This window comes from Enhydrobacter sp. (genome assembly GCA_025808875.1).
Taxonomy (GTDB): Bacteria; Pseudomonadota; Alphaproteobacteria; order Reyranellales; family Reyranellaceae; genus Reyranella.
In genome coordinates this window covers 2594913-2652462 of sequence record CP075528.1, presented here as the reverse complement: position 1 = coordinate 2652462, position 57550 = coordinate 2594913, and the positions used below count along the sequence as shown (strand labels likewise).

The 57550-nt window shown below is 66.7% G+C and carries 52 protein-coding genes (2 of these 52 only partly in view); 33 read left to right on the top strand and 19 right to left on the bottom strand.

What is annotated here, in order from left to right; translation table 11 throughout:
* Window positions 1-840 carry the 5' portion of an NCS2 family permease gene (locus tag KIT25_13175; protein UYN93028.1) on the bottom strand. 453 nt of this gene lie to the left of the window's left edge, so 840 of the gene's 1293 nt are visible here — the first part of the coding sequence; the start codon lies at window positions 838-840; the stop codon falls past the left edge of the window.
* 146 nt (window positions 841-986) lie between these two features.
* Between KIT25_13175 and KIT25_13170 the strand changes: the two genes are divergently transcribed.
* From KIT25_13170 to gloA, 17 genes are all read left to right on the top strand, one after another.
* A complete protein-coding gene (locus KIT25_13170; protein UYN93027.1) occupies window positions 987-2300 on the top strand; it encodes a proline--tRNA ligase in 1314 nt (437 codons plus the stop codon).
* A 3-nt stretch (window positions 2301-2303) separates the two neighbouring features.
* Window positions 2304-3617: an FtsX-like permease family protein gene (locus KIT25_13165; GenBank protein UYN93026.1), complete on the top strand. Its 1314-nt coding sequence runs from the start codon at window positions 2304-2306 to the stop codon at window positions 3615-3617.
* Window positions 3610-4866 carry an ABC transporter permease gene (locus KIT25_13160; protein ID UYN93025.1) on the top strand — a complete coding sequence of 419 codons (1257 nt, stop codon included), beginning with the start codon at window positions 3610-3612 and terminating at the stop codon, window positions 4864-4866. The genes KIT25_13165 and KIT25_13160 overlap by 8 nt, the downstream gene beginning before the upstream one ends.
* Window positions 4859-5542 (top strand): ABC transporter ATP-binding protein, encoded by a 684-nt coding sequence (locus KIT25_13155; protein ID UYN93024.1) that lies wholly within the window; start codon window positions 4859-4861, stop codon window positions 5540-5542. The genes KIT25_13160 and KIT25_13155 overlap by 8 nt, the downstream gene beginning before the upstream one ends.
* Window positions 5543-5573: 31 nt before the next feature.
* Window positions 5574-9020: a DNA polymerase III subunit alpha gene (gene dnaE / locus KIT25_13150; GenBank protein UYN93023.1), complete on the top strand. Its 3447-nt coding sequence runs from the start codon at window positions 5574-5576 to the stop codon at window positions 9018-9020.
* Window positions 9017-10030, top strand: coding sequence for a DUF72 domain-containing protein (locus KIT25_13145; GenBank protein UYN93022.1), 1014 nt, complete (start codon window positions 9017-9019; stop codon window positions 10028-10030). The genes dnaE and KIT25_13145 overlap by 4 nt, the downstream gene beginning before the upstream one ends.
* A gap of 175 nt (window positions 10031-10205) precedes the next feature.
* Window positions 10206-10997 (top strand): 30S ribosomal protein S2, encoded by a 792-nt coding sequence (gene rpsB, locus KIT25_13140; protein ID UYN93021.1) that lies wholly within the window; start codon window positions 10206-10208, stop codon window positions 10995-10997.
* Window positions 10998-11074: 77 nt separating this feature from the next.
* Window positions 11075-12001: an elongation factor Ts gene (locus KIT25_13135; protein UYN93020.1), complete on the top strand. Its 927-nt coding sequence runs from the start codon at window positions 11075-11077 to the stop codon at window positions 11999-12001.
* A 70-nt stretch (window positions 12002-12071) separates the two neighbouring features.
* The gene (gene pyrH, locus KIT25_13130; GenBank protein UYN97925.1) at window positions 12072-12797 is read left to right on the top strand and encodes a UMP kinase; all 726 of its coding nucleotides are present in this window, start codon (window positions 12072-12074) and stop codon (window positions 12795-12797) included.
* Between the two features lie 35 nt (window positions 12798-12832).
* A complete protein-coding gene (gene frr, locus KIT25_13125; protein UYN97924.1) occupies window positions 12833-13354 on the top strand; it encodes a ribosome recycling factor in 522 nt (173 codons plus the stop codon).
* Window positions 13354-14094, top strand: coding sequence for an isoprenyl transferase (locus KIT25_13120; GenBank protein ID UYN93019.1), 741 nt, complete (start codon window positions 13354-13356; stop codon window positions 14092-14094). The genes frr and KIT25_13120 overlap by 1 nt, the downstream gene beginning before the upstream one ends.
* Complete coding sequence (locus tag KIT25_13115) at window positions 14075-14767, top strand: phosphatidate cytidylyltransferase (GenBank protein ID UYN93018.1); 693 nt, start codon at window positions 14075-14077, stop codon at window positions 14765-14767. Before KIT25_13120 ends, KIT25_13115 begins: the two co-directional genes overlap by 20 nt.
* On the top strand, window positions 14767-15966 hold the full coding sequence (gene dxr, locus KIT25_13110) for a 1-deoxy-D-xylulose-5-phosphate reductoisomerase (protein UYN97923.1): 1200 nt from the start codon (window positions 14767-14769) through the stop codon (window positions 15964-15966). Before KIT25_13115 ends, dxr begins: the two co-directional genes overlap by 1 nt.
* 30 nt (window positions 15967-15996) lie before the next feature.
* Window positions 15997-17376, top strand: coding sequence for an RIP metalloprotease RseP (rseP, locus tag KIT25_13105; GenBank protein ID UYN93017.1), 1380 nt, complete (start codon window positions 15997-15999; stop codon window positions 17374-17376).
* Between the two features lie 115 nt (window positions 17377-17491).
* A complete protein-coding gene (gene bamA / locus KIT25_13100) occupies window positions 17492-19777 on the top strand; it encodes an outer membrane protein assembly factor BamA (GenBank protein ID UYN93016.1) in 2286 nt (761 codons plus the stop codon).
* A gap of 15 nt (window positions 19778-19792) precedes the next feature.
* Entirely contained in the window at window positions 19793-20269 is a 477-nt protein-coding gene (fabZ, locus tag KIT25_13095; GenBank protein ID UYN93015.1) for a 3-hydroxyacyl-ACP dehydratase FabZ, read from the top strand.
* A 10-nt stretch (window positions 20270-20279) separates the two neighbouring features.
* Entirely contained in the window at window positions 20280-20687 is a 408-nt protein-coding gene (gene gloA, locus KIT25_13090; protein ID UYN93014.1) for a lactoylglutathione lyase, read from the top strand.
* Between the two features lie 238 nt (window positions 20688-20925).
* Here the strand turns inward: gloA and gltA are convergent, their stop codons facing one another.
* The 3 genes from gltA to KIT25_13075 form a co-directional block, all read right to left on the bottom strand.
* Entirely contained in the window at window positions 20926-22224 is a 1299-nt protein-coding gene (gltA, locus tag KIT25_13085; protein ID UYN93013.1) for a citrate (Si)-synthase, read from the bottom strand.
* A 118-nt stretch (window positions 22225-22342) separates the two neighbouring features.
* Window positions 22343-23242 (bottom strand): DMT family transporter, encoded by a 900-nt coding sequence (locus KIT25_13080; GenBank protein ID UYN93012.1) that lies wholly within the window; start codon window positions 23240-23242, stop codon window positions 22343-22345.
* 34 nt (window positions 23243-23276) lie between these two features.
* Window positions 23277-24683 (bottom strand): glutamate--tRNA ligase, encoded by a 1407-nt coding sequence (locus KIT25_13075; GenBank protein ID UYN93011.1) that lies wholly within the window; start codon window positions 24681-24683, stop codon window positions 23277-23279.
* A gap of 63 nt (window positions 24684-24746) precedes the next feature.
* On the opposite strand from KIT25_13075, the gene KIT25_13070 reads away from it, so the two are divergent.
* Window positions 24747-26906 (top strand): ComEC family competence protein, encoded by a 2160-nt coding sequence (locus KIT25_13070; GenBank protein UYN93010.1) that lies wholly within the window; start codon window positions 24747-24749, stop codon window positions 26904-26906.
* Window positions 26907-26945: 39 nt separating this feature from the next.
* Here the strand turns inward: KIT25_13070 and lexA are convergent, their stop codons facing one another.
* The 6 genes from lexA to trpD form a co-directional block, all read right to left on the bottom strand.
* Entirely contained in the window at window positions 26946-27689 is a 744-nt protein-coding gene (gene lexA / locus KIT25_13065; protein UYN93009.1) for a transcriptional repressor LexA, read from the bottom strand.
* 150 nt (window positions 27690-27839) lie between these two features.
* A complete protein-coding gene (locus KIT25_13060) occupies window positions 27840-28646 on the bottom strand; it encodes an alpha/beta fold hydrolase (protein UYN93008.1) in 807 nt (268 codons plus the stop codon).
* A gap of 10 nt (window positions 28647-28656) precedes the next feature.
* Window positions 28657-29871 carry a molybdopterin molybdotransferase MoeA gene (locus KIT25_13055; GenBank protein UYN97922.1) on the bottom strand — a complete coding sequence of 405 codons (1215 nt, stop codon included), beginning with the start codon at window positions 29869-29871 and terminating at the stop codon, window positions 28657-28659.
* A gap of 1 nt (window position 29872) precedes the next feature.
* The gene (gene moaC, locus KIT25_13050; protein ID UYN93007.1) at window positions 29873-30352 is read right to left on the bottom strand and encodes a cyclic pyranopterin monophosphate synthase MoaC; all 480 of its coding nucleotides are present in this window, start codon (window positions 30350-30352) and stop codon (window positions 29873-29875) included.
* Window positions 30349-31149: an indole-3-glycerol phosphate synthase TrpC gene (trpC, locus tag KIT25_13045; protein UYN93006.1), complete on the bottom strand. Its 801-nt coding sequence runs from the start codon at window positions 31147-31149 to the stop codon at window positions 30349-30351. The genes moaC and trpC overlap by 4 nt, the downstream gene beginning before the upstream one ends.
* The gene (gene trpD / locus KIT25_13040) at window positions 31146-32171 is read right to left on the bottom strand and encodes an anthranilate phosphoribosyltransferase (protein ID UYN93005.1); all 1026 of its coding nucleotides are present in this window, start codon (window positions 32169-32171) and stop codon (window positions 31146-31148) included. Before trpD ends, trpC begins: the two co-directional genes overlap by 4 nt.
* A 60-nt stretch (window positions 32172-32231) precedes the next feature.
* Between trpD and KIT25_13035 the strand changes: the two genes are divergently transcribed.
* On the top strand, window positions 32232-32432 hold the full coding sequence (locus tag KIT25_13035) for a heavy-metal-associated domain-containing protein (GenBank protein ID UYN93004.1): 201 nt from the start codon (window positions 32232-32234) through the stop codon (window positions 32430-32432).
* A 34-nt stretch (window positions 32433-32466) separates the two neighbouring features.
* Here the strand turns inward: KIT25_13035 and KIT25_13030 are convergent, their stop codons facing one another.
* The gene (locus KIT25_13030) at window positions 32467-33069 is read right to left on the bottom strand and encodes an aminodeoxychorismate/anthranilate synthase component II (GenBank protein ID UYN97921.1); all 603 of its coding nucleotides are present in this window, start codon (window positions 33067-33069) and stop codon (window positions 32467-32469) included.
* Between the two features lie 39 nt (window positions 33070-33108).
* Between KIT25_13030 and KIT25_13025 the strand changes: the two genes are divergently transcribed.
* Together KIT25_13025 and KIT25_13020 are read left to right on the top strand one after the other, a co-directional pair.
* On the top strand, window positions 33109-33870 hold the full coding sequence (locus KIT25_13025; GenBank protein UYN93003.1) for a hypothetical protein: 762 nt from the start codon (window positions 33109-33111) through the stop codon (window positions 33868-33870).
* A gap of 67 nt (window positions 33871-33937) precedes the next feature.
* Window positions 33938-34822 (top strand): EamA family transporter, encoded by an 885-nt coding sequence (locus tag KIT25_13020; GenBank protein ID UYN93002.1) that lies wholly within the window; start codon window positions 33938-33940, stop codon window positions 34820-34822.
* Here KIT25_13020 and KIT25_13015 read toward each other — a convergent pair.
* On the bottom strand, window positions 34815-35366 hold the full coding sequence (locus KIT25_13015) for a hypothetical protein (GenBank protein ID UYN93001.1): 552 nt from the start codon (window positions 35364-35366) through the stop codon (window positions 34815-34817). The genes KIT25_13020 and KIT25_13015 overlap by 8 nt on opposite strands.
* A gap of 35 nt (window positions 35367-35401) precedes the next feature.
* Between KIT25_13015 and KIT25_13010 the strand changes: the two genes are divergently transcribed.
* On the top strand, window positions 35402-38077 hold the full coding sequence (locus tag KIT25_13010) for a bifunctional acetate--CoA ligase family protein/GNAT family N-acetyltransferase (GenBank protein UYN93000.1): 2676 nt from the start codon (window positions 35402-35404) through the stop codon (window positions 38075-38077).
* A 75-nt stretch (window positions 38078-38152) separates the two neighbouring features.
* On the top strand, window positions 38153-39208 hold the full coding sequence (locus KIT25_13005) for a divergent polysaccharide deacetylase family protein (GenBank protein UYN92999.1): 1056 nt from the start codon (window positions 38153-38155) through the stop codon (window positions 39206-39208).
* A 7-nt stretch (window positions 39209-39215) separates the two neighbouring features.
* Here the strand turns inward: KIT25_13005 and KIT25_13000 are convergent, their stop codons facing one another.
* On the bottom strand, window positions 39216-39653 hold the full coding sequence (locus tag KIT25_13000; GenBank protein ID UYN92998.1) for a hypothetical protein: 438 nt from the start codon (window positions 39651-39653) through the stop codon (window positions 39216-39218).
* A 95-nt stretch (window positions 39654-39748) separates the two neighbouring features.
* Here KIT25_13000 and KIT25_12995 point away from each other — a divergent pair, with 95 nt between their 5' ends.
* The 4 genes from KIT25_12995 (at window position 39749) to KIT25_12980 (ending at window position 44488) form a co-directional block, all read left to right on the top strand.
* Window positions 39749-41398 carry a gamma-glutamyltransferase family protein gene (locus tag KIT25_12995; protein UYN97920.1) on the top strand — a complete coding sequence of 550 codons (1650 nt, stop codon included), beginning with the start codon at window positions 39749-39751 and terminating at the stop codon, window positions 41396-41398.
* A gap of 82 nt (window positions 41399-41480) precedes the next feature.
* Window positions 41481-42530: a TRAP transporter substrate-binding protein gene (locus tag KIT25_12990; protein ID UYN92997.1), complete on the top strand. Its 1050-nt coding sequence runs from the start codon at window positions 41481-41483 to the stop codon at window positions 42528-42530.
* A 54-nt stretch (window positions 42531-42584) separates the two neighbouring features.
* Complete coding sequence (locus KIT25_12985) at window positions 42585-43196, top strand: TRAP transporter small permease (GenBank protein UYN92996.1); 612 nt, start codon at window positions 42585-42587, stop codon at window positions 43194-43196.
* 5 nt (window positions 43197-43201) lie between these two features.
* Window positions 43202-44488: a TRAP transporter large permease gene (locus tag KIT25_12980; protein ID UYN92995.1), complete on the top strand. Its 1287-nt coding sequence runs from the start codon at window positions 43202-43204 to the stop codon at window positions 44486-44488.
* A gap of 48 nt (window positions 44489-44536) precedes the next feature.
* Here the strand turns inward: KIT25_12980 and KIT25_12975 are convergent, their stop codons facing one another.
* The gene (locus KIT25_12975; GenBank protein ID UYN92994.1) at window positions 44537-45676 is read right to left on the bottom strand and encodes an acyl-CoA/acyl-ACP dehydrogenase; all 1140 of its coding nucleotides are present in this window, start codon (window positions 45674-45676) and stop codon (window positions 44537-44539) included.
* A gap of 71 nt (window positions 45677-45747) precedes the next feature.
* Between KIT25_12975 and KIT25_12970 the strand changes: the two genes are divergently transcribed.
* Window positions 45748-46791, top strand: coding sequence for an AraC family transcriptional regulator (locus KIT25_12970; GenBank protein UYN92993.1), 1044 nt, complete (start codon window positions 45748-45750; stop codon window positions 46789-46791).
* On the opposite strand, the gene KIT25_12965 is transcribed toward KIT25_12970, so the two are convergent.
* Window positions 46788-47669, bottom strand: a complete 882-nt coding sequence (locus tag KIT25_12965; GenBank protein UYN92992.1) for a hypothetical protein — start codon at window positions 47667-47669, stop codon at window positions 46788-46790. The genes KIT25_12970 and KIT25_12965 overlap by 4 nt on opposite strands.
* A 10-nt stretch (window positions 47670-47679) precedes the next feature.
* Window positions 47680-48639 carry a D-2-hydroxyacid dehydrogenase gene (locus tag KIT25_12960; GenBank protein UYN92991.1) on the bottom strand — a complete coding sequence of 320 codons (960 nt, stop codon included), beginning with the start codon at window positions 48637-48639 and terminating at the stop codon, window positions 47680-47682.
* Between the two features lie 89 nt (window positions 48640-48728).
* Here KIT25_12960 and KIT25_12955 point away from each other — a divergent pair, with 89 nt between their 5' ends.
* Genes KIT25_12955 through KIT25_12945 form a run of 3 tightly spaced genes read left to right on the top strand, consistent with a single transcriptional unit; the run spans window position 48729 to window position 52191 of the window.
* Window positions 48729-49940: an acyl-CoA dehydrogenase family protein gene (locus tag KIT25_12955; protein ID UYN92990.1), complete on the top strand. Its 1212-nt coding sequence runs from the start codon at window positions 48729-48731 to the stop codon at window positions 49938-49940.
* 11 nt (window positions 49941-49951) lie between these two features.
* On the top strand, window positions 49952-51166 hold the full coding sequence (locus KIT25_12950) for an acyl-CoA dehydrogenase family protein (protein UYN92989.1): 1215 nt from the start codon (window positions 49952-49954) through the stop codon (window positions 51164-51166).
* Window positions 51167-51168: 2 nt separating this feature from the next.
* A complete protein-coding gene (locus KIT25_12945) occupies window positions 51169-52191 on the top strand; it encodes an aldo/keto reductase (GenBank protein ID UYN92988.1) in 1023 nt (340 codons plus the stop codon).
* 59 nt (window positions 52192-52250) lie between these two features.
* Here KIT25_12945 and KIT25_12940 read toward each other — a convergent pair whose 3' ends face one another.
* A complete protein-coding gene (locus KIT25_12940) occupies window positions 52251-53003 on the bottom strand; it encodes an SDR family oxidoreductase (protein ID UYN92987.1) in 753 nt (250 codons plus the stop codon).
* A gap of 10 nt (window positions 53004-53013) precedes the next feature.
* Window positions 53014-53826, bottom strand: coding sequence for an enoyl-CoA hydratase/isomerase family protein (locus KIT25_12935; protein UYN92986.1), 813 nt, complete (start codon window positions 53824-53826; stop codon window positions 53014-53016).
* A 199-nt stretch (window positions 53827-54025) separates the two neighbouring features.
* Between KIT25_12935 and KIT25_12930 the strand changes: the two genes are divergently transcribed.
* Together KIT25_12930 and KIT25_12925 are read left to right on the top strand one after the other, a co-directional pair.
* On the top strand, window positions 54026-54994 hold the full coding sequence (locus KIT25_12930; GenBank protein UYN92985.1) for a TAXI family TRAP transporter solute-binding subunit: 969 nt from the start codon (window positions 54026-54028) through the stop codon (window positions 54992-54994).
* A gap of 68 nt (window positions 54995-55062) precedes the next feature.
* On the top strand, window positions 55063-56889 hold the full coding sequence (locus KIT25_12925; GenBank protein UYN97919.1) for a TRAP transporter permease: 1827 nt from the start codon (window positions 55063-55065) through the stop codon (window positions 56887-56889).
* 106 nt (window positions 56890-56995) lie between these two features.
* Here KIT25_12925 and KIT25_12920 read toward each other — a convergent pair whose 3' ends face one another.
* A protein-coding gene (locus tag KIT25_12920) for an anthranilate synthase component I (protein ID UYN97772.1) crosses the window boundary here: on the bottom strand, window positions 56996-57550 show its 3' portion. It continues 978 nt past the right edge of the window; only the last 555 of its 1533 coding nucleotides appear in the window; its start codon lies beyond the right edge, outside the window — the gene reads right to left on this strand; its stop codon occupies window positions 56996-56998.

The window sequence follows — 57550 nt, the reverse complement described above, 5'->3', positions numbered from 1 at the left end:
GCCGCGCAGGCGCGGCACGGTGCCGTCCGGCCGCATGAAGCCGGCGCGATGAGCGAGCGCGATCAGCGTGCCGGTGTTGTCGAACAGGTCGACGAACAGGAAGGCGAAAACCACGGTGATCAGACCGACATGGAAGGCGCCCGCCAGGTCCATCTGCAGGAAGACGGGGCCGATCGAGGGCGGTATGTCGAAGATGCCGCCGAACTTCTGATGACCCATCAGGATGGAGGCGATGGTGACGGCGAGGATGCCGATGATGACGCCGCCGATGATCCGGCGATGCTCGAGGGCGACGATGAGGAAGAATCCCAGGGTCGCCATGGCGACCGGCCAGCTCGCCAGATTGCCGTGCTTCACGAGCGTGGCCTCGCTGCCGATGACGATGCCGGCGTTCTTGAGTGCGATCAGCGCCAGGAACAGGCCGATGCCGGCGGCGATCGCCATCTTGAGCGACTTCGGGATCGCGTTGACGATCCATTCGCGCAGCGGCAGCACGCTGATGATGAAGAACAGGATGCCCGACAGGAACACGCAGCCCAGCGCCACCTGCCAGCTGAAGCCCATGCCACCCACCACGCCGAAGGCGAAGTAGGCGTTCAACCCCATGCCCGGCGCGAGCGCGATCGGATAGTTGGCGAGGAACGCCATCAGGAAGCAGCCGACGGCGGCGGCGACGCAGGTCGAGACGAACACCGCGTCCCCCGGCATCTTGGCGGCGCTCAGGATCTGTGGATTGACGAAGATGATGTAGGCCATGGTGAGAAAGGTCGTGAGTCCGGCCACGAGCTCCGTTCGCACCGTCGTCCTGTTCTCGCTCAGCTTGAATATCTGCTCGAGCATTCGTTGGTATCTCCCCCGATATTGCGGGCAGTGTGCGGGCATCGGCCTGTGCAAATCCAGTCGCCGCCGCTGCGGTTTGCCAAGCGGGGGACCGTTCCCTACAGTCCGCGCCGCCCCCGGAAGCGCCCAGCGAGGACCGATTCAGCATGCGGATGAGCCAGTATTTCCTGCCCACCCTGAAGGAGACGCCGGCCGAGGCGCAGATCGTTTCACACCGCCTGATGCTGCGCGCCGGGCTGGTCCGCCAGACCAGCGCCGGCATCTACGCCTGGCTGCCTCTGGGTTTCCGCGTGCTGAAGAACATCGAGCGCATCGTGCGCGAGGAGCAGGACGCGTCGGGCGCCCAGGAAGTGCTGATGCCGACCATCCAGTCGGCCGATCTGTGGCGCGAGAGCGGCCGCTATGACGCCTATGGCCCGGAGATGCTGCGGATCAAGGACCGGCACGACCGCGAGATGCTGTTCGGGCCGACCAACGAGGAGATGATCACCGTGCTCTTCCGCGACGGCGTGAAGAGCTATCGCGACCTGCCCCGGAACCTCTACCACATACAGTGGAAATTCCGCGACGAAGTGCGACCGCGTTTCGGCGTGATGCGCGGCCGCGAGTTCCTGATGAAGGACAACTATTCCTTCGACCTCGACAAGGCAGGCGCGACGCATTCCTACAACAAGATGTTCGTCGCCTACCTGCGCACCTTCGCCCGCATGGGTCTGAAGGCGATCCCGATGCGCGCCGACACCGGGCCGATCGGCGGCGATCTCAGCCACGAGTTCATCGTCCTGGCGGAAACTGGCGAGAGCGCGGTGTTCTGCCACAAAGGCCTGGTCGACAAGGACATCCTGAGCCGGACGATCGACTACGGCTCGGATCTGCAGTCCATCGTGAACGAATGGACGTCGCTCTACGCCGCGACCGACGAGATGCACGACAAGGCGGCGTTCGAGAAGCTGCCGGAGGACCAACGCCTCGCCGCCCGCGGCATTGAGGTCGGCCACATCTTCTACTTCGGCACCAGGTACTCCAAGCCGATGAACGCCGTGATCGCGGGCCCCAAGGGCGAACCGGTGACGGTCGAGATGGGTTCCTACGGCATCGGCGTGTCGCGCCTGGTCGGCGGCATCATCGAGGCGAGCCACGACGATGCGGGCATCGTGTGGCCCGAATCGGTGGCGCCGTTCCGCGTCGCCATCGTCAACCTCAAGCCCGACGACGGCGCCGTCGCCGCGGCCTGCGACAAGCTCTACGCGGCGCTGCGGGCCAAGGGTGTCGACGTCCTGCACGACGACCGCGACCTGCGGCCGGGCGCCAAGTTCGCCGACATGGACCTGATCGGCATCCCCTGGCAGGCGATCGTCGGCCCCAAGGGCCTCGCGGCGGGCAAGGTCGAGCTGAAGAACCGCAAGACCGGCGTGCGCGAGGAACTGCCGCCCGGGCAGATCGTGGCGCGCTTCGCCTGACGCATGGTCTTCGCCGCCGTCGAACGACTGGTTGCCTTCCGCTACCTGCGGGCGCGGCGGGAGGAGGGCTTCATCTCGGTGATCGCCGCCTTCTCGCTGATCGGCATCGCGCTCGGCGTGGGCACGCTGATCGTCGTCATGTCGGTGATGAACGGCTTTCGCATCGAAATGCTGCGCCAGATGTCGAGCGTCAGCGGGCAGCTCGGCGTGCAGGGCAGTCGTGGCGGCCTCGTCGCCGATGCCGGCCTGCTGGCGAGGATCAGGGCCGTTCCCGGCGTGGCCGCGGCGACGCCGTCGGCGGAAGGGCAGGTCATCGCTATCGCCGGCGATCGTGTGCGTGGCGTGCTGTTGCGTGGCATCGAGCCGTCCGACCTGCGCGAGCGCATGCCGCTGGCGACGGCGATCGAGGGACCCGCCGCGCAGCGCGAACGCTATCGCCGCCTGTGCCGCGGCGGCGACGACAAGGCGGTGGATTGGGGCAGCCTCGATGGCTTCGGCGACACCTTCACGGTGGCCGTCGGCCGGCGCTTCGCCGACCTGATGGGGTTGAAGGTGGGAGATCGCCTCCATCTGCTGTCGCCCGTCTCGGTGGCGACGCCGCTCGGCGTCATGCCGCGCTCGGCGTCCGCCCGGGTGACGGCGATCTTCTGCGCCGGCATGTACGACTACGACGCCAACTTCGTCTATGCGCCCATGGTCGATGTCCAGCACCTGCTCAATCTCGGCAAGAGGATCAGCACCATCGAGATCTTCCTCGCCGACGGCGCATCGGCCGCCGACGTCCGCCCGAAGGTGATGCAGGCCGTCGGCCCGCTCGGATGGGTGTTCGACTGGCTGCAGGCCAATTTCGGCTTCTTCGCCGCCATCCAGGCGCAGACCAACGTGATGTTCCTCGTGCTGACGATGATCGTGCTGGTGGCGGCCTTCAATATCGTCTCCAGCATGGTGATGCTGGTGCGGACCAAGTCCAACGACATCGCCATCCTGCGCACGATGGGGGCGACGCGCGGCGCCATCATGCGTCTCTTCCTTCTGGACGGGCTGGCGATCGGCGGCGTCGGCACCGTCCTGGGGGTGGCGCTGGGTGTGGCCTTCGCCGCCAACATCGAGGCCGTGCGGCAATGGCTGCAGAGCGCCTTCGGCCTGGTGCTGTTCGACGAGACGCTCTATCTGCTGGCCGAGATACCGGCGCACATCGACTGGATGGAGGTCGCCGCGATCGCCGCGATGGCGATGGTCTTCGCCCTGGTGGCGTCACTCTATCCGGCCGCGCGGGCGTCCCGCCTCGATCCGGTCGAAGGGCTGCGCCGTGAGTGACGCGGCCGGACCCGTCGAGCGCTGGCTCGCCTGGCGCTACCTCGCGACGCGGCAGCGGGAAGGCTTCGTCTCCTTCATCGCGATCTTCTCCCTGATCGGCGTCGCTCTCGGTGTCGCCACCCTGATCGTGGTGCTGTCGGTGATGGGTGGCTTCCGCGAGAGCCTGGTCGGCCGGATCATCGGCATGAACGGCCACGTCGTGGTGACCGGGCAATCGGGCAGCCTGCGCGCCGATGCCGACCTCGTGGCGAAGCTCCGCGCGGCGCCGGGCGTGACGGCGGTGCGCCTAACGCTTGAGCGGCAGGCCCTGGCGAGTGCCGACGGCCAGACCAGGGGAGCCATGCTGCGGGGCGTGCGGACCGAGGATCTGCTGTCGCGCGACATCGTCACCCGCAACCTGGTCGAGGGAGGGACGGGGGAGTTCGGCACGGGACGCGGCGTGGTGATGGGAGACCGCTTGCGCCAGGCCCTGAACCTGAGCGTCGGCGACACCGTGACGCTCGCGACCCATCGCCTGAACGAGTCGGGGACGATCGCGCCGCGCTACTCCGACTACACCGTCCTCGGCAGCTTCCTCACCAAGCGCTTCGAGTTCGACTCCAACCTGGTGTTCGTGCCACTCGACAAGCTCGAGGAGGACCTCGAACTCGAACCGCGGACGGTGAGCTCGCTCGACCTGCAGCTCGCCGATCCCGCTCGGGCGCCCGACGCGGCGGCATGGCTGCGGCGCTCGCTCGGGCGCGAAGATCTCGAGATCGCCGACTGGCTCGCCTTGAATTCCCGCTTCGTCGGCGCCCTGCAGGTCGAGCGCGTGATGATGTTCATCATCCTGTCGCTGATCGTCCTGGTGGCCGCCATGAACGTCATCGCGAGCTTCACGATGCTGGTGCGCGTCAAGCGCGGCAGCATCTCGATCCTGCGCACGATGGGGGCATCGCCGGGCTCGATCGTGCGCATCTTCTTCATGGCAGCGGCCGCGGTCGGCCTCGTCGGCACCGCGGCCGGTGCCGCGCTGGGGCTGGCGATCTGCGCCAACATGCCGGCGATCGGGCGATGGCTCTCGAGCGTCACGGCGCCGGGCAGCGGTGCCGCCGAAGTCGACTTCATCACCGCCGTCCCGGTCCGCGTCGAGGCTTCCGAAGTGGTGTCGATCGTCGCCGTGGCGGTGCTGCTGTCGCTGGCGGCGGCCGCCTATCCGGCGTGGCGCAGCACGCGGATCGAGCCGATCGAGGGGTTGCGCCATGAATGACCGGACCGAAGCGCTGTCGCTGCGTGGCGTCGAGCGCACCTTCGTGCAGGGAGACCGCAGGCTGCACGTCCTGCGCGGCGTCAGCCTCGATCTGCACCCCGGCGAGATCGTGGCGCTGGTCGGCCAGTCCGGCAGCGGCAAGTCGACCTTGCTCCACATCGCCGGATTGCTGGAACGGCCGGACAAGGGCGAGGTCGTGCTCGACGGCCGCCCGGCCAGCATCCTGAGCGACCGGGAGCGGACGGCCCTGCGCCGGCGCTTCCTCGGCTTCGTCTACCAGTACCATCACCTGCTTCCCGAGTTCTCCGCCCTCGAGAACGTGATGCTGCCGCAGATGCTGAACGGCCTGTCGCGGAACGAGGCCCGGCGCAGAGGCATCGAGCTGCTCGCCATGGTCCAGCTGGCCGAGCGCGCCGATCATCGGCCGGGGCGAATGTCGGGCGGCGAGCAGCAGCGCGTCGCGATCGCGCGGGCCGTGGCCAATGCGCCGCGCGTGCTGCTGGCCGACGAACCGACGGGCAACCTCGATGCAACGACGGCCGACGGCGTTTTCCGCCAGCTCCTCGCCCTGGTCCGTGAAACCGGCATGGCCGCGCTGATCGCCACTCACAATCCGGAGCTGGCCGCGCGGGTGGATCGCACCGTGACGCTGCGCGACGGCACGCTATTCGCCTAACTTTCCACAGGATCGGCGGCGATGATGCAGCATGGCCATCGCCGACTTCGTCCATCTCAAGGTCCGCTCCGCCTATTCGCTGACCGAAGGCGCGAACAAGATCGATACCATCGTGTCGCTCGCCACGGCACAGGCGATGCCGGCCGTCGCCGTCACCGACCGCAACAACCTGTTCGGCGCGCTGGAATTCTCCCAGTATGCCGCCAAGGGAGGCGTGCAACCGATCGTCGGGTGCGACCTTGCCATCCGCCGCGAGGAGGAGGGCGGGATCGCGGTCGCCGGCAAGCTGCCGGCAGTCGATTGGTTGACGCTGCTCGTCCAGAGCGAGGAGGGCTATCGCAACCTGATGCGGCTCGTCAGCCGCTCGCATCTCGACTTCAAGCTGGGGGCGCTGGCGGCCTTGCCGTTTTCCGAGCTCGAAGGCCACGGCGACGGCCTGCTGGCGTTCGTCGGTAGCACGAGCAGCGCGATCGGACGGCTGTTGGGGGCCGGCCAGGCGCCCGCAGCGGCCCACCTCGTCGAACGGCTGCAGCGGGTGTTCGGCGATCGGCTCTACGTCGAGGTCCAGCGCCACGGCGAAGACGCCGAACGCCGCATCGAGGAGCCACTGCTCGACCTGGCCTACCAGCGCGGCCTGCCGCTCGTCGCAACCAACGACGTGCATTTTCCCAGGCGGGAGATGCACGAGGCGCACGACGTGCTGTTGTGCATCGAGCAGGGTGCCCACATCGACGATCCAAACCGGCGACGCCTCACCGACGAGCACTACTTCAAGTCGGCCGACGAGATGCGTCGGCTGTTCGCCGATCTTCCCGAGGCCTGCGACAACACCCTGGCGATCGCCCGACGCTGCGCCTACATGCCCCTGCCGCGCAAGCCGATACTGCCGAGCTACACCAAGCTCGGCGGGCGCTCGGAGGGCGAAGCGCTGCGGTTGCTCGCGCGGAAGGGGCTGGACGAGCTCAACGCGGCGGGGCGTCTGTCCGGCGAGATCGCGTTCGAGAAGTACGAGCACCGGCTCGCCTACGAACTCGACATGATCGAGAAGATGGGATTCGCGGGCTACTTCCTGATCGTCGCCGACTTCATCCAGTGGGCCAAGGACCACGACGTGCCGGTCGGGCCCGGCCGTGGCTCGGGGGCCGGGTCGCTGGTGGCCTGGTCGCTCAAGATCACCGACCTCGACCCGCTGCGCTGGGGCCTGCTGTTCGAGCGCTTCCTCAATCCCGAGCGCGTGTCGATGCCGGACTTCGACATCGACTTCTGCCAGGACAAGCGCGATCAGGTGATCCGCTACGTGCGCGACGAATACGGCCGAGACCGCGTGGCGGCGATCATCACCTTCGGCAAGCTGCAGGCGCGCGCCGTGTTGCGCGACGTCGGCCGCGTCCTCGGCATGCCCTACGGCCAGGTCGACCGTATCTGCAAGCTGGTGCCCAACAACCCGGCCAATCCGGTGACCCTGGCCAAGGCGCTGGAAACCGAGCAGCTGCTGAAGGAGCAGTACGTCGCCGACGAGGAGATCAAGCGCCTGATCGACCTCGCGCTTCAGCTCGAGGGCCTCTATCGCAATGCCTCGACCCACGCCGCCGGCGTGGTGATCGGCGACAGGCCGCTCGACGAGCTGGTGCCGCTTTTCCGCGATTCCGACAACAAGGAATCGCTGCCGGCGACGCAATTCAACATGAAGTGGGTCGAGAGTGCCGGGCTGGTGAAGTTCGACTTCCTCGGCCTCAAGACGCTGACGGTGATCGAGAAGGCGTGCGCGCTCATCGGTCGCGACAGGATCGACATCGCCAAGCTGCCGCTCGACGACCGCAAGTCGTTCGAACTGCTGGCGCGCGGCGACGGGTCGGGGGTGTTCCAGCTCGAAGGCAACGGCATGCGCGACGTGCTGCGCAAGCTGAAGCCGGACCGCTTCGAGGACATCATCGCCGTCGTCGCGCTCTATCGCCCGGGGCCGATGGAGAACATCCCGAGCTACATCAAGCGCAAGCACGGCGAGGAGCGACCCGACTACCTGCATCCGATGCTCGAGGGAATCCTGAAGGAGACCTACGGCATCATGATCTACCAGGAGCAGGTCATGCAGATTGCCCAGGTGCTCTCCGGCTATACGCTGGGCGGCGCCGACTTGCTGCGCCGGGCGATGGGCAAGAAGATCAAGGCCGAAATGGACGCCCAGCGCGCGAACTTCATCGAGGGCGCCAAGAAGAACGGCGTCGAAGAGAGCCGGGCGTCGTCGATCTTCGATCAGGTCGACAAGTTCGCGGGCTACGGCTTCAACAAGAGCCATGCCGCGGCCTATGCGCTGGTCTGCTATCAGACTGCCTATCTGAAGGCGAACCATCCGGTCGAGTTCTTCGCAGCGACGATGACGCTCGACATGGGCAACGTCGACAAGCTCAACGGCTATCGCCGCGACCTCGAGAAACTCGGTATCGAACTGCTGCCGCCCGACGTGACCCGCTCGTCGGCGGAGTTCACCGTCGAGCGCGCGGCGGACGGCAAGAAAGCCATCCGCTACGCGCTTGCCGCCATCAAGGGCGTCGGACGGGAAGCGATGAACCGGCTGACCGGGGAGCGCGAGGCCAACGGACCGTTCAGGGACCTGTTCGACTTCGCCGAGCGGCTGGACCAGCGCGTGCTCAACAAGCGCCTGCTCGAGAGCCTCGTGAGGGCCGGTGCCTTCGACACGCTGAACAAGAACCGCGCGCAAGCGTTCGGCGCCGTCGAGGCGCTGACCCGCCACTCGCAGGCGATCCACGAAACGCGCGACAGCGACCAGAACAGCCTGTTCGGCGACGACACCGCGCAGCGCCGTCCACAACTGCCCAAGGTGTCGGACTGGGCGCCCATGGAGCGGCTGCAGAACGAATTTGCCGCCATCGGCTTCTATCTGTCGTCTCATCCGCTGGCGGCCTACGAACGCAGCCTGCAACGGTTGGGCGTAACGCGCGCGGCCGACCTGCCGGCCTTGCTGTCGCGCGGCGTGGCGGGTCGCATCAAGCTCGCCGGCACGGTGATCGATCGCATGGAGCGCACCTCCGCCAAGGGCAACCGCTTCGCGTTTGTGCAGTGCTCGGACCAGTCGGGTGCCTTCGAACTCACGGTGTTCAGCGAACTGCTCGGCAGCAAACGCAACCTGCTCGAGGCGGGCCAGGCGGTGCTGATCTCGGCCGACGGGCGACTCGACGGCGAACAGGTGAAGCTCACGGCGCAGACGGTTGAGAAACTGGAGGATGCAGTGGCACATGCCGCCGCCGGGCTGAGGATCGTGCTGGCCGATCCGGTCGCCCTCGAGGCCTTGCACAAGCACCTGGAGGGCAAGCGCGGTCGAGGCAGGGTGACGCTGGTCGTGCCGATGCCGGACGAGTCCGAAGCCGAAGTGACGCTTCCCGGCACATACTCGATCGCGGGTGGGCTGCGTGACGCCATCGGCAGCCTGCCAGGTGTGATGCAGGTGGAGGAGATTTGAGCCGGCAGCCCGGCCTCTTCGAGACTCCGCCGCCGCCCCGGCGTCCGAAACCATCGCCCGGCGAGATCGGGCCGGCGCTCGATTCGCCCCTGCTCGAGGCGCCGGCGTTGCCGCGCGACATCCGGCTGGGCACGTCGTCGTGGTTCTTCCCCGGCTGGCGCAACCTGGTCTACGACGGCCTGCATCCGCAGGTCGCGCTGAGCCGCAAGGGGCTCGCCGCCTACGCCCAGTTCCCGCTGCTTCGCACTGTCAGCCTGGATCGCACGTTCTACGCGCCGATCCCGACCGTCGACTATGCGCGCTACGCCGGCCAGGTACCCGCGCATTTCAGTTTCGTCGTGAAGGCGCCTGCGCTCGTCTGCGATGCCCTGATGCGTGACGACCAGGGCAGGGGGCGGGTGGTCAATCCGCACTTCCTCGATGCCGCCATTGCGGCGCGCGAATTCGTCGTGCCGTGCCTGGAAGGACTCGAGGGCAAGGCCGGGCCGCTGGTGTTCCAGATTTCGCCCCTGCCGCGTGGCCTCGTCGAGGAGGCGGCGAGCCTGGTCGAGCGGCTGGCGGCGTTCTTCGCCGCCCTGCCGGCGCAGCTCGGCGGGCGCCGGCCGCTCTATGCGATCGAATTGCGCAACCCCGAGCTCCTCACCCCGCGATTGATGCGCATGCTGGCCGGCGTCGGCGTGCGCTACTGTGTCGGGCTCCATGATCGCATGCCCGAGGTCGAACGGCAGGAAGCCGCGCTGGCTGTCCTGGATGGCGAGGCGCCCGGCGACCTGATCGTCCGTTGGAACCTGCACCGGGGTTTTCTCTATCAGGCCGCGCGCCAGCGATACGAGCCGTTCGACAAGCTGGTCGACGAGGACGGCGAGACCCGGCGTGTCCTGGCGCGCATGGCGGTTCGGGCATCCAAGGCGGGACGCAGGACCTGGATCACCGCCAACAACAAGGCCGAGGGCTGCGCGCCCCTCTCGCTCCTCGAACTGGCCCGCGAAATCGCCAACTTGGCCCGTTAAGTCTTTGATTCAACAGGGCTTGCGTTCCGGCCCATTAGCCTCTAGAACCACGCCCACTTCGCACGCGGGTTTGCGGTCGACGGGGAGACATCCCGACGCTCGCTCCGGTGTTCCCCGAAGTCTTGGCGGAGGGGGACGACGCCCGCGGAGGCCCAACCGGAAAAGGAGAAACGGCATGGCGATGCCGACCGTCACGATGCGTCAATTGCTGGAAGCGGGTGTCCATTTCGGCCACCACACACGGCGCTGGAACCCCAAGATGAAGCCGTACCTGTTCGGGGTGCGCAACGGGGTTCATATCATCGATCTTACCAAGACCGTGCCGCTGCTCGAGCAGGCGCTGCAGCAGCTCCGCCAGGTCGTGTCCAACGGCGGTCGTGTGCTGTTCGTGGGCACCAAGGCCGCCGCCGCTGATCGCATCGCCGATGCCGCCAAGCGCTGCGGCCAGTATTACGTCAACCACCGCTGGTTGGGCGGCATGATCACCAACTGGCAGACCATCTCCGCCTCGATTAAGCGTCTGCGCGAGCTGGATGACCGGTTGAAAGGCGATGTCGTCGGCCTCACCAAGAAGGAACAGCTCGACCTGACGCGCGAACGCGACAAGCTCGAGCGCTCGCTGGGTGGCATCAAGGAGATGGGCGGCACGCCCGACATGCTGTTCATCATCGACACCAACAAGGAATCGATCGCCGTCCAGGAGGCGCGCAAGCGCGGCATCCCGATCGTGGCGGTGCTCGACAGCAACTCCGATCCCGACGGCATCGATTTTCCGGTGCCGGGCAACGACGACGCGCTGCGCGCCGTGTCGCTTTACTGCGACCTGGTGGCCTCGGCCGTGCTCGACGGCATCCGTGCCGAGATCGCCGCTACCGGCGGCGACGTCGGCGAACTCTCCGAGCCGCCGGTCGAGGACGTTCCCTCGCCGTCGGGAGGCGAGGGCGCCGAGGCCGCACCGGCCGAATAGGCGGGCCCCTTCCTCAGGAGACTTCGACGGGGCCGGTCGCGAGACCGGCCCTTCTCGTACCGAACGGAGCAAGAGCAATGGCTGAGATCACCGCTACCCTCGTCAAGGAACTGCGCGAGAAGACCGGCGCGGGCATGATGGACTGCAAGAAGGCATTGGGCGAGACCCAGGGCGACCTTGAGAAGGCCGTTGACTGGCTGCGCACCAAGGGCCTGTCCGCTGCCGCCAAGAAGGCCGGCCGCGTCGCCGCCGAAGGGCTGGTCGGCGTGGTCGCCAGCGGCAATCGCGGCGCCGTGGTCGAGGTCAATGCCGAGACCGACTTCGTCGGCCGCAATGAGACGTTCCAGAAGTTCGTCGCCGCTACGGCGCGCATCGCGCTGGAGAATGGCGGCGACATGACCAGGATCGCGGCCGCGCCGTATCCCGGCACCGGCCGCGACGTCCAGGCCGAGCTGACCAACCTCATCGCAACGATCGGCGAGAACATGAGCCTGCGCCGGGCGGCATCGCTCTCGGTGTCCGACGGTGTCGTCGCCGCCTACGTACACAACTCGGTGGCGACGGACCTCGGCAAGATCGGCGTGCTGGTGGCACTCGAGTCGAGCGGCGACAAGACCAAGCTCGCGGGCTTGGCCAAGCAACTCGCCATGCATGTCGCGGCGACGAACCCGCAGTCGCTGACGGTCGCGGACCTCGACAAGGCGCTGATCGAGCGTGAGCGGTCGGTGCTGGCGGAGAAGGCCGGCCAGAGCGGCAAGGCTGCCGACATCGTCGCCAAGATGGTCGAGGGCGGATTGCGCAAATTCCACCAGGAAGTGGTCCTGCTCGAGCAGGCCTTCGTCATCGACGGCAAGACCAAGGTTTCGAAGGTCGTCGAAGATGCCGCCAAGCAGGTCGGTGGCACGGTCCGCTTGGCCGGCTTCCTGCGCTTTGCCCTGGGCGAAGGTATCGAAAAGAAATCGGAGGATTTCGCGGCGGAGGTGGCCGCTCAGCTCAAGAAGTAGTATGACAAGCGGCACGGCGCGCGTACCTGTGGTCCGTGCCGCCCAAAAAAGAGTCAACCAGAGGCCATCGATGCCGCCGGCTCCTCGCTATCGCCGCGTCTTGTTGAAGCTCTCGGGCGAGGGCCTGATGGGCGGTCGGGAATACGGTCTCGACCCCGCCATGGTCGGCATGGTCGCCCAGGAAGTGAAGGCCGTACACGACATGGGGGTACAGGTGTGCCTCGTCATCGGCGGCGGCAACATCTTTCGGGGGGTCTCTGCGGCGGCTTCCGGCATGGACCGCGCGAGCGGAGACTACATGGGTATGCTCGCCACGGTGATAAACTCGCTGGCCATGCAAAGCGCCCTCGAACGCCACGGGCTGCAGACCCGCGTGCAGTCGGCCATCCCCATGACCACGGTCTGTGAGCCCTATATTCGCCGCCGCGCCGCGCGCCATATGGAGAAAGGGCGTGTGGTGATCTTCGCCGCGGGAACGGGCAATCCCTTCTTCACCACCGATACGGCGGCCGCCTTGCGTGCGGCCGAGATGGGCGTCGACGTTCTCCTCAAGGGGACGCAAGTGGACGGCGTTTATTCCGCCGACCCCCGCAAGGACAAGTCGGCCAGGCGCTATGACAGCCTCACCTACATGGACGTGCTGTCCCGGGACCTCCAGGTCATGGACGCATCGGCCATCTCGCTCGCGCGCGAAAACAGGATTCCCATCATCGTGTTCGACATCCACAAGCAGGGTGCGTTCGCCAAGACGATGTGCGGGGAAGGCACTTTCACCATCATCAAGGACGAGGGCTGAAGATGAGCACAGACCTCAAAGAGCTGGAGAAGCGCATGCATGGGGCACTCGACGCCCTGAAGAAGGAGTTCGGCGGCCTGCGCACCGGCCGTGCCTCCGTCAACCTTCTCGATCCCGTCATGGTCGAAGCGTACGGTCAGCGCATGCCGCTCAACCAGGTGGGCACGGTGAGCGCCCCCGAGCCGCGGTTGCTGACGGTCAACGTGTGGGACAAGGGTCTCGTCGTCTCGACCGCCAAGGCGATCCGCGAGGCGGGCCTCGGCCTCAATCCCGCGCCCGACGGCCAGATGATTCGAATCCCGATTCCCGAATTGACGGCCGAGCGGCGCAATGAGCTTGCCAAGCTGGCCCACAAATATGCCGAACAGGGCCGGGTTGCCGTCCGCAACGTCCGTCGCGACGGGATGGAAGCGCTCAAGAAGGCCGAGAAGGATCACAAAATCTCTCAGGACGAACACCGCGGCAAGTCGGACGAAGTGCAGAAATTGACCGATCGCTTCGTGAAGATGGTCGACGATGCGCTGGCGACCAAGGAAAAGGAAATCAAGACCGTCTGATGTCGACCGCGCCGCTACCCGCCGCACCTGACGCCCCGCCCGGGCCGCATCACGTCGCCATCATCATGGATGGCAACGGACGGTGGGCGAAGGCGCGCGGTCTGCCGCGAGTGGCTGGCCATCGCAGGGGGGCCGATTCGGTGCGTCGCGTCATCCGGGGCGCCGCCGAGTTGGGCATTCCGATGCTGACGCTGTTCGCGTTCTCGACGGAGAACTGGGCGCGACCGGCCGACGAAGTCAGCGACCTGATGGGACTTCTGCGGCACTACCTGCGCAACGAGCTCGAGGAGCTTCGGAAGAACGGCGCTCGGTTGCGCGTCATTGGCGATCGCGACCGACTCGCGTCGGATATCGTTCGGGACATCGCGGACGCGGAGAGGTCGACGAGCGCGAATGCGCGCATCGACGTCAACATCTGCATCAACTACGGCGCACGCGACGAGATCGTGAGGGCTGCCCGCAATCTGGCTCGCAAGGTCTCGCGGGGGGAGCTCGCGCCGGAAGCGATAGACGAAGATCGCTTCGAGGGCGCGCTTCTCACGGCGGGTTTGCGCGACCCGGATCTGCTGATCAGGACGAGCGGCGAGCAGCGCATCAGCAACTTCCTTCTGTGGCAATGTGCCTATGCCGAGTTGGTCTTCGTCGACACGCTTTGGCCGGATTTCGGCAAGGAGCATCTCGAACGGGCGATCGCCGAGTTCCGTCGCCGTGAACGTCGCTATGGCGGCGTCAACGGCTAGCGCACCGGGGCAGAGCGCGCGGTTCCGGGGCTTGCTGCCGAGGGTCGTGTCGGCGGCAGTCCTTGGTCCGGCGGTGCTTGCTGCGATCTGGTTCGGTTTCCCCTGGATCGATCTGATGGCAGCGCTCGCGGCACCGATCATGGTTTCCGAATGGATCAGGCTCACGCGCGGACGATACCTCGCGCGGATGATGACGGTGACCTACGCGCTTGCGGCGGTGGTCGCGCTCCTGTGGCTGAGGCACCAGCCGGAGTCGGGCCGCCAGACGGTGCTGTGGATCGTCGCCTGCGTCTGGGCGACGGACATCGGAGCGTACTTTCTGGGGGTGCTCGCGGGCGGCGCCAAGCTCGCGCCTTCGATCAGCCCGAGCAAGACCTGGTCGGGACTGGTCGGGGGCATGGCGTTCGCGGCGGTGGTCAGCGCGGCTTGCGGCTGGATATTCGGCGCCGGGCACACCGTGTGGCTTGCGATCTTCGGTGCGATGCTCGCGGTCGTAGCGCAAGCCGGCGACCTCCTGGAATCGGCCGCCAAGCGTCGTGCCGGCGTGAAGGACAGCGGCAGGATCATCCCGGGGCACGGCGGCTTGCTCGACAGGATCGACGGGCTGATCGCCGTTCTCGTGGTCGTTGCCGCCATACGGCTCGTCGTCGGAGGAGTGTGGCCGTGGGAATGATGCGCTGGAACCCGCCGTCCGTCGACCGGCCGAGGACCGTGACGATCCTCGGCTCGACCGGCTCGGTGGGCCAAAGCACGGTCGATCTGATCGCGCGCGATCCCGAGCGGTATCGCGTCGAGGCGCTGGTTGCCGGCAGTTCCGTGGAAGTGCTGGCCGACCAGGCGCGGCGCCTGCGTGCCCGGATCGCCGTTGTTGCCCACCCGGACCGCTATCGTGCGCTCAAGGAGGCACTCGCCGGAACCTCCGTCGAGGCTGCGGCAGGGCCCGCCGCGGTGGAAGAAGCGGCGGCACGGCCGGCCGAGTGGGTCATGGCGGCGATCGTCGGGTTCGCCGGGCTCGCCTCGACGCTCATGGCCGCCCGGCGTGGCGCGATGGTGGCGTTGGCGAACAAGGAAGCGCTGGTTTGCGCCGGTGTGTTGCTGATGGACGCCATCCGCGAATCGGGAGGCGTGCTGCTGCCCGTCGACTCCGAGCACAACGCGATCTTCCAGGTATTCGATCCGGCGCAACGTCACGCCGTGGATAGGCTTATCCTGACGGCCTCGGGCGGACCGTTCCGCAACTGGTCGCTGGCCGACATGGCATGCGTTACACCCCAGCAGGCGCGCGCGCACCCCAATTGGGACATGGGCGCCAAGATCTCGATCGATTCGGCGACGATGATGAACAAGGGGCTGGAGCTGATCGAGGCGCACCTCCTGTATGGACTTCCCGCCGAGCAGCTGGACATCGTCGTCCATCCGCAATCGGTCATCCATTCGATGGTCGCGTACCGTGACGGATCGGTCCTGGCGCAGTTGGGCACGCCCGACATGAGGGTGCCGATCAGCCATGCGCTCGGCTGGCCGTCGCGGATCGAGGGGCCGGCCGCTCGGCTGGACTTCGCGAGCCTGTCGGCGCTGACCTTCGAGCGGCCCGATTCCGGCCGTTTTCCCTCGCTACGGCTGGCGCGCGAGGCTTTGGTCACGGGAGGAGTTGCACCCATCGTGCTGAATGCGGCAAACGAGGTTGCTGTGGCTGCTTTTCTTGCCCGGCGGATCGGCTTTCTCGACATTGCCCGCGTCGTCGAGGATGCGATGATGTCGACCGACCAACTTTCCGCGCCCCTGCAGTCCCTGCGGCAGGTCGATGCCGTGGACGTAGAGGCAAGAGCGACAGCCGAGAAGTCTCTCAAGGCTCACGCTCCAACTAATTGAAGTAGAACGCATTTCGTGATGTAGTGGGATATGCAGAGCATCGTCAGCCTGTTCACGACCTATCTGCCGTACTTCATCCTGATCCTGACGTTGCTCGTCTTCGTTCACGAGTTCGGGCACTATTGGGTGGCGCGCCGCTTCGGCATCCACGCCGAGGTGTTTTCGATCGGCTTCGGGCCCGAATTGTTCGGCTGGACGGATCGACGGGGAACGCGATGGAAATTCTCGGTCATCCCCCTCGGCGGCTACGTCAAGTTCCTGGGCGATAGCGACGAGACCAGCGCGACGCCGGCGCAGGGCGGGCTGCCGACCGAGCAGAGCAAACGTGCGTTCTTCACCCAGCCTCTGCATGCGCGCGCTGCCGTCGTGCTCGGCGGACCGATGGCGAACCTGCTGTTCGCCGTGCTTCTGCTGACTGCAGTGTTCTACATAGCGGGTGAACCTTATTCGCCGGCGACGGTTGCCGTCCAATCCGACAGTCCGGCGGCAAGGGCCGGATTGCGCACCGGAGATGTCGTCGTGCGGCTGGCGGGCGAGCGGGTCAATCGCTTCGAGGACATCCAGGACGCCCAGTTCCTTTATTGGGCGCACCCGATGTCGGTCGAGTACCGCCGCGGCAATCAACTGCGGCGCGGCGAGATCGTGCCGCAGTTCTGCGAGCGCACCGATCGTTTCAACAACACCATCCGCTTCGGCGAACTGGGACTCGACCAGCTCGTTCGCCCGGTGGTCGGCGGGTTCACGGCGAACAGCCCGGGGCAGGCGGCGGGCCTGAAGGTCGGCGACCTGCTGCTCGAGATCGACGGCAAGCCGGTCGAGTATTTCTCGCGCATTCCCGAGCTGATCGGCGACAAGGCCGGTACCCCCGTGGTCGTGAAGTACGACCGGGAAGGGCGGCGCTACGACACGACGGTGATACCCGAAGCCGACCGGGTGACCGATTGCACGGGCAAGCAGAAGATGATCGGCCGACTGCGCGTCCGTCCAGCCAGCGTGACCGAGTTTCGCAGTCACGACGTTCTGGGTGCGATGTATGCCGGCGTGCGTCACGTCTGGGGGATGACCCAGATGTTCTACACGTCAATGGCCCAGATCCTGACGGCAACGAGGCCGGTCGACGAACTCGGCGGCCCGATCCGAATCGCCAAGGCGGCCGGCGAGGCGTCCTACAGTGGCTGGATCGGCATCCTCAATCTGGTGATCGCGCTCTCCGTCGTGCTCGGCGTGTTCAACCTCCTGCCGGTCCCGATGCTGGATGGCGGTCACCTGGCGATGTACCTGTACGAAGCGGTGCGTGGGAAGCCGCTGGGACTCAAGGCTCAGGAAGTCGGGCTGAAGGTGGGGTTCGCGCTGGTGATCTGTGTGGCGCTGGTGGCGACCTTCAACGACATCCGTCTGCTGCTGCGCTGACGGGAGGGAAAGACGGCGTGATCTTGGGGACAAAAGGGGTGGCTACGGCCCTGACACCGGTTTATGAAACGACGTTCTCGAACGGGAGCGTTGGCGGCTCACGACAGGGTCGGGGGTGGGTTTGATCATTCGTTGGGCCGTTCTGGCGATTGCCGTCGTTCTGGCATTCGGCGCCCCGGCACATGCCCAGCGGGGCGGTGCCGCCGGAGGCGTGATCAGTTCCGTCCAGATTCAGGGCAACGTGCGCTCCGAGGTCGAGACCATTCGGTCCTACCTGCAGCTCAAGGAAGGCGACGCCTACGACCCTGCCGCGGCGGACCGCTCGCTGAAGGCGCTTTTTTCGACAGGCCTGTTCTCGGACGTCGCCATCGACATGCAGGGAAATACCCTGATCGTGAAGCTGACCGAGAACCCCATCATCAATCGGGTCGCTTTCGAGGGGAACCGCAAGATCGACGACGACAAGCTGCGCGACGAAGTGCAGTCGAAGGCGCGCCAGGTGTTCACCCGTGCCCGCGTGCAGGCGGACGTCGAACGCCTCCTGACGATTTACCGCCGCAGCGGTCGATACAACGCCGTGATCGAGCCGAAGATCATCCGGCTCGAGCAGGGGCGCGTGGATCTCGTATTCGAGATCGACGAGGGCGACGTCACCGGCATCAAGCGCATCAGCTTCGTGGGCAACGAGCATTTCGGCGACGGCACGCTGCGCGGCAGGATCCGGACCACCGAAAGCGCATGGTATCGCTTCCTCTCGTCAGACGATCGTTTCGATCCCGATCGGCTGAATCTCGACCGCGAACTCCTGCGCAAGTTCTATCTCTCCGAGGGTTACGCCGATTTCCGGGTCGTCTCGGCGGTGGCCGAACTGTCGCCGAACCGCGACGGGTTCTTCATCACCTTCACGATCAGCGAAGGGGACCGCTACAGGTTCGGCAAGGTCGACGTGACGAGCCGCTTTCAGGGCCTCGATGTCGACACGCTCAAGAGCTACCTGACGATGCGCGAGGGCGACTGGTACAACGCCGACGAGGTCGAGAGCACGGTCACTTCGATGGCCGACGCCGTGGGATCTCTGGGTTACGCCTTCGTCGACGTGCGCCCCCGTATCAACCGCAACAAGGACGACCTCACGGTCGACGTGATGTTCGACGTCCAGGAGGGGCCGCGTGTCTATGTCGAGCGTATCAACATCCAGGGCAACACGCGCACGCTCGACAGGGTCATCCGGCGCGAATTCCGCCTCGCCGAAGGCGACGCTTTCTCGACCGCCAAGGTCCGGCGCAGCCAGGAACGCCTGAGAAATCTCGGCTTTTTCGAGAAGGTAGACATCTCGGCCGCGCCCGGGTCTGCGCAGGACAAGACGATCCTCGAGGTCCAGGTCGTCGAGCAGAGCACCGGCGAAATCTCCTTCGGTGCGGGCTTCTCGACGACGGCCGGCATCTTGGGCGACATCTCGATCCGCGAGCGCAACCTGCTGGGCAAGGGCCAGGATCTTCGGCTCGGCGTGTCGCTCGGCACCCTGAGCACCCTGATCGATCTCAGTTTCACCGAGCCCTACTTTCTCGACCGCAACGTGGCGGCGGGGTTCGACATCTTCCACACATCGAACGACCGCCAGAACATCGCCTCGTACAGCGACAAGAGCCTGGGCTTCGCCTTGCGCTCGGGGTGGGCCTATACCGAACATACGCGGCAGATCGTGCGGTACACGCTGCGCCGGACCGAGATCTACAACGTACAGCCCTGGGCCTCGCCGATCGTGCAATCTCAATCCGGCACGTCGGTGGTCTCGGAGATTTCCGAAACGGTCGCCTGGGATACGCGCGACCAGCGGCTCAACCCGACCAAAGGCTGGCTGCTGCGCAAGAGCCTTGCACTCGGCGGCCTCGGCGGCACGGAGTACTATCTGCGTGCCAACGCCGATGCCGTGTATTACTACTCCATCATCGACGACTTCGTGGCGTCGATCGGCGGCTCGGTGGGTTGGATCGACCCGTATAACAACTCCATACTCAGATTGAACAATCGCTTTTTCATCGGCGGCGACTCGTTGCGCGGCTTCCGGGTGGGCGGCATCGGCCCGCGCGACGCATTCACCACGGATTCGCTCGGCGGCAAGTACTATTACACGGGCACGACTGAATTGAGCTTCCCTCTCGGCTTGCCCAAGGAAATTCCCCTCCTCGGCAAGGCCTTCATCGACATCGGCTCGCTATGGGGCGCGGTGGAGACCACGGCCAACGTTCTCGACAGCCAGACCATGCGGGTGGGGACGGGCATTGGCGTACAATGGATATCGCCGTTCGGGCCGATCCGTGTAGACTACGCCATCCCGGTGGTGAAGGAACCCTGGGACAAGACCGAGAATATCCGCTTCAGCTTCGGCACGCGCTTCTGACGGGATGGCGCTGGAATGAACATCCAAACCGACAAGACCAGCATGGCGACCGCGAGCGCGGTCGATATCAGGCGCATCCTGCAGATGATCCCGCATCGCTATCCGATGCTGATGGTCGATCGCGTGATCGAGATGCGCCTCGACCACAGCGCCATCGGCATCAAGAACGTCAGCATCAACGAGCCGTTCTTCCAGGGGCATTTTCCGTCCGAACCCGTCATGCCCGGCGTCCTGATCGTCGAGGCCATGGCACAGACCGCTGCCGTCCTGGTGGTTGCCACTTTCGGCGCCGAATCGGAGGGGAAGCTGGTCTATTTCATGTCGATCGATGGCGTCCGCTTCCGCCGGCCGGTGGTTCCGGGTGACCGTCTCGAATTGCACGTGGAGAAGGTGCAGAGCCGCGCCAATGTCTGGAAGTTCTTCGGCAAGGCGATCGTCGAAGGCAAAATCGCCGCCGAGGCGACCTTTGCCGCCATGATCCGCGACAGGTAGGGAAGGGAAGATGCCCGATACAGCCGCCAACTACCGCATGCTTCACACCATGATTCGGGTGCGGGATCTCGAGAAGTCCTTGGCCTTCTACACTGGCCCCATGGGCATGACGCTGCTGCGCAAGCGCGACGTGCCGGAAGGCAAGTACAGCCTCGCCTTTGTCGGCTACGGCGACGAGAAGGAGCACTGCGTCGTCGAGCTGACCCACAATTGGGACCAGGAGAAGCCGTACGAGCTCGGCACCGGCTTCGGTCACCTCGCCGTGGGCGTGCCCGATGTCTACGGCATGTGCGAGCATGTAACCAAGGCCGGGGGCAAGGTGACGCGAGCGCCGGGGCCGGTGAAGTTCGGCACCACCGTGATCGCCTTCGTCGAAGATCCCGACGGCTACAAGATCGAGCTGATCGAGCGGAAATAGGCGCCTACGGCGCCAGCGTTCCGTAGGCGAGCAAGACGAGCAAACCCAGCGTCACCGCGCCGAGCACCATCCGGGCACGCCGCCCGGGACCGCGGAAATTGTCGTTGGCCGGGCGCCCCAGCCGTACGACGCGCGGCATCGGCTTCCGCCTGAGCGACACCGCCGAGGTCGACATTCGATGCGATCCGCGCGACGAGGAGCGTGCCATGTTCCTGCCGTTTCTGCCGAGCGCGCCGCCCTATCCCCTGAGGTGCAGCGGCTTGTAGGGCCGTTCCGTCTGACCGTTGTAGAGCTGCCGGGGGCGGCCGATCTTCTGGTCCGGGTCCTCGATCATCTCGTTCCACTGCGAAATCCAGCCGACCGTGCGGGCGACCGCGAATAGAACGGTGAACATGGAGGTCGGGATGCCGATCGCCCGGAAAATGATGCCGGAGTAGAAATCGACGTTCGGATAGAGCTTCTTGGAGACGAAATAGTCGTCCTTGAGCGCGATCTGTTCCATTTCCATGGCCAACTCGAGCAGCGGATCGTGGGTGATGCCGAGCGAGGTCAGCACCTCATGGCAGGTCTGTCGCATCACCTTGGCGCGCGGGTCGTAGTTCTTGTAGACGCGATGGCCGAAGCCCATCAGGCGGGTGTGATCCTGCTTGTCCTTCACGCGGCTCAGGAAGCCCGGGATGTTCTGCTTGCCGCCGATCTCGTTCAGCATGTTGATGACGGCTTCGTTGGCGCCGCCATGGCTCGGGCCCCACAGCGAGGCGATGCCGGCGGCGATGCAGGCGAACGGGTTGGCGCCCGACGAGCCGGCGAGCCGGACCGTCGAGGTCGAAGCGTTCTGCTCGTGGTCGGCATGGAGCATCAGGATGCGGTCCATCGCCTTCTCGAGCACCGGATTGACCTCGTACTCCTCGGCCGGGACCGAGAACATCATGCGCAGGAAGTTGGCCGAGTAGGAAAGGTCGTTGCGCGGATAGACGAACGGTTGGCCGACGGAGTACTTGAAAGCCATGGCGGCGATGGTCGGCATCTTGGCGACCAGGCGATACGAGGCCACCATCCGCTGGTGCGGGTCGTTGATGTCGAGCGAGTCGTGATAGAATGCCGACAGTGCGCCGACGACGCCGCAGCACACCGCCATCGGATGGGCGTCGCGCCGGAAGCCGCGATAGAACTGGCTGAGCTGCTCGTGCACCATGGTGTGCATGGTGATGTCGCGGACGAATTTCTCCTTCTGCGCCTTGTTCGGCAGGTCGCCCTTCATCAGGAGGTAGCAGACCTCCATGAAGTCGCTCTGCTCGGCGAGCTCGGCGATGTTGTAGCCGCGGTACAGCAGCACGCCTTCGTCGCCGTCGATATAGGTGATCTTCGAGCCGCACGAGCCGGTCGAGGTGAACCCGGGATCGTAAGTGAACATCCCGGACTGGCCGTAGAGTTTGCGGATGTCGACCAGACGCGGGCCGATCGAGCCGTGAATGATGGGAAATTCGTAGGACTTGCCCGTTTCGTTGTCGGTCAGCGTGGCGGTCGATTTGGCCATTGGGAACTCGTCAGGCTCGATGGTGCGGGGGCGGGATGCCAAGCGGAATGGCCGTCCGGCCAGGTTCGGCGGCAACCTAACAAGCCCGTCCCGCAGGCGCAATTGTGGCGCCCGACCGCTATTTCGCGGGCGGCCGGCGGCCCGACGAACGGCTGCCGACGAGGACCATGCCGCCGCCGATCAGGGTCATGCCGGCGCCGTGGCGCGGCTCCAGCCGTTCGCCGAGCACGAGCCAGCCCAGCAGGATCGCCGTTACCGGGATCAGGAACGTCACCAGCAGCAGCCGGGTCGCGCCCGCCTCGGCGAGGATGTGGAAGTAGAGCAGGTAGGCGAGTGCCGTCGACAACAACGCAAGTGCCGCGAGCGCCGAGAGTGTCGCCGCGGTCGGAACGACGGGCAGAGTCCAGGGTTGGTCGACCAGCAGCATGATCGGCAGAATCAACATGGCGCTTGCCGTGACCTGACCGGCGGCGACATCGAGGGGCGGCACGCCCATCGCCGCGAAGCGGCGGCCGTAGACGCCGGCGAATGCATAGGACAGGGCGGCGGCCAGGCAGGCGATCTGGCCCCAGACATCGGCGACGGCACCGGCCAGCGCGTCGGGGCCGATCAGCATGGCGACACCGAGCAGGCCAGCGAGAGCGGCAACGGTCTTGCGGACGTTCATCTTTTCGTCATGCGTCAGCAGATGCGCCACGACGAGCGTGAAGAGCGGCGTCGTCGCGTTGAGGATCGAGGCGAGCCCGGCCGCAATATGGGTCTGGCCCCAGAAGATCAGGGCGAAGGGAATCACGTTGTTCAGCAATCCCATGGCGAGGAATGCACGCCACGGTGCGGCGCGTGGGCCGACTTCCCGCAGCAACAGTCGGGCGAGCTGCAAGGCGATCGCCGCCAATGCCACGCGGCCGAACACCACGGTGAGCGGCGCGAGTTCGGCGAGAGCCACCTTGGCGAAGAAGAATGAGCCGCCCCACAGGACGGAAAGCGATACCAGCCAGATCCAGACGCGAGCGACCATGCGGCAATGGATGCCGCGTCGAACGCCGGTCGTTCTATCCGCCGGCGGCGAGCAATCTGCGGCGGCTTTCGTCGGGGCCCAGAATCGCCAGCACCTCGAAGATGCCGGGCGAGACGGTCGAGCCGGTCAACGCCACGCGCAGCGGCTGGGCGACCTGGCCGAGCTTGGCGCCCTGGTCCTCGGCGAAGCGGCGAACCGCCTCCTCGATCTGCTTCTCGTTCCAGCGGGAGGCCTCGGCCTCGAGGGCCGGAGCGAGCCGCGCGAGCAAGGCTTTCGCGTCGGCGGTAAGTTGCGCACGGGCTTTGTCATCTGCGATCGGTGGCGCGCCGGTGCGGGCGTAGAAGACGAGATTGTCGGCCAGCTCGACGAGCGTGCGCGAGCGCTGCTTTACGCCGTCGAGGCCGCGCACGATCCGCTCGCGCCCGGCGGGATCGACCGGCGTGCCGAGCCTCGCCTCGACGCGCGGCAGCACGAGCGGCACCAGTTCGTCATCGGGCGTCTCGCGCAGGTAGCGGGCATTGAGGTTGGTGAGCTTGGCCAGGTCGAAACGCGACGCCGAGCGGCCGACACCTGCAAGGTCGAACCACTGGATTGCCTGCTCGGTCGAGATGATCTCGTCGTCGCCATGGCCCCAGCCGAGGCGCAGCAGGTAGTTACGCAACGCGGCGGGCAGGAATCCCATGTCGCGATAGGCGTCGACGCCCAGGGCACCGTGGCGTTTGCTGAGCTTGGCGCCGTCCGGTCCATGGATCAGCGGGATGTGGGCGTAGACGGGGACGGGCCAGCCCATGGCGCGGATAATCTGAAGTTGGCGGAAGGCGTTGTTCAGGTGGTCGTCGCCGCGAATCACATGCGTCACCCCCATGTCGTGGTCGTCGACCACCACGGCGAGCATGTAGGTCGGCGTGCCGTCGGCGCGCAGCAGGATCATGTCGTCGAGCTGCGCGTTGTCGACCGTCACCTCGCCCTGCACCGCGTCCTGGATCACGGTTTGGCCGCTTTGCGGTGCCTTGAGGCGGATGACCGGAGCAACGCCGGCCGGCGCGTCTCGGGGATCGCGGTCACGCCAGCGCCCGTCATAGCGCATCGGCTTGCCCGCGGCTTTCTGTGTCGTGCGCATCTCCTCGAGCTCCTGCGGCGAGGCGTAGCAATGGTAGGCATTGCCGGTCGCCAGCATCTGGCGCGCCACCTCGGCATGCCGCGCCGCGCGCGAGAACTGATAGGTCACGTCGCCGTCCCACTGCAGACCGAGCCAGGACAGGCCGTCCAGAATGGCGTCGATTGCAGGCTGCGTTGAACGCGCGCGGTCGGTATCCTCGATACGCAGCAGGAACTTTCCGCCGTGGTGGCGGGAGAACAACCAGTTGAAGAGCGCCGTGCGGGCCCCGCCGATGTGAAGGAAGCCGGTCGGCGAGGGGGCGAAGCGGGTGACGACAGTCATTTGCGGGAAGGGCGTGAAGGAAACCGAAGGGCGGCTGGAAAAGCGCGCCGTAGGTAGGGGAGCGTGCTCGGCCTGTCAAACAACGCCGTGAGCGCGATCGCATTGCGCGCCTGGGTGCTCGGCCAGCTCGACGCCGAGCGCGGCCGTTGGCTGCTCTGGCTGCCGGTGGCGCTCGGGCTCGGCATCGCGATCTACTTCGAGCTGCCCAGCGAGCCCGCGCTCTGGCTTGGCCCCGTCTTGATGGCCGGATCGCTGGCCGTTCTCGTCCTGACGCCGGCCGGCAGCTACGCGCGAGCGCTGAGCATCGGCCTGCTCGCGGCGTCCGCCGGCTTTGCATTGATGACGTGGCGGACTGCCGAAGTGGCGGCGCCGACGCTCGCCCGGCCGCTGTTCAGCGTCAATGTCGAGGGGCGCATCGCCGACATCCAGCGCCTGCCCGACGGCGTGCGCGTCGTCCTCGAGTCGGTCCGACTCAAGGGCAGGGGCGTGCCGCCGGTCGAGGCGACGCCGGCCAAGGTCCGTGTCTCGCTGATTCGGGGGAGCCCGCCGATCGCCATTGGCGACCGGCTGCTGGTGCTGGCCAATCTGTCGCCGCCGGCCGGGCCGGCCATGCCGGGTGCCTTCGATTTCCAGCGCGTCGCCTGGTACCAGCAACTCGGCGCCGTCGGATATGCCCTTGCACCCGCGGCGGTGATCGAGCGCGGCGAGGCCGAGGGCTTGCGCCGGAGCGTGAGCGCGCTGCGCGCCGAGGTCACCCGGCGGATTCTCGAGGCCGTGCCGGGACCGGCGGGCGGCGTGGCGGCCGCCCTGCTGACGGGTGAGCAGAGCGCGATCGACCGGGAGGTGGTGCAGGCGATGCGCGATTCGGGCATGGCGCACATCCTCGCCATTTCGGGTCTGCACATCGTCTTCGTGCTCGGTCTGGTCATGGGATTCGTTCGCTACGGCATTGCGCTGATCCCGCCGCTGGCGCTGCGCGTCGATGCCAAGAAGATCGCCGCCGTGCTGGGTTTGCTGGCAGCGCTTTTCTACACCGCGCTTGCCGGCGCCCCCGTATCGGCGCAACGGGCCTGCACGATGGCGGCCTTCGCCCTGCTGGCGGTGCTGCTCGACCGCACGGCGCTGTCGCTGCGCCTGGTTGCCTGGGCGGCCGTGATCGTGCTCGCGGTGACCCCGGAGGCGCTGACCGGTGCGTCCTTCCAGATGTCTTTCTCCGCAGTGATCGCCCTCATTGCCGCCTGGGAAGTGACCGGCGGCTGGCGGCGGCGGCTGCATGAGCGCACCGAACTCGTTCGTCGACGCTGGTTGTGGAAGCTGATGGCGGTCGTGGGCGCGACCCTGCTGACCACCCTGATCGCCTCGACGGCGACCGGCGCCTTCGCCGCCTATCACTTCAATCGTGTGCCGCTGCTGGGCATCGCCGCGAATCTCGTCGGCGTGCCGCTCACCGGGTTCTGGATCATGCCGTTCGGTCTTCTGGCCATGCTCCTGATGCCGCTCGGACTCGAAGCGGTGGCGCTCGCACCCATGGGGTGGGGGATCGATCTGCTGGGCGGCCTTGCCAAGAGCGTCTCGGCCTGGCCGCACGCGGCGAACCTGGTGCCGTCGCTGCCGGGAGCAAGCCTGTGGCTGTTCACCTTGGGCGGGCTGTGGCTTTGCCTGTGGCGTCGTCGCTGGCGGTTCGCCGGCGTGCCGGTCATCGTCGCCGGATTGATGCTCGGATCGGGGCCGGCCCCCGACCTGCTGATGAGCGAGGACGGTCGCGTGCTGGGCCTGCATGACGACAAGGGCGTGCACATCGTCTCGGCGCGAAGCGACCGCTTCGTCACCGACGCTTGGGCGCGCCGTGTGGGGCAGGAGGGGGCGCGAAAATGGTTGGCCACCGGCGACGAGCGGACACGCGGCCTGGGGTGTACGTCGGCCGATCTGTGCCGCTGGCGCAAGGGACCCTGGCGGGTGGCGATGGTGAGCGACCAACGACGCCTGGCCGAGGCCTGCGCCGCCGCCGACATCGTTCTGGCGACGGTCGACGCGCATGGCCGATGCCACGGACCGCGGTTGATCCTCGACCGACGCGACGCCTGGCGCGAAGGCGCTCAGGCCATCTGGCTCACCGAGCAGGGGCTTCGGCGCGAGACGGCGAGTGCGCAGCGTGGCGATCGCCCGTGGGTGCCGAACAGTCCCTCCCGTCGGGCGATACCACTGAAGGCGCCCGGCACCTGAGACTGTCGCCGCTATCGACTTTTCGGTCGCGCTTCGGGATCAGTTGTAGCGTCGATACAGGCCGGCGAGCCGTCCCTGAATCTTGACCCGGTCGGGTCCGAAGATCCGTGTCTCGTAGGTCGGGTTCGCGGGCTCGAGCGCGATCGAAGCGCCCTTGCGGCGCAACCGCTTCAGGGTCGCCTCGGTGTCGTCGATCAACGCCACGACGATTTCGCCCGTATCGGCCGTGTCGGCGCTCTTGATGATGGCAATGTCGCCGTCATGGATGCCGGCCTCGATCATCGAATCGCCCTGCACTTCCAGACAATAGTGCGCGCCCGAGCCGAGCAGCGACACAGGCACGTCGACTGTCGTCGAGTTGTCGCGCAGCGCCTCGATCGGGGTGCCTGCCGCGATGCGGCCGTAGAGCGGCAGGCTGAGAGCCTGCGCCTCGTTGGCCGCCTGGATGGCGCCGGCGAGCGGCACGCGCTCGCCGCGGATGACCTGGGGCACGAACCCTTCGCGCGATTCGGACATTCCGCGCCGGGAATCGAGCAGGGGCGTGACGTTGGCCGCCGGCAGGGCCGCCGCTTCGGGCAACTTGAGGACTTGCAGCGCGCGCGCTCGATGCGGCAGACGGCGCAGGAAGCCACGCTCCTCCAGGCCGGTGATCAGGCGATGGATGCCGGACTTCGACTTCAGCCGAAGGGCCTCCTTCATCTCGTCGAACGACGGCGAGACGCCGCCATCATTGAGACGCTTGTTGATGAACAGCAGCAGTTCGTTTTGCTTGCGGGTTAGCACCGTCTTCTCCCCGAAACGCCTACCAGATTTCGGAACAAATCCCGAAACCCGGCACATGTTCTAGTTTAGTTCTGGCGCGAGGTCAAGTTTTCCCAAGGATAGTGGGGATCGAACCCGCCGAGGGAGAACGAAAATCGGACTGGCCGGCGGCTATTTCGTGGCTGCTTCGTCGACCCGGTTGACCCAGCTTTCGACCAGCGGATTCACCAGTTGCGGCCGTTCCCACAGAGGAAAGGCGCCTGCCGTCGCGATCGTCGCGCGTCGCGCTTCGGGCAGCGCACTGGCGAGAAAGTCCGCGGTCGCCAGGAAATCGGTGAGGTCGTGCTCACCGTTGACCAGCAGGGTCGGCATCGGGAACGTCCCCAGTCGGCCGGTGAGGTCGGGCACGGTGGCGGGAACGGCGGTGTCGATCCAGGGCCCGCCAGCGAAGTCGCCGAGCAGTCGCGCGTGTTGCTCCGAACGGCAGGCAACGGGATCGGCGCGGATGGCGTCGAAGAAAGCCGCCGTCTCGAACCAGTCGCGCTTGGCGGCCTCGACACCGTGTCGTTTGGTGACATCGACGGCGCGCGCGAAGGCGCTTGCGACATAGGGCATGGCGCGGCCCGGCAGCACGGCGCCCTCGAGGACGAGCGAGCGAAACTTTCGCGGCGTTTCGGCCGCCAGCAGCAGCCCCACGGCGGCGCCGGTGTGCGTGCCCCAGAAATGGGCATCGCCCACACCCGCTTCGTCGAGCGCTCGAGAGACACTGGTCGCGTATTCGACGAGGCCATAGGGTCCCGGCAGGTGCGACGACCGACCATGGCCGGGCAGATCGACAAGGAGGAGATGCCGGTCGCGTCGGAAGTGGGCTTCCTGGGTGTCGAACAGGCCGCAATGCTGGGTGGCGCCATGCAGCATCACCAGCCATGAGCGGGCGGGCCTTTCGGCTCTCACCACGCGGTATGCCGCCGCTGCCATGGCCGCCGTCCTAGAAGACGCCGTCGGGCTGCGCGAGGTCGATCACCCGCACGACGTCGCCGGCCTGCCGCGGCGGATCGTGCGGCGGCCGGACCATCAGGGCGTCGGCCCAGGCGAGCACCGACAGCATGGAGCTGTCCTGTACCTTGTGCGGCTCCACCTCGAGTTCGCCATCGCCCGTGCGCACCAGCCTCGAGCGCACGTAGTCCTCGCGCGTGTCGTTCTTGTCGAGATCGACCGCGAGGCGCGCCGGGCGCGTCGGCGGCAGGTCGCCCGCCTGTCCCAGCATCCTTTCCAGCGCCGGCCTCACGAAGAGCAGCGCGCAGACCATGGTCGACACGGGATTGCCGGGCAGCCCGAGCACGCGGGCGCGCTCCCTGGCGGCGAACATCAACGGCTTCCCCGGCCGCATGGCGATGCGCCAGAAATCCATGGCGAAGCCGAGAGCCTCGAGTGATTCCTGCACGAGGTCGTGGTCGCCGACGGAGGCGCCGCCCAAGGTGATGAGCAGGTCGTGCTGCGCTCCGGCGATGATGCGGTCGCGAATTGACGCTGCGTCGTCGCGCACGATGTCGAACAGGGTCGGCTCGCCGCCCCAGGCGCGCACCAGTGCGGCGACGGCGATGCCCGAAGACGAGACGATCTGGTTTCGGCCGACCGCTTCACCCGGCATCACCAGTTCGTCGCCGGTCGAGAGGATGGCGACGCGCGGCTTGCGATGCACCTGGAGCCACGGCGCGTTCATCGCCGCGGCCAGGGCGACATCGCGCGTCGTGAGGCGACGGCCGGGTTTCAGGGGCCGGTCGCCGGCGGCGAAGTCGAGCCCGGCCTTGCGGATGTGGCGGCCGATGCGTGGTGCCTCGAGGATCGTGATCTTGTCGCCATCCGCCGCGGTGTCTTCCTGGATGACGATCGAATCGGCGCCCATCGGCAACGGTCCGCCGGTGAAGATGCGCACGGTTTCGCCGTGTTGCAGGGCGTGGTCATAGGATCCCCCCGCGGGTGCCTGTCCGACCAATTTCAGCGTCGTGGGAGCGGCCGGCACGTCCTCGGCTCGTACGGCATAGCCGTCCATCGCCGAGAGATCGGCCGGCGGCTGCGCCAGTCGCGCGGCCGGCGCCGCAGCGAGCGCGCGTCCGGCGGCATCGGCGACCGAAACCATCTCGGCCGGCAACGGCGAGAAGGCGGCGATCACGCGCGCATGCGCGTCGCGGACCGACAACAGGTCAGGAGGCATTGAACGTCCCCGACTTGCCGCCCGACTTGTGAATGAGCTTCACGTCGGCGATCACCATGCCGCGGTCGACGGCCTTGCACATGTCGTAGACGGTGAGGGCGGCGACGGACGCCGCCGTCAGCGCTTCCATTTCAACGCCGGTGCGGCCCTTGATCTTGCAGGTGGCCTCGATGTCGACGGCGTTTCGCTCGGGGGCGAGCGCGAGCTTCACGTCGACCGACGACAACGCCAGCGGATGGCAGAGCGGAATGAGGTCCGAGGTCCTCTTGGCGGCGGTAATGCCGGCCAATTGGGCGACCACCAGCACGTCGCCCTTGGCGGCCTTGCGGTCACGGATCAGCGCCAGCGTGGCCGGCTGCATGGTGACGCTGGCGCGGGCAACGGCCACGCGCTCGGTTTCCTCCTTGCCGCCGACATCGACCATGCGGGCATTGCCGCCGGCGTCGAAGTGGGTGAGGTCCTTGCTCATTCTGCCTTCCTGGTCAGGAGGGTGCGCACGGCGCTTTCGACGTCGGGTTGGCGCATGAAGCTCTCGCCGATCAGGAACGCCGAGGCGCCGACCCTGGCCATGCGTTCGAGGTCGGCGGCGGTGCCGAGGCCGCTTTCGGCCACGAGCACGCGATCCTTCGGCACACCCGGAGCGAGCTGTTCTGTCGTCGCCAGATCGACGGACAGGGTCTTGAGGTTGCGATTGTTGACGCCCACGAGATCGCTTTCGATCTTCAGCGCGCGCTCGAGTTCTGGTGCGTCGTGCACCTCGACGAGCACGTCCATGCCCCAACGGTGCGCAAGCCGCGCGAGTTCAGCCGCAACGGCGTCGTCGAGGCAGGCCATGATCAGAAGCACGCAATCGGCGCCGAGCGCGCGCGCCTCGACGATCTGGTAGGGATCGATCATGAAGTCCTTGCGCAGCACCGGCAGCCTCGTCGCGGCGCGCGCCTGCACGAGGAACTCATCCCTGCCCTGGAAATAGGGCTCGTCGGTCAGCACCGACAGGCATGTCGCCCCCCCGCGTTCATAGGCCCGGGCGAGGGAGGGCGGGTCGAAGTCCGGTCGGATCAGGCCCTTGCTGGGCGATGCCTTCTTGATCTCGGCGATCAGGCCGTAGTGTCCGCCGGCGATCGCCGCCTTCAACGCCCGGGCGAAACCGCGCGGCGCGTCGGCGGCCCTCGCCGCGGCCTCGACCTCGACGACCGGCCGCCGGGCCTTGCAGGCAGCGACGTGTCTTGCCGTGTCCGCCGTGATACGGGCCAGCGTATCGCTCATGCGCACACCTTCTTGAGCTTCGTCAGTGCCGACATCGCCTTGCCGCTGTCGATCGATTCGGCGGCGAGCCTGGCGCCTTCACCGACATCCTTCGCCTGGCCGGCGACCATGAGGGCCGCGCCGCTGTTGAGCAGGACGATGTCGCGAAAGGCGTTTTTCTCGCCGCCCAGCACCTTAAGGATCGCGTCGGCGTTGTGCGCGGCGTCGGCGCCTTTCAGGGCGCCGAGCGTGGCGCGGGGCACGCCAGCATCCTCCGGAGCGATCTCAATCTCGCTCACCGTGCCGTTTTCCAGTGAGGCCGCCCAGCTCTTCGTCGTCGTCGTCAGTTCGTCCATGCCGTCCTGGCCATGCACGACCAGGGCACGTTCGAGACCGAGCTGGCCGAGTGCCTGCGCCACCGGCTTCAGCCAACGGCGGTCGAAGACACCGACCAGCTGGCGCTTGACCAGCGCCGGATTCGACATCGGCCCCAGGAGGTTGAAGATCGTGCGTGACGGGGCGAGCTCGACGCGTGGACCGGCGACGTTGCGCATGGCGCTGTGATGGCGCGGTGCCATCAGGAAGCACACGCCGGCCTCGACCAGGGCCTTCTCCAGTGTCTCGATCGGCAGCTCGAGACCGATGCCGAGTGCGGCCAGCACGTCGGCCGAGCCCGACTTGGAGGTGAAGGCGCGATTGCCGTGCTTGGCGACGGGCACGCCGGCCCCGGCGACGACGAGCGCCGAGCACGACGAGACGTTGTAGGTGCCGTGATGGTCGCCGCCGGTGCCGACGATGTCGATGGCGCCCTCGGGCGCGTGCACGCGCTGGACCTTGGCGCGCAGGACGCGGGCGCCGCCCGCCAGTTCCTCGGCGGTTTCGCCGCGTACCTTCAGACCCATCAGGAAGGCGCCCATCTGGGCCGGCGTGGCGTCGCCCGACGTCATGATGTCGAACGCCCGCTCGGCCTCGTCGATGCCGAGGCTCTGCCCGTTGCCCACCTTGGCCAGGAGGCCGCGGAAATCTTCGATGTCGCCGCTCACCCGCACTCCGTCACGTAAAGACCCTTGCCGGCCGGCCGGCAGGGCGCGTAGCTATATCACATGGCTCAGGACATCATTCTCAAGGTCACCGGCATGGATTGCGACGGCTGCGTCAAGGCCGTCACCCGCGCCGCGACGGGCGCAGGTACCGCGCCGCTCTCGATCGATCTAAAGAGCGGCGAGATGCGGCTGCCCGAAGGCGCCGACCTACCCGCCATTACGCGCGCCATCCAGCGCGCCGGATTCGGCGTCGTACCCTAACCCCAAGGGTAGTTACTGAAAGTAAGTAAAGACTTCAGGCCGCCTTGCGACTCTGTTGGCCCGGGTGGGCGCCGGCGATCTTGAGGAAATTCTCGAGAATCTTGTGGCCATGCTGGGAGGCGATGCTCTCCGGATGAAACTGCACGCCATGGATCGGCAGGGTCCGGTGGCGCAGGCCCATGATGATGTCGCCGGTTTCGGCGACCACTTCCAGTTCCTTCGGGAAACCGCCGCGGTCGACCACCAGCGAGTGGTAGCGGGTGGCGTCGAACGGCGAGGGCACGTCCTCGAACACGCCTTGCCCCTTGTGCTGGACGCCCGAGAGCTTGCCGTGCATGGGCGTGGGCGCGCGCACGACCTTGCCGCCGAACACCTGACCGATGGCCTGATGGCCGAGGCAGACGCCGAGCAGCGGCACCTGTTCGCGTGCCGCCGCTTGAATGAGGTCCATGCAGATGCCGGCCTCGTTGGGCGTGCACGGACCGGGCGACAGCACGATCGCATCCGGCTTCGAGGCGAGCGCGGCATCGACCGTGATCTGGTCGTTCCGATGTACGGCGCAGCGCGCCCCGAGATCGCCCAGAAAATGGACGAGGTTGTAGGTGAAGCTGTCGTAGTTATCGATGAGAAGCAGCACGTTCGACTTGTCCCTCGTGTCGGCGGTAATGTAGGCCAAATGAGCATGAGAACAAACTCCCGTGCGTGCCTCGCCGTGCTGACGTCGGCGCTGGTGTTCGCCGCGTTGCCGGCAGAGGGGCGGGTCGATTGCAACGAAGGCCTCGGAGCGCTCGACGCCACCGCCGACTCGCGGCTCACGGCGCAGGACTTCATCAGCGAGATCGCCGCCAAGGAAACGGCGCTCTCACGGGCCTTCGCGACGTTCGGCTATCGGCTGGAGGTCGTGGTCCAGACCCTCAAGGGCGACGAAGTCGACGGCGAGTTCCGCCAAGCACTGCTCTCGGAGTTCGACGACACGGGTGCGCGTCGGGACAGGCTGGAGGGCGAGACGATCAATACGTTGAAGCGGATCAAGTTTTCCGAGAGCGACGTTTGGGCGTTCCGCGACACGCTGCCGTTCACCCTGACCATGGACAAGCTGGCCGACCGCGACATCGTCTATTCCGGGCGCCAGGCCATGGGCGACGTGCGGCTGCACGTGTTCGACATCCTGCCGCGCCATGGCGTGGACCGCGAGCGGGCCTTCCTGGGAAGGACTTGGGTGCGGGGCCGCACCATGGGCATCGTGCGAACCTGCGGCCGCAGCCCGGGGTTCCCCATCGCGCGCATGCGCTACGAAGTGATCCGCGGCGAAGTGCCGGGCAGCGACGACTATCTGCCGTTCTCGATTCGCGCCGACGAGGACGTCGATGTCGATGGAGAGAAGGTCCATGTGCGCATCAACGTGACTTACCGGAACTATAGCAAGAAGCGGCCCTGACCGTCCCTCGTCCGTCACCGGAGTTGGGCTTTTCTGTTACACTTCGGTTAACAAGAAGTCCTGCCCATTGGTCGTCGAACCCCTCATCGTCGGGCTGCTGCTGCTGGCAGCCATCATGCACGCTTCGTGGAACGCCATCCTGAAGTCCGATTCGTCGGACCGGCTGGCGACTTTCGGCGTCATCATGACGACCGGCACCCTGATGGGCTTGGCTACTGTGCCGTTCGTGCCCATGATCGAGCCGGCGGCATGGAAGTTCCTGATCGCCTCGGTTCTGATCCACATCGCCTACTACGCCTGCCTGCTCAAGGCGTACTCCTACGGCGACCTCAGCCACACCTATCCGATCGCGCGCGGGCTCGGGCCGCTGCTCGTGGCGCTGGTCTCGGGCCGGATGATCGGCGAGCACCTGCGGGTGCAGGACATCGCCGGCGTCGTGCTGTTGAGTCTCGGCCTGGTCGCGTTGGCGATGCCGCTGCGCGCCGCTGTGCCCCGGCCCGGCGCACGCCATGGGCTGGCGACATTTTTCGCGGTGCTCACAGGCTTCACCATCGCCGGCTACATCGTCGCCGACGGGCTCGGCGTGCGTGCGGCGGGTCCGACGCTCGAGCACCGCATCTCCTACATCGCCTGGCTGTGCGTGGTCGAAGGGCCTTGGCTCCTGGTGTTGGCGCTGACATTGAGACCGCGCAGCGTCTGGAGCCATCTCAAGGTGAATTGGTGGCGCGGTGCGGCCGGCGGCGCCATCGCCACGGTCGGCTACGGCATCGCGATCTACGCATTGGCTCTCGGACCGATGGCCCATGTCGCCGCCCTACGCGAGACGTCGGTACTGTTCGGGGCTCTGATTGGCACGCTGCTGCTTGGCGAGCCGTTCGGCCGGCGGCGGGTCGCTGCGGCGGCGGTCATCGTGGTGGGGCTCGTCCTGATGAACGGGCCGCAGCTCATTTGAGCGGCCGCACCTCGACGTCGGTCCGTGCCAGCTGCTCGAACAGGCGCCGCCGGCCGGCGATCGGCCACCACGCGTAGAGGAAGATTTCGATGGGACCCCACATCGCCACCCAGCCGACGATCAGAAGGCCCTCGCGCAGGATATGCGTCGGACCTGTCTCCGGTGTGCCGATCAACTGGCGCACGACGAGGCAGACCACCAGGAAGACGAGGCCGATCGCGAGGCTGCGCCGGCCGCGTCTAAGTTCCGAGCTCAAGCGCCGGCTCTCGACCTGGGCGCGCCAGAGGAAGTGGCCGCGGATCGAAGCGATGATGTCGGCGGCGTCGGCCAGCTTCAGTTCGGGTTCCGAAAGCAGCACGACCAGTCGCATCGGCCGGCCACCGAGTTCCTGCGCCGAGCCGACGATGTATTCGTCGGCGGCCGCGTCGAGCTCCTTGTCCTTGAAGGGCGAGGGATCGAGCGAGTTGTAGAGCCGCGCCAGCCGATCGAGCCGCAACTCGACTGCGACGGCTTCGTCCTTGTTCGCCTGCACGTTCGCTGTCATGCCTTCGCCTCGATTGTCGATGATCTGACGAAGCGATGTCCACACGCAACCTCGATGGGCTCATGGCGCCACGCTCGGTCGTGGCGGTCGGCGCAAGCGCGCGACCGGGCACGGTCGGCCGCGCGGTGACACGCAACCTGCTGCGGGGCGGCTTCCGCGGCGCCATCCATCTGGTCAATCCCAAGGGCGGGGAGATCGAGGGCCACAAGGTGCTGCGCAGCCTGAGTGAGCTGCCCGAGCCCGCCGATCTCGCCGTGATCATGACGCCCGCCGACACCGTGCCCGGCGTCGTCAAGGAACTCGGCCTCGCCGGCACCAAGGCTGCGGTGATCGTCAGCTCCGGGCCCGGCACCGGTGCGGACGCGCGCAAGGCCAACCAGGCTTGGCGCGACCGGCTCCTGCGTGCCGCGCAGCCCCATTTGCTGCGCATTGTCGGCCCCAACTGCATCGGCTACGCCGCTCCGGGCATCGGGCTCAACGCGAGCTTCGGGCCGGGCCGGCCGAGGGCCGGGCGCATCGCCGCCATCGCCCAGTCGGGCGCGGTGCTGGCGGGCCTGGCCGACTGGGGCGCTGCGCAGAACATCGGCTTCTCCCGCCTGGTCTCGATGGGCGACATGGCCGACGTCGATTTCGGCGACATGCTCGATATCATGGCGGGCGACCACGAAACACGCGCCGTCCTGATGTACGTCGAAGGCATCACGCAGGCGCGCAAGTTCATGTCGGCGGCACGCGGCGTCGCCAGGCTCAAGCCGGTGATCGTGCTAAAAGCCGGCCGTCACGCGGCCGCGGCGCAGGCGGCGGCATCGCACACCGGCTCGATGGCCGGGTCGACGGCGGTCTACGATGCGGCGTTCGCCCGCGCCGGCCTGGTGCGCGTGACGGGCCTGGGCGAACTCTTCGATGCCGCCGAGACGCTCGGGCACGGTATGTCGCCGCGCAACGAGAGCCTCGCCATCCTGACCAACGGTGGCGGTGTCGGCATCATCGCGACCGACACCCTGATCGACGAGGGCGGCGAACTCGCGACCTTGGCGCCCGAGACCTACGCGCGCCTCGACAAGGCGATGCCGCCGATCTGGTCGCGCGCCAACCCGCTCGACATCGTCGGCGACGCCGACGGTGCGCGCTACGCCGCGGCGCTCGATGCCCTGGCCGACGATCGGGGCGTGGGCGCGGTGCTCGCCATGAACGTGCCGACGGCGCTCGCTTCGCCCGAGGAGGCCGCTCGCGCCATTGCCCAGTCGTCCGGCCGCAAGCTGGTGCCAGTGATCGGTTGCTGGATCGGCGGCCCCGACGCCGAGGCTGGCCGGCGCGTGCTGCACGAGGCCGGGTTGCCGGCCTTCGACACGCCGCTGCGCGCCGTGCGCGGCTTCATGCATCTGGTGCAATACCGCCGCGGCCAGCGCGCGCTGCAGCGCACGCCGCCATCGATCCCGGAAGCGCGTTCCGACACGCGCCTGGTCCACTCGATCGTCAACGGCGCACTGCATGAAGGACGCAGCATCCTGACCGAACCCGAGGCCAAGCGCGTACTGACGGCCTACGGCATTCCCGCGGTGCCGACCGAGATCGTTCTGGATGCGGCCGAGGCCGCCGCCGCCGCGGTCCGCATCGGCTTTCCCGTCGCGGTCAAGATCCTGTCGCGCCAAATCACGCATAAAACCGACGTTGGCGGCGTGGCTCTAGACCTCGATTCGGAGCAGGCCGTGCTCGATGCCGTGCGCGACATGAGTCGCAAGGCCCATGAGCTGGCGCCGGCGGCCGCGATCGACGGCTTCGTCGTGCAGCCGATGGTGAAGCGCCCACACGCCATCGAACTCATTCTGGGTGCTGCCGAGGATCAGGTGTTCGGGCCAATCCTGATGGTCGGGCACGGCGGCGTGGCGGCCGAGGTGGTCGACGACAAGGCGCTGGCGTTGCCGCCGCTCGACCCGGTGCTGGCCGAGGACGCCCTGAGTCGGACGCGCATCGACCGGCTGCTGCGCGGCTATCGCGACCGGCCGCCGGCGGCACGCGCCGCCGTCGGAGAGGCCATGGTGCGGCTGTCGCAACTCATCGCCGACGTCGAGGAGATCGCCGAGCTCGACATCAATCCTCTGCTGGTGGACGACAAGGGCGTCGTGGCACTCGACGCGCGCATCGTGGTGCGGCCGCCCAGCAAGCAGGAGAGGGCCGCGCGCTTTGCGATACGGCCCTATCCGAGCGAACTCGAGGCGGCGCTCGTCCATCGCGGCGAGACTCTGCGTATCCGTCCGATCCGGCCGCAGGACGAGCCGCTGCTTCAGGCATTCACGCGGCGCCTCTCGGCCGAGGACATCCGCCTGAGATTCTTCGGGCCGTTGCGCGAACTCAGCCATGAGATGGCCGCGCGCCTGACGCAGATCGACTACGATCGCGAGATGGCGTTCTTGCTGCTCGACGGCGAGGAACTTCTCGGCGTCGGTCGGCTGGCCGCCGATCCGGGTTTTGAACAGGCCGAGTTCGCGCTGATCGTCGCTTCTGACCGTCAGGGCCGGGGCTACGGCCGCCTGCTGATGGACAATGTGCTCGCTTACGCGAAGACGCGCGGCATCAAGCGCGTGATCGGCCATGTGCTGCGCGAGAACCGGAAGATGTTCGGCCTCGCCGAAGCACTCGGCTTCAAGCGCGAGCCCGGCCGTGTCGGCAATGGCGACGTGCGCATGGTGAAGCGACTCGGCGATGTGTAACGAATGTTTTGTCGGCCCTTCTGAACTAAGGCAAAATAGTGGCGCAAAGTCAGGTGCTTAAGACTGAAATTTCAGATGGCGTCTAGGAAGAACAGAAGCAGGAAGTCGAACAGAAGGAGTCCGGAGGGCCTGCGGCGGCAATACGCGCGCGCCAGTGCCTGGCTCGCCGCGCGGCGCATCCCCGCTGCGGTCGCTGCGGTCGTGCTGCTTTTCGGCGCGAGCCTGTTGGGCGGCTACCGGGTTGCCGAGCACTTCCTGCCGACCGAGCCCGCGGCGACGCCCGAGCCCAAGTACGCGCGAATCGACGATCTGCCCGACCTGCCGAAATACACCGAGGTCGAACCCGGCAAGTCGCGGCCGACGGTCGAGGAAAAGCCGCGGCCGATACGGCTGGCACCGGCGCCAGCGGACGAAACGTGGCGACGCCACGCCGTGCCATTCCGGCTTCCGTCCGCCACGCCGTTGGTTGCCATCGTCATCGACGACATCGGCCTCGACCGGCCGCGCTCGCGCCGCGCCTGGGAGCTGCCGGGTCCGATGACGATGTCGTTCCTGCCCTACGCCAGGGACCTCGCAACGCAGGCGCGCGCGGCGCGGGCGCGCGGCCACGAATTGATGCTTCATCTGCCGATGGAGCCGAACGGGCGAAACGATCCCGGCCCGCAGGCGCTGCTCGTGTCGCTGTCGATGGCCGAGATCCGGCAACGCACCGTCGCGGCCCTCGATTCGTTCGACGGATATGCCGGCGTCAACAATCACATGGGCAGCCGCTTCACGGCGTATCGGCCCGGCATGGAGGCGGCGCTCCGGCAGTTCAAGATCCGCGGGCTGATGTTCCTCGATTCGCGCACGACGGCGCAATCCGTAGGTGACCAGCTCGCGCATGAACTCGGTGTGCCTTCGATCGTGCGGCACGTCTTCCTCGACGACGACGACACGATCGAAGCGGTACGCCGCAAGCTCGCCGAATCGGAGGTGGTGGCGCGGCGACAAGGCTTCGTCGTCGCGATCGGCCATCCGCACGAGGCGACCTTGCAGGCCCTCATGGAATGGTTGCCGACCGTGCAGGCCAAGGGACTGGCACTTGCGCCGGCGAGTGCCATCGTGCGTAAGCGCAACGGCTGGGAGTGAGAGGAGCTTAGGGTTCCAGCCCGACATGGACCGGCGAACCCGGGCCGCCCGGCTGGCGAAGCACCTGGCGCCGCATGCGGGGGTGGAAGCTGATGTGCACGCAGCGGTTCTTCTCGTAGATCAGCTGGTCGTACTTGAGCGTGCTGTCGCGGATCACCTTGGCTGCGTCGAGGTCGGCGATCTTGTCGACGTGGAAGTCGGCGGCGTGTCCCAGCGCATGGTCGGAGTCCGGCACGCCGCCCACCGCTTCGTTGACCACCGGGTTTCGATAGCCGCTGGTGATCTCGATCGGCCGGTTGAAGAGGGCCCTGACGGCCTCCATCCGCTCGGCGAGATTGCGCAAGTTGACCATGTGCGCGGCCGTCGGTGTGTTCTTGACGCCCATCGAAATCGCCTTGCTCGAATGGGTGAACTCGATGAGCGAGAAATGCGGGCTCAGTTGCACGAACGCCTCCGGATGCAATTCCGTCGGGCATGGTACGCCTCGGCGGCGGCCGGACAAGGATGATGACAGGATGGACGGCCCGCCGCCCGACGATCATGTTGCGCGAAAACCGCGAGGAGGAGCGTCCAGTGCGCTACCGCAAGAAATCGATGATCGTGGCGCCGCAGCCCGAGGCGGCGGAGGCTGGCGCCGACATGCTGTGCGAGGGCGGCAACGCGGTCGATGCCGGCATTGCCTGCGCGCTGGTCCAGGGCGTGGTCGACCCGCTGATGTGCGGCATTGCGGGCTTCGGCTCGTGCGGCATCTACATGCCGGACAGGAAGTTCCACGGCTACATCGACGCGCACGCGCCGGCCCCGCTCGCAGCACGGCCGGACATGTGGGCCAACCTGATCGAGAGCGAAGCGCGCGACGGCTACGGCTTCGTGCTCCGGGGCAGGATCAACGACATCGGCTACCGGTCGATCTGCGCGCCGGCAAATCTCAGGATGTATCACGACGCCCATCGCGAGCACGGCAGCCTGCCGTGGTCGCGCATCGTCGAGCCGGCGATCCATTGGGCGGAGAACGGCTGGACGGTGCGCCCGCATGTCCATTTCTGGTGGTCGGAGGAGGGTCTCTACGGCCGCGTGCCCAACCACGAGCGCACGCGCTTCACGCCGGCGGCGCGTGACCTCTACTGCCGTCCCGACGGTTCGCCCAAGCGGGTCGGCGATCGGGTCGTCAATCGCGACTACGGTCAGACCCTGCGCGCCATCGCGCGCGGCGGCGCCGATGCCTTCTACACGGGCGAGATCGCGGCGGCGATCGCCGAGGACATGAAGCGCAACGAGGCGCTGCTCTCGGCCGACGACCTCCGGGCCTGGAAGACCCGGCGCAATCCGCCGCTGTGGGGCGACTATCGCGGCTACAGGGTCTCGACCAACCAGCCGCCGGGCGGCGGCGTCATGCTGCTCGAGATGCTGAACATCCTCGAGCATTTCGACCTCGGCGCGCTCGAGCATGGGACGGCCGAGCATGTGCGCATCGTCGCCGAGGCGATGAAGCGCGCCACCATCGACAAGGACGCCCATGTCGGCGATCCCGCCTTCGTCGACGTACCGGTCGCGCATCTTACGTCGAAGGCCTATGCGGCCGGCATGGCCGACGAGATCAGGCGCGGGGTGAAGGCGAGCGTGCCACGCTTCAATTCGGGCGCCGCCTCCAAGGACACCACGCACATCTCGGTACTCGACCGCGACGGCAACTGCTTCACCATGACCCACTCGCTTGGCATGCCGTCGGGCGTGGTCACGCCGGGGCTCGGCTTCATGTACAACGGCTGCATGGGTGTGTTCGATCCGCGGCCAGGTCGCGCCGGCTCGATCGCGCCCGGCAAGGCGCGCTTCTCGTCGGTCGTGCCGTCGATCGTCTTCCAGGGCGACCGGCCGCACCTCATCATCGGTGCGCCGGGCGCGACGCAGATCGCCATGGGCGTCCTGCACGTCATCCTGAACGCGCTCGATTTCGGCATGACTATGGTCGAGGCGGTCAGCGCGCCGCGTTTCTCGGCGACCTCCGACACGATCGACGTCTCCAATCGCATCCAGTGGCGCGTCGAGCGGGAACTGGGTGCGATGGGTTATCCCGTCGCGCGCAGCCCGCATACGTTCGGCTTCGCGGCCGTCCATGCCATCCGGGTACACGAGGACGGGCTCGATGGCGGCGCCGATCCGGGCCACGACGGGGTGGTGATCGCGGTGTGACGAGGGCCTATAGTCAAGGCGTCGGCCAATGGGCTATCCTGCCGGCAAAAGACACGGCGCGACACGGAACTGGGAGGAATTCATGCGTCTATCAATGGCCGCAGCAGTGGCTGCTGCAGCGATTCTGGTCAGCGGCGGTGCGCAGGCACAGATCGAGCAGAAGAAATTCAACGTCGTCGGCACGTGGAACTTCCTGACCAACTGGAAGGTCCTCGAAGTGCCGTTCTGGGAGAAGGAGCTTCCCGATGCGTCGGGCGGCAAGCTGTCCGGCAACATCAAGTCGATCACCGAACTGAACCTCAAGGGCACCGAAGTGCTGCGGCTGCTCAAGACCGGCGTCTACGACTTCGCGGCCGCCTTGCCGATCTACGTCGATGACGGCGCGGCGATCATGGAGGCGGTCGACATCGCAGGTGTCGCCCGCACCTTCAAGATGAGTCGCGAGATCATCGACCTGTGGATGCCCGAGACGCAGAAAGTCATGCGCGACCGTCACGGCGCGATGGTGCTCGGCACCTTCACCTGGCCCGAGCAGAACTTCTACTGTCGGGGCGACATCCAGAGCGTTGCCGACCTCAAGGGCAAGAAGGTGCGCGTGCAGGGCGCCTCGCAGGCCGACCTGGTCAAGGGTTTCGGCGGTTCCGCCGTCACCATCGCCTTCGGCGAAGTCGTGCCGGCTCTCGAGAAGGGCGTCGTCGACTGCGGCATCACCGGCACCATGCCGGCCTACAAGGCCAAGTGGCATGAGGTCACCAACACCCTCTTCAGGCTGCCGGTCGGCTTCACTGCCTCGACGTGGGTGGTGAGCTTGCGCACCTGGGACAAGCTGAATCCGGCGACACAGGATCTCATCAAGAAGGAGATGGCCAAGCTCACCGACAAGTCCTGGAAGACCGTCGAGGAGGAGAGCGAGGAGGGCGTCGCCTGCACCACCGGGCAAGGCAAGTGCACGCAGGGCACACCTGGCAAGCTCAAGCTCGTCAAGCCGTCGGACGCCGACCTCAAGGCGCGAGATCAGGTGCTGAACGACGTCGTGCTGCCCGCCTGGGCCGCCCGGTGCGGCGCCGAGTGCGCGGCCAAGTGGACCGAGACGATCGGCAAGAAGTACGGCCTGTCGGCCAAGGCCAAGTAACCGAACCAGCACGGGGAGGGCCTCGGCACGGTCGCCGAGGCCCTCGCAGTTTCTATGGAACGCACCTGGAACGTAACGGCGGCGGCGTCCCGTCTGTTCGCCTGTCTCGGCGGCGTGCTGCTGCTGGTGGCGGCAGTGCTGGTGTCGGCCGAGGTCCTGTCGCGCAAGCTGCTGACGGTGGTCTATTCGGGCTCCGACGAAATGGCGGCATACCTTTTCGCCGTCGGCACGAGCTGGTCGCTGGCCTACGTTCTCGTAACCCGGGGGCACGTGCGAATCGACGCGCTCTACGGGAGGTTCTCGCCGCGAGTGCGGGCGATCCTCGACGTCGTCTCGATGGCCACGCTCGGGCTGGTGGTCGTGGCGATGTTCGACCGCGCCTTCGATCTCACCTTCTCGAACTATATCGAGTGGAACCGCTCCAACACCCCGCTGCGCACGCCTCTGTCGCTGCCGCAGATCCCCTGGGTGTTCGGGATCGCACTGTTCCTCTTCTCGATCGCGATCGCGCTGCTGCGCACGCTGCTGGCGCTCGGTCGCGGCGACTACCTCACGGCCGCGCGCACGGCCGGTGTGTCGTCGCAGGACGAGGAGATCGAGGCCGAACTCGCCAATCTCGGCATCGCCTACGGCCGTCGGCGACCCACCGACAGGACGGAGACCTAGATCGCATGCTCGTCACGGCGCTCGCGATGCTGGTCGTCCTGCTCGCCATCAGCGTGCCCATCGCCGCGGCGATGGGCGTGCTCGGGCTCGCGCTGAACCAGTTCTATTCGTCGATGCCGCTTTATCTCGCGATGGGCGAGATCCTTTGGAACTCGAGCTCGGAATACATTCTGATCGCCATTCCGCTCTTCGTCATGCTGGGCGAGATCCTGCTGCGTTCGGGCATTGCCGAGCGGGTCTATGCGGCGATGGCGCAATGGCTGTCCTGGCTGCCTGGCGGCCTGATGCACGCCAACATCGGCACCTGCGCCATGTTCGCGGCGACCTCCGGGTCAAGCGTCGCGACGGCCGCGACGGTCGGCGTGGTGGCGCTGCCGCAGATCAAGCGGCGCGGCTACGACGAGCGTCTGTTCCTCGGCACCCTGGCGGCCGGCGGGACGCTCGGCATCCTGGTGCCGCCGTCGATCAACTTCATCCTCTACGGCCTGCTGACCAACAGCTCGGTGCCGCGGCTCTATCTCGCGGGGATGTTGCCGGGCGTCATCCTGGCCGGGCTTTTCATGCTGTTCATCCTGATCAGTTGCCTCATCGTGCCGGCCAAGGGCGGCTCGCCGATGGAGACGTCCTGGGCGCGAAGATTGCTGGCGCTCAAGGATCTGATCGCGCCGTTGCTGATCTTCCTGGTCGTCGTCGGCTCGATCTACGCCGGCTGGGCGACGCCCACCGAAGCCGCCTCGCTCGGCGTGATCGCCGCCCTCGTCCTGTCGGCCGTCGAACGGCGGCTCACCTGGACGATGCTGCGAGCGGTGTTCGAAGGAACGATGCGTACGACGGCGATGATCATGCTGATCATCCTGGCCGCGCAGTTCCTGAATTTCGTGCTGGCTTCGATCGGCTTCACCGACGGCATGGGCAAGCTGATCGAGGGACTGGGTCTCGGCCAGTACGGCACGCTGCTGCTCATCATCGTCTTCTACCTGGTGCTCGGCTGCTTCATGGAAACGATCTCCATGATGATCCTGACGACGCCCTTCATCTTCCCCATCGTGGTCGGCCTGGGTTGGGACCCGATCTGGTGGGGCATCGTGCTGACCGTGCTGATCGAGGCGGCGCTGATCACCCCACCCGTCGGTCTCAACCTCTACGTCGTGCAGGGCATGCGCGAGCGCGGGCCGATCGCCGACGTGATCTGGGGCGCACTGCCCTTCGTCGTCTCGATGATGATCCTGATCGGCATGCTGATGGCATGGCCGGAGATCGCCCTGTTCCTGCCCAAGCTCATCATGGGCTGAAGGGCGGGCGAGCCGCCCCGGGACGGCCGGACGGCTCGCCCGCGTCGATCAGCCGTCGATCGGCAGGCCGAGTGCGGTGCGGCCGGCGAGCTGGCGCTGTTGGCTGCCCTGCAACGGATGGAAGCGCGCGCCCTGCGCGTCACGGAACAGCCGCTCCAGGCCGAGCTTGCGGAAGTAGGCGGCACCGCCGGCCGCTTCCATCGCCAGCTCGACCGTCTTGAGGACGCCGCGCGCGACGAGCGCACGATGCACGAAGATCTCACTGGTGGTCTCGGGGCCGGGCTGGGCAATTTCGGAGAACGCCACCATGCTGTCGTGGGCGATGCGCGTCGCCACCCACTCGTTGTGCAGCTCGCCGACCGTTTCGACCGGCGCCGAGGCAGCGCGTGTGGCCGCCGCCGCGACCGCGATCTGGCAGGCCGCCTCGGCCACGCCGGTGTAGACGGCGTAGACCAGCGGAAAGGCCACCATCGAGACCATGTGCATCATCGGATGCCACTTGCCCGACGGGCGCCGCCCCGCGATCGCCTGGTCGGCAACAAAGACGTCCTTCAGGATCACGTCGTGCGAGGCACTGCCGCGCATGCCCATCGTGTCCCAGGTATCGACGACCTCGATTCCCGGCGCTGTCATCGGCAGGCCGAACTGCAGCACCGTCGGCCCCTCCGGCGTCTGCTCGACGGCGCCGGTCATGAAGAGGTCGGCCGACGGCGCGCCCGACGCGAAGATCTTGCGGCCGTTCACCCGGTAGCCGCCGTCGACGCGAATCGCCTCGCCCGAACCGGTCAGCCAGTCGGAGCCGCCGGACGACAGGAGCTGGATCCGCTCGGCCGCGACGCGCTTCAGCAAACCGTCGGTCGGCGCCTTTTGGTTCTTCCAGCGCCAGGCGGCGAGTGCCACCGGATGGGTGTGCATGGCGAAGGCGAGGGCGGTCGCGCTGCAATGCCCGGCTATGCCGCGCAGCATCTCGGCGAGCTCGACGCGCGACAGGCCCCAGCCGCCGAGCTCGGCGGGCACACCCGCGGCGAGGAAGCCGCGCTCGCGCAACAGCGCAAGATTGTCGCCGACGAACTTGTTGGCCGCGTCGGCGCGAATCTCCTCCTGCTTCAGTCGGTCTGCGATGTCGGCGAGTTCGGCTTTCCAGACGGGAACGGTCGACGTGGGTTTCCTTAGGACGATGGCGGACATGATTGCGTACTCTCTATGCTATAGGCGTCCCATCCGCGGCGAGGTATCGCCCGCCCCACCCACGGACGACAATGACTGGAACGCCGGATTCCTTTGCCGATACGCCGGACGTGTTGGCGGAAATGCTTCGCGCCGTGCGGTTGACGGGGGCGGTGTTCTTCAACGCGACCTTCTCGGCGCCCTTCGGCGTGCTGTCGCCGCGGCGCTTCGATCCCGGCCTGCCCATGGCGCACCTCCGCCACATCAGTGTGTTCCACATGGTCGTGTCGGGCGGGTGCACCTTCGAGGCGGCGAGCGGCCGTCGCCGCGGCGTCACAGCGGGCGATCTGCTGTTGATCCCGTTCGCCGATCAGCACAAGTTCTGGAATGGCGACGGCGTCGACATGGCGCCAGTGCCGAGCTTCCTGCAGCCGGGGCCGATCGAGGGCATGTGGGCGGCGCGCCACGGCGGCGGTGGCGAGCAGACGCGGATGCTCTGCGGCTTCCTCGAATCGTCGGAGTTCCTCGGCATGCCGCTGTTCCGCGGCCTGCCGGAGTTGCTGGTTGCCCGTGTCGGCGACGGCAAGATCGGTGAATTGATGGCATCGACCGTTCGCCAGGTCATGGCGCTGGTCGAGCAGGGCTCACCCGGCGCTCAGAACATGCTGGGGCGGATGATGGAGCTGCTGTTCGTCGAGATGCTCCGACGCTACGCCGCCGGGCTGCCGGAAGGCAGCAAGGGGTGGTTGGCGGCACTCAATGATCCGGTCGTCGGGCGCGCTCTGCGTCGGGTCCATACCGAACCGGCGCGCAAGTGGACGGCCGACAGTCTCGCGCGCGAGGCGGGCTCGTCACGGACCGTGCTGGCCGAACGGTTCAACGCTCTGCTCGGCCAGCCACCGATCGAGTACGTGACGGTCTGGCGGATCCAACTCGCGGCCGAGCGCCTGCGCAACGGCCGTGACAGCGTCGCCGCCATCGCCGACGATGTCGGCTACGAATCGGAGGCTGCCTTTGCGCGGGCGTTCAAGCGCGTGACGGGCCTTACGCCCGGCCAGTGGCGCAGCGGCGCCGGTGACAGCCCCGAACTGATGCCGCTGCAGTTCAGGCGGCCACTGATCCCGGATCCTGCCTAGACGGGCATGGTCCTCTTCTGGTGAACGCGGCCGACGCGCGCCGTTTCGGGATTATGCCCGGCGATGACCCGCACGCCCTCGTCGAGGGCGGCGGCGATCGAGGCGGGCGTCTGCCCCTCGAGGAAGGCCAGCTCGTTCTTGCGGCAGGCAGCGAAGACGCGGGCGCGGGCTACTTCCATTTCCGCGGGGTAGGGGCGGCGCTGCAGGCTCGTGTACCCGAGCGACAGGCCGAGATCGCCTGGACCCAACTCGGCAAACCCCAATCCTGGCGTCGACAAGATATTTTCGCAGTTGGCGACGCCGGGCGGACTCTCGATCTTGACGCCGAGTAGAAGTTCGCCCTCGGGATTAAGCGGCCAAGGCTCGCAGCGGCCAAAATAGTCTTGCTGATCAATGCCCCAGACCGGCGCGGCTGTGGGCTCCGAGCCACGTCCGCGCGAACCGATTCCCAGTTTGTCGCTGCCAGGTTTGTGGTGCGGGAAGCGACAGGCGCGCACGAACTCGCGGACGGCGTCGGCCGACTCGGCCTGGCAAAGCAAGATGCCATGGACGCCGCGTGCGAGGATCTGGCGGAACTGCCAGGCATTGAACTGGACGTCGGGGCCGTCGATGCCGTTGACAGGCGCCTCGACGATGACTGCCGGCGTGCGATGGCCGGACGCCGTCGGCCCGCCATCGACCAGCCCGCGCATGTACTCGGCGAGCCCGGTCATGTCGAAGGCGCCGTGCTCCATGCCGACATTGATGTAGTCGGCCCAGGTTCGCGCGTCCTTGCGGCCCTGCTCGTAGGTCAGCACGTGCCCGGTGTGAGGCCCGTCGTAGTAGATCGCCTGGCCGGCTTCGAGCAGCTCGATGGCGCGGTTGATGCGCTTGGGCATGACGATACCTTCAGTAGCCGGCGCTTCGGTCGACGACTTCCTTGAGCGGCTCGCCGCGCACGAACCGGCCGAGATTGTCGACGAACAGGCGGGCAACGAACCTGTCACGTTGCGGATGCGGACCGCCGATATGCGGCAACACGACGATGCCCGGCGTCTTCCAGAAGGGATGCGCGTCCGGCAAAGGCTCTTGCCGGAAGACATCGAGCAGGGCGCCGGCGATCTTTTTTCCCATGACCGCCGCGATGAGATCGTCGTCCTTGATGGTGTGGCCGCGGCCGAAATTCAGCAGCCAGGCGGACGGCTTCATCTTCGCGAGTCGCGATGCATCGATGAAATTCTCGGTCTGCGGGGTAGCCGGCAGCAACAGCAGCACGAAATCGGACTGGACGAGCAGTTCGTCGCTGCGTTCGGGCGGCAGCATCTGCTCGACGTTTGCGGCGGGCGCCGGCCGCCGCTTGGTGCCGATCACCCGCATGCCGAGGGCGGAGGCGAGGCGCGCGACCTCGAGCCCGATTGCCCCCAGGCCCAGGATGCCGAGCGTTTTCCCGGACAGCGGCTGGGCGACCATGTGGGTCCACCTGGCCTGTTTCTGGCTCTCGGCGGCTGCGGCATAGGGCTTGGCGACGTAGAGCAGCGCGCCGAGGATATTCTCCGGCATCGACTCGGCGTGGGTGCCGCGCGCGCAGGTGAGGGTGAGGGCGGCTGGCAGGTCGGGCAGGGCGAGCCAGCCTTCGACACCGGCGCTCATCGCCTGCACCCAGCGCAGCCGCTTCATGCTCGGCAGCAGGCCGGGAGGCACGCCGCCGGCCATCAGTGCCTCGGTGTTGGCGAGCTGTTCGGGCGAAGGTTTGTCCTTGCGCGCCAACAGGTCGACCTTCACCAGGTCGGCGAGGCCGGCCTGCCTGATCGCGTCGAGATAGGTCGCGGTCGAATCGGTCCAGAGCAGCACGTTCACACGATTGGTCACGCCGGAAACTCCTGGTGAAGTCGGGGGACTGGTAGCCTAGCGTCTTTGAGGTCGACGCGGTACTTTCGCGCCCGTGAAGGGAGTACCCAATGGATCTGACGTTCGGCAAGGAAGAGCTCGCGTTCCAGCAGGAAGTCCGCGGCTGGCTGAAGGAGAATCTCACGCCTGAGATCGTCGGCGAGCTGAAGGCCGCGAGAAACGCCTACCTGCCGAAGGAAAGGCTGGTCGACTGGCAGAAGCGGCTGGCGAAGAAGGGCTGGCTCTGCACGGGCTGGCCCAAGGAATTCGGCGGCCCGGGTTTCACCACGACCCAGAAGTACATCTTCGAGATGGAGATGGCGCGCGCCGGCGCTCCCGGTACCTCGCCGTTCGGCCCCAAGATGTGTGCGCCCGTCATCATGAAATATGGCAGCGAGGAGCAGAAACGGCGCCACCTGCCGCCGATGCTGAATTCCGACCTGATCTGGTGCCAGGGTTACTCCGAGCCTGGCTCCGGTTCGGATCTCGCCTCGCTCCGCACCCGCGCGGTCCGCGAGGGCGACCACTACATCGTCAACGGCCAGAAGACCTGGACGACGCTGGCGCAGACAGCGGACTGGATCTTCTGCCTCGTGCGCACCTCGACCGGGGGCAAGCCGCAGGAGGGCATCTCCTTCCTGCTGATCGACATGAAGACGCCCGGCATCAAGGTCGATCCGATCATCACCGCCGATGGCAACCGCGCCGGCACCCAGGAGGTGAACTCGGTGTTCTTCTCCGACGTGAAGGTGCCGGTCGAGAACCGGGTGGGCGAGGAGAACAAGGGCTGGACCTATGCCAAGTACCTGCTCGAGTTCGAGCGCGGCGGCAATCCCTACAGCCCGCGCCTGCGCTCGAGCTTCGACCGCCTCAAGCGGCTCGCCTCGGCGATGCCCGAGGGCGAGGAGTCGATCCTGTCCGACGTCGCCTGGCGCGAGAAGCTCGCGCGCATGGACATCGAGATTTCCGGCCTCGAGATGTTCGAGCAGGAGTTCTACTCGCGCCTCGCCTCGGGCCAGAACCCGGGCGCCATGTCGTCGATGATCAAGCTGCGCGGCACCGAGGTGATGCAGCAGGTCCAGGAGTTCGCCGTCGAGGCGGCGGGCTATTACAGCCAGCCGTTCCCCGAGCAGCGTGCCTGGAATGCCAATGTCGAGCCGATCGGGCCGGAAGGCGTCGACGTTCTGGCGCCGCGCTACTTCAACGGCCGCAAGATGACGATCTACGGTGGCTCGTCCGAGGTGCAACGCGGCATCATGGCCAAGGCGATCCTGGGGCTTTAGGAAAGACAGCAATGGATCTGGCGTTCAACGCGGAAGAGCTCGCATTCCAGAAGGAAGTGCGCGACTGGATCACGGCCAACATCCCGCCCGAGGTGGCGGAGGAGAGCCGGCGCAGCCGCTCGAGCCACGTCTCCAAGGAGCGGCTGCTGCAGTGGCAGAAGAAGCTCGCGAGCAAGGGCTGGCTCTGCCCAAACTGGCCGAAGGAATATGGCGGAACGGGCTGGAACTCGACGCAGAAGTTCATCTTCGAGATGGAGATGGCGCGCGCCGATTCGCCCTATCTCTCGTCCTTCAGCATCAAGATGGTGGCCCCGGTCCTGATGAAGTACGGCAGCGAGGCCCAAAAGAAGCGCTTCCTGCCCAAGATCGCCGCCGCCGAGGAGCTGTGGTGCCAGGGCTACAGCGAGCCTGGATCGGGCTCCGACCTCGCGTCGCTGCGCACCCGTGCGGTGCGTGACGGCGACCACTATGTCGTCAATGGCCAGAAGATCTGGACCACCAACGCCCATTGGGCCGACTGGATGTTCTGCCTGGTGCGCACATCGAGCGAGGGCAAGCAGCAAGAGGGCATCTCGTTCCTGCTGATCGACATGAAAACGCCCGGCATCAAGGTCGACCCGATCTACCTGGTCGACGGTACGCGCACGCCCATGCGCCACGAGGTCAATCAGGTCTTCTTCAGCGACGTGAAGGTGCCGGTCGAGAATCGCGTCGGCGAGGAGAACAAGGGCTGGACCTACGCCAAGTACCTGCTCGAGTTCGAGCGCGGCGGCCAGGCCTTCGGACCGCGTCTGCGCAAGGCGTTCCGCCATCTGCAGACCCTGTCGAAGAGCCAGCTCGCTTCGGGCGAGCCGCTGTCGGCCGATCCCAAGTGGCGCGAGAAGATGGCGGCGCTGGAGATGGAGATCGATGCCGTCGAGATGAACGAGCTGATGTTCTATTCGAGCCTGAAGACCGGCGATGCGCCGGGCAGCATGGCCTCGATCATCAAGATGCGCGGCACCGAAGTCGGCCAGAAGGTCACCGAGCTCGCGGTCGAGGCGGTGGGCTGGTACGGCGTGCCCTTCACCGAGCTCAGGAACTACGACAGCAACGTGGTGCCGGTCGGTGGCGAGTACGAGGACGACGCCTCGCCGCGCTACTTCAACCAGCGCAAGACCACGATCTACGGCGGTTCCTCTGAAGTGCAAAGGAACGTGCTCGCCAAGGCGATGCTGGGACTCTAGCCGTGGAGTACCGCAATCTCGGCCGCAGCGGGCTCAAAGTCTCCGAGATCTGTCTCGGCACGATGACGTTCGGCAACGGTGCCGATCAGGGCGAGGCGACGCGCATGGTGAGCGCGGCCTTCGATGCGGGCGTCAATTTCTTCGACACCGCCAACTCTTATGTCGGCGGCGTGTCGGAGACGATGCTGGGCGAGGCACTGAAGGGCCGTCGGCACGACGCCATCGTCGCCTCCAAGGTCTTCAATCCGATGGGACCGCGTCCGAACGATTCGGGCATGTCGCGGCTGCATATCAAGCAGCAGGCCGAGGCGATCCTGAAGCGCCTGCAGACCGACTATCTCGATCTCTATTTCATTCATCACGTCGACACCCAGACCCCGCTCGACGAGATGCTGCGCGCCTTCGACGATCTCGTGCGCGAGGGCAAGGTGCTCTACACCGGCTGCTCGAACTACGAGGCGTGGCGCCTGATGGAGGCGCTGTGGACCAGCGACAGCAAGGGCTGGACCCGCTTCGACGCCTACCAGCCGCAATACAGTCTGGTCGTGCGCGACATCGACGAAGAGATCGTGCCGGCCTGCGAGCTCAAGGGGCTGGGCATCGTCGCCTGGTCGCCGCTCGCCTCGGGCTATCTGGCGGGCAAGTACACACCGGGCAGCCTCGAGGTACAGGGCACGCGCTCGTCGGAGGGCTGGGGCTTCCAGAGCCGCTTCTTCGCGTCGAACCACGCCGAGATCCTGCAGACGCTGCTCGATGCGGCGAAAGCGATCGGCCGGTCGCCGGCCCAGACCGCGTTGCGCTGGGTGATGGATCAGCCCTTCATCGCCTCGGCCATTGTCGGCGCGCGCAACACCCCGCAGCTTTCGGAGACCCTCCAGGCCGGCGGCTGGCGCCTCCCCGCGGAGATCCTCGAGACCTTGAACAAGGTCTCCGCCCAGCCGCATCGCTATCCGCGCGCCTTCGAGGAGCCGATGGTCGAACGCCGCAGCGCGGCGGTGAAGATGCCGGGGACAGGCAAGGGCTAGCCCGGGCCGGCCGGGAGCGCCGGATTCGCGCGTTCGGCTTCGCGTGGAAAGGGCCTCCGTCAGCCGTGCATGGTGAGGCCGCCCGACACGCTCAGGGTCTGGCCGGTGATGAAGCCGGCGTCGTCGCTCGCGAGGAAGCAGACGGCACCGGGAATGTCCTCGGGCTGGCCGACGCGCTTCATGGGGATGGCGCCGACCAGCGCGGCACGGACTTTCTGGCCGCGCTCGTCGTCACCGGCGACGGCGGCGAGGAGGGGGGTGTCCGTCGGTCCGGGGCAGACCGTGTTGAGCGTGATGCCCTTGCGTGCGACCTCGCGCGCCACCGTCTTGGTGAAGGCGATGATGCCGCCCTTGCAGGCCGAGTAGACCGCCTCCTGCGAGGAGCCGACACGGCCGGCGTCGGAGGCGATGTTGACTACCCGGCCCTTGCCGCGCGCCACCATGCCCTTCAGCACGAAGTGGCTCATGTTGAGCGGGCCGCGCAGGTTGATGGCGATGACCTGGTCCCACAGGTCGGGCGTGGTGTCGACGAAATTGACGAACTTGTCCCAGCCGGCGTTGTTCACCAGCACGTCGGTCGGGCCGACCTCGCGCTCGAAGCGGGCGACCTCCCGACCGACGGCGTCGTAGTCCGTGATGTCGACGCCCGAGACGAAGCCCGCGATCTCGTCGGCGACCTTCCGCGCTGCGTCGAGGTTCTTGTCGAATACGCCGACCCGCGCGCGGTAACCCGCGAAGCGCCGGCAGATGGCGCCGCCGATAGCGCCGCCGCCGCCGGTGACGATGACGTTGCGGCCTTCCAATCCGTGCATGGCCGGGCCCTCAGAGTGGAGAATAGGGGTCGAACTTGGGCTTGCGCTTCTCGAGGTGCGAGGCGAGCCCTTCCTTCACCTCGGGCCCCATGAAACCCAGCATCTCGAGTGCCGTCGAGGCGTCGAACGACGGGCCCATCATGCGCAGCCAGTTGTTGAGCGCGTACTTGGTGAAGCGGATCGAGGTTTGCGCGCCCTCGGCGAGCTTGGTGGCGACCTCGAGGCCCTTGGCTTCGAGCTGCTCGTCCTCGACGCACATCGAGACCAGGCCAATGCGCTCGGCTTCCTCCCCGTCGACTGCTTCGCAGAGCAGCAGATAATACTTCGCCTTCGCCATGCCGCAGAGCAGGGGCCACACGATCACGGCATGGTCGCCGGCGGCGACACCGAGCCGGGTGTGGCCGTCGATGATGCGGGCCTTCTTCGAAGCGATGGAGACGTCGGCCAGGATGCCGGCGACCAGGCCTGCGCCGACCGCGGGGCCACGCATGGTCGAGACGATGGGCTTGGAGCAATTGATGACGTTGTAGACGATGTCGCGCGCCTCCTTCCAGGTGCGAAGCAGCGCGTTGAAGTCCTTCATGTTGTTCTCGATCAGGTCGAAGTCGCCGCCGGCCGAGAACACCTTGCCGCCGGCGCCCTGGATGATCACGCAGTTGACGGTGTCGTCACCGTCGATGTCGCGCCACACATTGACCAGCTCGGTATGCATGATCGCATCCGTGGCGTTGTATTTCTCCGGGCGGTTCATCGTGACGCGCAGCACCTTGGGATGCGGGCGGTCGAATACCAGGCGCTGATACTTCTTCTGCCAGTCGGACATGCGGCTTCCTCCACTGAGGCCACGGTATCGCTTGCAGCATGCCAACTCCAGACGCCGCCTCCCATGTTGACAGTTTTGGCGCGCGGCAGCTAACGTCGTTGTGCTAACCAGCAAACCAACGGCTGCGGGCTCAGCAACGATCGAGCAACGAGACAAGCGCAGCTCTTCAGGGAGGACCTCAATGTCCAATTGCATCGCAATGCGTAGGCGTGCGTTGACGTTTGTCGGCGCTGCGGCCGTGCTCGCAGTCGCCGGCGTGGCCCAGGCTCAGCAGAAGAAGGAAGTGATCTTCACCGCCGGCCCGACTGGTGGCAGCTGGACGCCGCTCGCGGCCGCCGTTTCGCAGGTCATCAACAAGGCCAACGCCGACCTGAACGTGCAGGTCGAGCCGGGCGCGGCGCTAGTCAACATGGAGAAGATGCGCACCGACAAGGCCGATATCGGCTGGTCGATGACGACTGTCATGGCCGAGGCGCGCACCGGGACCGGGCAGTTCGCCGGCAAGCCGACCGACAAGGCACTCTACGTCGCCAACTTCTACCCCAACGTCTGGCAGCTCGTCGTTCCGGCCGACAGCGACATCAAGAGCATCAAGGATCTCAAGGGCAAGCCGGTGGCGCTGCCGGCGCGCGGCAATACCAGCCTCGCCGCGGGCTGGGAGTATCTGCTCAAGGTAAACGGCATGACGCTGAATGACCTCGGGCCGAAGAGCTACGGGCCGGTTTCCTCGAACGCCGATGCCATGAAGAACAGGCAGGCGGTCGCGGCGGGATGGTTCACGGTCGTGCCTGCCTCGTTCGTGCTCGACCTCGGCTCCGCGATGAAGCTGCGCATGATTCCGGTGAGCGCGGCCGAACTCGCCGAGCTGAAGAAGATAAACGCGGGCTTCGTCCAGTTCACGGTGAAGGGCGACACCTACAAGGATCAGGGCATCGCGGCGGACGTGCCGACATTCCAGTCGCCCACGGTTCTGACCGCCTCGTCGGCGACGTCGGCGGACGTCGTCTACAAGATCACCAAGGCAATCGTCGAAGGCCGCAGTGAGTTCGCAAGCGTCGTCAAGGCGATGCAGGGCATCACGCCGGCGGAGATGGCGCAGAACTTCGACATGCCCTACCACCCCGGCGCGGAGCGGTACTACAGGGAAGCAGGACTGCTGAAGAAGTAGCGCGGGCCTGAGTCGTGCGTAAGCTTGCGGGCTATGCAGCCCTGGTAGTCGGCGTGGTGGCGGTCGTGATGTCCGCCTACCACATCTACGCCAGGCTGACGACGCATGCGCCGGATCAGCAGGCGCTGCTGGTCATTACGCTCGGCTTCAGCCTCGTTCTTTCGTTTCTCGCCTGGCCGGGCCGTGCGGGCGAGCACGAGGACCGCATTCCCTGGCTGGATCTCGGACTGGCGGCCTTGTCGCTGGCCTGCGTCGGCTACATGTTCGTCGAATACGACTACATCGTGAATCGCTTTCCGACGGCCCATCCGTTGACCCAGCTCGACATGGTGGTGGGCGTCGTCGGCGTCCTGCTGGTGCTCGAAGCGACGCGCCGCACGATCGGTGTGGCACTGCCCATCGTGGCGATCGTGTTTCTCGTCTACGGCCTCTTCGGCCAGTGGATGGGCGGCTTTCTCTATCATCGCGGCCTCTCCTTCGAACTGACCGTCGACCAATCCTGGTTCACGACCGAGGGCGTCTACGGCGTGCCGTTGGGCGTGGCCAGCACCTATGTCATCCTGTTCATCATCTTCGGCGCGTTCCTTGAGAGATCGGGCGCCGGGCAGTTCTTCATGAACTTCGCCAACGCCATCGCCGGCGGGGCGCGCGGCGGTCCGGGCAAGGTGGCTGTCGTTTCGTCCAGCCTGTTCGGAACGATCTCGGGCTCGGCCGTAGCCAACGTCATGACCACCGGCTGGCTGACGATTCCGCTGATGAAGCGAACCGGCTTCAAGCCCGAAGCGGCAGCGGCCATCGAGGCCGTCGCCTCGACCGGCGGGCAGATCATGCCGCCGATCATGGGCGCCGCGGCCTTCGTCATGGCGGAATTCCTGGGCGCCAGCTACACGCAGATCATGATCGCGGCGGCGATCCCGGCGTTCCTTTACTATGGCGCGCTGTTCGCGGCGATCCACTTCAACGCCGCCCGTGCGGGCCTGAAGGGGCTGGCGCGCCATGAGCTGCCCATTCTGCGCGACATCATGATTGCCCAGGCGCATCTGTTCCTGCCGGTGATCGTTCTTCTGGTCTTGCTCTTCATGGGCTTCACGCCGACCTATGGCGCGATCATCGCGACTGCGGGGCTCGTGGTCATCTCGTGGGTGCGCCCTGCGACCGGGTTGCGCCCGAAGGCCTGTCTCGAGGCGCTGCGAGACGGCGCGATCCACACCGTACCAGTGGCCATGGCCTGCGCCTGCGCCGGCATCGTCATCGGAATTGTGCTGCAGACCGGCCTTGCTCTTCGCTTCACGGCGTTTCTGGTGGACTTCACCCAGGGGTCGCTCATCCCGGCTCTCATCATCACGATGGTGGCCAGCATCATCCTCGGCATGGGCATGCCGACCACGCCGGCCTACATCATGCAGGCGGCGTTGCTGGTTCCCGCCATCGTGAAGCTGGGCGTCGATCCGCTGGCGGCACATATGTTCGCCTTCTACTTCTCGTGCCTGTCGGCGGTGACGCCGCCGGTGGCATTGGCCGTCTACGCCGCGGTCACGATCAGCGGCGGAAGCCTGTGGACCGCGGGCCTGCAAGCGGTGAAGTTCGCGGCGGCCGGATTCATCGTGCCCTACTTCTTCGTCTTCAACCCGTCGCTGCTGTTCATCGGCGCCTGGGAGGACGTGGCGAGGGCTATCGTGACCGGATCCGTCGGCGTCCTGTTCCTGGCCGCCAGCCTCGAAGGCTACTTCATGCGCCGGGCCACCTGGTACGAACGGATACCGATGTTCGTCGGTGCGCTGATGCTGATCCACCCCGATGGCATGACGGACCTCGCGGGAGCGGGCGTGATTTTGATCGGCGTGATCAGCCAGAGATTTCGACGCGGCACCGAGGCCGCGCGGCCGGCGGAGTGACAGCGTGAGCAAGCCTCAGTTGGCGGTCTTGACGATCATCGCCGCCGTTGTCCTCGGTGCCACCGTCGCCTACGGAATCCTCAGGCTCTACGCCTGAGCGCCGATTTCAGCGCCGCGTGTTGCCGGACGTCCAGCTCCCGGCGGAGGCGAAGCGCACGGCTTCTTCCGCCGCGTCGACCAGGGCGCGCGCCTTGAGCACGCTCTCCTGGAACTCGGCCTCGAGGTCGGAATCGGCGACCACGCCGACGCCAGCCTGGACGTACATCACCTCGTCCTTCACCAGCGCCGTGCGCAGCAGGATGCAGGTGTCCATCGAGCCGTTGGCGGCGAAATAGCCGGCGCAGCCGGCGTAGATGCCGCGCCGCACCGGCTCGACCTCTTCAATGATCTCCATGGCCCGGACCTTGGGGGCGCCGGACAGCGTGCCGGCCGGGAAGCCGGCCTTCAGCGCATCGATCGCATCCAACCCCTCCTCGAGCGTGCCCTCGACATGGCTGCTGATGTGCTGGAGGCGGCTGTACTTCTCGATGGTGAACTGTTCGACCACCCGCACCGAGCCGATCTTGGCCACTCGGCCGACGTCGTTGCGCGCCAGGTCGAGCAGCATCAGATGCTCGGCGTGCTCCTTGGGATCGGCGAGCAGCTTGTCGGCCAGAAGCTT

Bases quoted from the DNA above. Each gene is read 5' to 3' on its own strand.
- KIT25_13170 (UYN93027.1), top strand. From the start codon at position 987: ATGCGGATGAGCCAGTATTTCCTGCCCACCCTGAAGGAGACGCCGGCC.
- KIT25_13165 (UYN93026.1), top strand. From the start codon at position 2,304: ATGGTCTTCGCCGCCGTCGAACGACTGGTTGCCTTCCGCTACCTGCGG.
- KIT25_13155 (UYN93024.1), top strand. From the start codon at position 4,859: ATGAATGACCGGACCGAAGCGCTGTCGCTGCGTGGCGTCGAGCGCACC.
- dnaE (UYN93023.1), top strand. From the start codon at position 5,574: ATGGCCATCGCCGACTTCGTCCATCTCAAGGTCCGCTCCGCCTATTCG.
- rpsB (UYN93021.1), top strand. From the start codon at position 10,206: ATGGCGATGCCGACCGTCACGATGCGTCAATTGCTGGAAGCGGGTGTC.
- KIT25_13135 (UYN93020.1), top strand. From the start codon at position 11,075: ATGGCTGAGATCACCGCTACCCTCGTCAAGGAACTGCGCGAGAAGACC.
- pyrH (UYN97925.1), top strand. From the start codon at position 12,072: ATGCCGCCGGCTCCTCGCTATCGCCGCGTCTTGTTGAAGCTCTCGGGC.
- frr (UYN97924.1), top strand. From the start codon at position 12,833: ATGCATGGGGCACTCGACGCCCTGAAGAAGGAGTTCGGCGGCCTGCGC.
- KIT25_13120 (UYN93019.1), top strand. From the start codon at position 13,354: ATGTCGACCGCGCCGCTACCCGCCGCACCTGACGCCCCGCCCGGGCCG.
- KIT25_13115 (UYN93018.1), top strand. From the start codon at position 14,075: ATGGCGGCGTCAACGGCTAGCGCACCGGGGCAGAGCGCGCGGTTCCGG.
- dxr (UYN97923.1), top strand. From the start codon at position 14,767: ATGCGCTGGAACCCGCCGTCCGTCGACCGGCCGAGGACCGTGACGATC.
- rseP (UYN93017.1), top strand. From the start codon at position 15,997: ATGCAGAGCATCGTCAGCCTGTTCACGACCTATCTGCCGTACTTCATC.
- fabZ (UYN93015.1), top strand. From the start codon at position 19,793: ATGAACATCCAAACCGACAAGACCAGCATGGCGACCGCGAGCGCGGTC.
- gloA (UYN93014.1), top strand. From the start codon at position 20,280: ATGCCCGATACAGCCGCCAACTACCGCATGCTTCACACCATGATTCGG.
- gltA (UYN93013.1), bottom strand. From the start codon at position 22,224: ATGGCCAAATCGACCGCCACGCTGACCGACAACGAAACGGGCAAGTCC.
- KIT25_13080 (UYN93012.1), bottom strand. From the start codon at position 23,242: ATGGTCGCTCGCGTCTGGATCTGGCTGGTATCGCTTTCCGTCCTGTGG.
- KIT25_13075 (UYN93011.1), bottom strand. From the start codon at position 24,683: ATGACTGTCGTCACCCGCTTCGCCCCCTCGCCGACCGGCTTCCTTCAC.
- KIT25_13060 (UYN93008.1), bottom strand. From the start codon at position 28,646: ATGGCAGCGGCGGCATACCGCGTGGTGAGAGCCGAAAGGCCCGCCCGC.
- moaC (UYN93007.1), bottom strand. From the start codon at position 30,352: ATGAGCAAGGACCTCACCCACTTCGACGCCGGCGGCAATGCCCGCATG.
- trpC (UYN93006.1), bottom strand. From the start codon at position 31,149: ATGAGCGATACGCTGGCCCGTATCACGGCGGACACGGCAAGACACGTC.
- KIT25_13035 (UYN93004.1), top strand. From the start codon at position 32,232: ATGGCTCAGGACATCATTCTCAAGGTCACCGGCATGGATTGCGACGGC.
- KIT25_13025 (UYN93003.1), top strand. From the start codon at position 33,109: ATGAGCATGAGAACAAACTCCCGTGCGTGCCTCGCCGTGCTGACGTCG.
- KIT25_13015 (UYN93001.1), bottom strand. From the start codon at position 35,366: ATGACAGCGAACGTGCAGGCGAACAAGGACGAAGCCGTCGCAGTCGAG.
- KIT25_13010 (UYN93000.1), top strand. From the start codon at position 35,402: ATGTCCACACGCAACCTCGATGGGCTCATGGCGCCACGCTCGGTCGTG.
- KIT25_13005 (UYN92999.1), top strand. From the start codon at position 38,153: ATGGCGTCTAGGAAGAACAGAAGCAGGAAGTCGAACAGAAGGAGTCCG.
- KIT25_12995 (UYN97920.1), top strand. From the start codon at position 39,749: ATGTTGCGCGAAAACCGCGAGGAGGAGCGTCCAGTGCGCTACCGCAAG.
- KIT25_12990 (UYN92997.1), top strand. From the start codon at position 41,481: ATGCGTCTATCAATGGCCGCAGCAGTGGCTGCTGCAGCGATTCTGGTC.
- KIT25_12985 (UYN92996.1), top strand. From the start codon at position 42,585: ATGGAACGCACCTGGAACGTAACGGCGGCGGCGTCCCGTCTGTTCGCC.
- KIT25_12980 (UYN92995.1), top strand. From the start codon at position 43,202: ATGCTCGTCACGGCGCTCGCGATGCTGGTCGTCCTGCTCGCCATCAGC.
- KIT25_12975 (UYN92994.1), bottom strand. From the start codon at position 45,676: ATGTCCGCCATCGTCCTAAGGAAACCCACGTCGACCGTTCCCGTCTGG.
- KIT25_12970 (UYN92993.1), top strand. From the start codon at position 45,748: ATGACTGGAACGCCGGATTCCTTTGCCGATACGCCGGACGTGTTGGCG.
- KIT25_12965 (UYN92992.1), bottom strand. From the start codon at position 47,669: ATGCCCAAGCGCATCAACCGCGCCATCGAGCTGCTCGAAGCCGGCCAG.
- KIT25_12955 (UYN92990.1), top strand. From the start codon at position 48,729: ATGGATCTGACGTTCGGCAAGGAAGAGCTCGCGTTCCAGCAGGAAGTC.
- KIT25_12950 (UYN92989.1), top strand. From the start codon at position 49,952: ATGGATCTGGCGTTCAACGCGGAAGAGCTCGCATTCCAGAAGGAAGTG.
- KIT25_12940 (UYN92987.1), bottom strand. From the start codon at position 53,003: ATGCACGGATTGGAAGGCCGCAACGTCATCGTCACCGGCGGCGGCGGC.
- KIT25_12935 (UYN92986.1), bottom strand. From the start codon at position 53,826: ATGTCCGACTGGCAGAAGAAGTATCAGCGCCTGGTATTCGACCGCCCG.
- KIT25_12930 (UYN92985.1), top strand. From the start codon at position 54,026: ATGCGTAGGCGTGCGTTGACGTTTGTCGGCGCTGCGGCCGTGCTCGCA.
- KIT25_12925 (UYN97919.1), top strand. From the start codon at position 55,063: ATGTCCGCCTACCACATCTACGCCAGGCTGACGACGCATGCGCCGGAT.